Annotated in this window: 43 protein-coding genes; 20 read left to right on the top strand and 23 right to left on the bottom strand. The window is 61.8% G+C overall.

Translation table 11 applies throughout. From position 1 onward, the window contains the following. The first annotated feature begins 382 nt into the window (after positions 1-382). From larB to PLJ71_07495, 4 genes are read left to right on the top strand one after another with little or no spacing between them, the layout of a single operon-like run. Complete coding sequence (larB, locus tag PLJ71_07510) at positions 383-1,141, top strand: nickel pincer cofactor biosynthesis protein LarB (protein HQM48521.1); 759 nt, start codon at positions 383-385, stop codon at positions 1,139-1,141. 44 nt (positions 1,142-1,185) lie between these two features. Beyond that, on the top strand, positions 1,186-2,367 hold the full coding sequence (larC, locus tag PLJ71_07505; GenBank protein HQM48520.1) for a nickel pincer cofactor biosynthesis protein LarC: 1,182 nt from the start codon (positions 1,186-1,188) through the stop codon (positions 2,365-2,367). 4 nt (positions 2,368-2,371) lie between these two features. Further along, positions 2,372-2,863 carry a pantetheine-phosphate adenylyltransferase gene (coaD, locus tag PLJ71_07500; GenBank protein ID HQM48519.1) on the top strand — a complete coding sequence of 164 codons (492 nt, stop codon included), beginning with the start codon at positions 2,372-2,374 and terminating at the stop codon, positions 2,861-2,863. 16 nt (positions 2,864-2,879) lie between these two features. Beyond that, on the top strand, positions 2,880-3,689 hold the full coding sequence (locus PLJ71_07495; GenBank protein HQM48518.1) for an amidohydrolase family protein: 810 nt from the start codon (positions 2,880-2,882) through the stop codon (positions 3,687-3,689). Positions 3,690-3,692: 3 nt separating this feature from the next. Here the strand turns inward: PLJ71_07495 and PLJ71_07490 are convergent, their stop codons facing one another. Both PLJ71_07490 and PLJ71_07485 read right to left on the bottom strand, forming a co-directional pair. Further along, positions 3,693-5,405, bottom strand: coding sequence for a 4Fe-4S binding protein (locus PLJ71_07490; GenBank protein HQM48517.1), 1,713 nt, complete (start codon positions 5,403-5,405; stop codon positions 3,693-3,695). Next, the gene (locus tag PLJ71_07485) at positions 5,402-6,352 is read right to left on the bottom strand and encodes a DUF362 domain-containing protein (GenBank protein HQM48516.1); all 951 of its coding nucleotides are present in this window, start codon (positions 6,350-6,352) and stop codon (positions 5,402-5,404) included. Before PLJ71_07485 ends, PLJ71_07490 begins: the two co-directional genes overlap by 4 nt. A 526-nt stretch (positions 6,353-6,878) precedes the next feature. On the opposite strand from PLJ71_07485, the gene PLJ71_07480 reads away from it, so the two are divergent. From PLJ71_07480 to PLJ71_07465, 4 genes are all read left to right on the top strand, one after another. Then, positions 6,879-8,210: a Gfo/Idh/MocA family oxidoreductase gene (locus PLJ71_07480; GenBank protein ID HQM48515.1), complete on the top strand. Its 1,332-nt coding sequence runs from the start codon at positions 6,879-6,881 to the stop codon at positions 8,208-8,210. Between the two features lie 60 nt (positions 8,211-8,270). Then, positions 8,271-11,480, top strand: a complete 3,210-nt coding sequence (locus PLJ71_07475) for a ThuA domain-containing protein (GenBank protein HQM48514.1) — start codon at positions 8,271-8,273, stop codon at positions 11,478-11,480. 34 nt (positions 11,481-11,514) lie between these two features. Next, positions 11,515-12,501 (top strand): DUF1080 domain-containing protein, encoded by a 987-nt coding sequence (locus tag PLJ71_07470; GenBank protein HQM48513.1) that lies wholly within the window; start codon positions 11,515-11,517, stop codon positions 12,499-12,501. A 166-nt stretch (positions 12,502-12,667) separates the two neighbouring features. Then, positions 12,668-13,378 carry a glycosyltransferase family 2 protein gene (locus tag PLJ71_07465; protein ID HQM48512.1) on the top strand — a complete coding sequence of 237 codons (711 nt, stop codon included), beginning with the start codon at positions 12,668-12,670 and terminating at the stop codon, positions 13,376-13,378. A gap of 476 nt (positions 13,379-13,854) precedes the next feature. On the opposite strand, the gene PLJ71_07460 is transcribed toward PLJ71_07465, so the two are convergent. The 7 genes from PLJ71_07460 to PLJ71_07430 all read right to left on the bottom strand — a co-directional run bounded on the left by PLJ71_07460 (position 13,855) and on the right by PLJ71_07430 (position 20,158). After that, positions 13,855-14,931: a ubiquitin-conjugating enzyme E2 gene (locus PLJ71_07460; GenBank protein HQM48511.1), complete on the bottom strand. Its 1,077-nt coding sequence runs from the start codon at positions 14,929-14,931 to the stop codon at positions 13,855-13,857. A 53-nt stretch (positions 14,932-14,984) separates the two neighbouring features. Continuing rightward, the gene (locus PLJ71_07455; GenBank protein ID HQM48510.1) at positions 14,985-15,299 is read right to left on the bottom strand and encodes a DUF4190 domain-containing protein; all 315 of its coding nucleotides are present in this window, start codon (positions 15,297-15,299) and stop codon (positions 14,985-14,987) included. 320 nt (positions 15,300-15,619) lie between these two features. Next, positions 15,620-16,705: an FHA domain-containing protein gene (locus PLJ71_07450; protein HQM48509.1), complete on the bottom strand. Its 1,086-nt coding sequence runs from the start codon at positions 16,703-16,705 to the stop codon at positions 15,620-15,622. A gap of 128 nt (positions 16,706-16,833) precedes the next feature. Continuing rightward, positions 16,834-17,565 carry a Mov34/MPN/PAD-1 family protein gene (locus tag PLJ71_07445; protein ID HQM48508.1) on the bottom strand — a complete coding sequence of 244 codons (732 nt, stop codon included), beginning with the start codon at positions 17,563-17,565 and terminating at the stop codon, positions 16,834-16,836. Positions 17,566-17,579: 14 nt separating this feature from the next. Continuing rightward, positions 17,580-18,776, bottom strand: a complete 1,197-nt coding sequence (locus tag PLJ71_07440) for a ThiF family adenylyltransferase (protein HQM48507.1) — start codon at positions 18,774-18,776, stop codon at positions 17,580-17,582. Between the two features lie 4 nt (positions 18,777-18,780). Continuing rightward, the gene (locus PLJ71_07435; protein ID HQM48506.1) at positions 18,781-19,050 is read right to left on the bottom strand and encodes an EsaB/YukD family protein; all 270 of its coding nucleotides are present in this window, start codon (positions 19,048-19,050) and stop codon (positions 18,781-18,783) included. Between the two features lie 52 nt (positions 19,051-19,102). Then, on the bottom strand, positions 19,103-20,158 hold the full coding sequence (locus tag PLJ71_07430) for a serine protease (GenBank protein HQM48505.1): 1,056 nt from the start codon (positions 20,156-20,158) through the stop codon (positions 19,103-19,105). 291 nt (positions 20,159-20,449) lie between these two features. Here PLJ71_07430 and PLJ71_07425 point away from each other — a divergent pair, with 291 nt between their 5' ends. Next, positions 20,450-21,619, top strand: coding sequence for a lactonase family protein (locus tag PLJ71_07425; GenBank protein HQM48504.1), 1,170 nt, complete (start codon positions 20,450-20,452; stop codon positions 21,617-21,619). 293 nt (positions 21,620-21,912) lie between these two features. On the opposite strand, the gene PLJ71_07420 is transcribed toward PLJ71_07425, so the two are convergent. The 4 genes from PLJ71_07420 to PLJ71_07405 all read right to left on the bottom strand — a co-directional run bounded on the left by PLJ71_07420 (position 21,913) and on the right by PLJ71_07405 (position 25,637). After that, positions 21,913-22,647, bottom strand: coding sequence for a sugar phosphate isomerase/epimerase family protein (locus tag PLJ71_07420; GenBank protein ID HQM48503.1), 735 nt, complete (start codon positions 22,645-22,647; stop codon positions 21,913-21,915). A 132-nt stretch (positions 22,648-22,779) separates the two neighbouring features. Continuing rightward, positions 22,780-23,742, bottom strand: a complete 963-nt coding sequence (locus PLJ71_07415) for an ROK family protein (protein HQM48502.1) — start codon at positions 23,740-23,742, stop codon at positions 22,780-22,782. A 25-nt stretch (positions 23,743-23,767) separates the two neighbouring features. Further along, positions 23,768-24,358, bottom strand: coding sequence for an SIS domain-containing protein (locus PLJ71_07410; protein ID HQM48501.1), 591 nt, complete (start codon positions 24,356-24,358; stop codon positions 23,768-23,770). A gap of 172 nt (positions 24,359-24,530) precedes the next feature. Beyond that, positions 24,531-25,637, bottom strand: coding sequence for a 1-acyl-sn-glycerol-3-phosphate acyltransferase (locus PLJ71_07405; protein ID HQM48500.1), 1,107 nt, complete (start codon positions 25,635-25,637; stop codon positions 24,531-24,533). Between the two features lie 164 nt (positions 25,638-25,801). Here PLJ71_07405 and PLJ71_07400 point away from each other — a divergent pair, with 164 nt between their 5' ends. The 3 genes from PLJ71_07400 to PLJ71_07390 all read left to right on the top strand — a co-directional run bounded on the left by PLJ71_07400 (position 25,802) and on the right by PLJ71_07390 (position 29,496). Beyond that, positions 25,802-26,599, top strand: a complete 798-nt coding sequence (locus PLJ71_07400) for a sulfite exporter TauE/SafE family protein (protein ID HQM48499.1) — start codon at positions 25,802-25,804, stop codon at positions 26,597-26,599. A gap of 189 nt (positions 26,600-26,788) precedes the next feature. Further along, complete coding sequence (locus PLJ71_07395) at positions 26,789-27,745, top strand: glucosamine-6-phosphate isomerase (protein HQM48498.1); 957 nt, start codon at positions 26,789-26,791, stop codon at positions 27,743-27,745. Between the two features lie 212 nt (positions 27,746-27,957). After that, positions 27,958-29,496: a hypothetical protein gene (locus PLJ71_07390; GenBank protein HQM48497.1), complete on the top strand. Its 1,539-nt coding sequence runs from the start codon at positions 27,958-27,960 to the stop codon at positions 29,494-29,496. A gap of 153 nt (positions 29,497-29,649) precedes the next feature. Here PLJ71_07390 and PLJ71_07385 read toward each other — a convergent pair whose 3' ends face one another. Next, positions 29,650-30,588 carry a hypothetical protein gene (locus PLJ71_07385; protein HQM48496.1) on the bottom strand — a complete coding sequence of 313 codons (939 nt, stop codon included), beginning with the start codon at positions 30,586-30,588 and terminating at the stop codon, positions 29,650-29,652. Between the two features lie 52 nt (positions 30,589-30,640). Beyond that, complete coding sequence (locus PLJ71_07380; GenBank protein ID HQM48495.1) at positions 30,641-32,287, bottom strand: CocE/NonD family hydrolase; 1,647 nt, start codon at positions 32,285-32,287, stop codon at positions 30,641-30,643. 222 nt (positions 32,288-32,509) lie between these two features. Here PLJ71_07380 and PLJ71_07375 point away from each other — a divergent pair, with 222 nt between their 5' ends. Both PLJ71_07375 and PLJ71_07370 read left to right on the top strand, forming a co-directional pair. Next, on the top strand, positions 32,510-33,916 hold the full coding sequence (locus PLJ71_07375) for a Gfo/Idh/MocA family oxidoreductase (GenBank protein ID HQM48494.1): 1,407 nt from the start codon (positions 32,510-32,512) through the stop codon (positions 33,914-33,916). A 187-nt stretch (positions 33,917-34,103) separates the two neighbouring features. After that, positions 34,104-34,733, top strand: a complete 630-nt coding sequence (locus PLJ71_07370) for a uracil-DNA glycosylase family protein (GenBank protein ID HQM48493.1) — start codon at positions 34,104-34,106, stop codon at positions 34,731-34,733. Positions 34,734-34,774: 41 nt separating this feature from the next. On the opposite strand, the gene PLJ71_07365 is transcribed toward PLJ71_07370, so the two are convergent. Further along, on the bottom strand, positions 34,775-35,236 hold the full coding sequence (locus tag PLJ71_07365; GenBank protein HQM48492.1) for an Rrf2 family transcriptional regulator: 462 nt from the start codon (positions 35,234-35,236) through the stop codon (positions 34,775-34,777). A 281-nt stretch (positions 35,237-35,517) separates the two neighbouring features. Further along, complete coding sequence (gene hcp, locus PLJ71_07360; protein HQM48491.1) at positions 35,518-36,819, bottom strand: hydroxylamine reductase; 1,302 nt, start codon at positions 36,817-36,819, stop codon at positions 35,518-35,520. Between the two features lie 257 nt (positions 36,820-37,076). On the opposite strand from hcp, the gene PLJ71_07355 reads away from it, so the two are divergent. The 3 genes from PLJ71_07355 (at position 37,077) to PLJ71_07345 (ending at position 41,789) form a co-directional block, all read left to right on the top strand. After that, on the top strand, positions 37,077-38,381 hold the full coding sequence (locus PLJ71_07355) for a family 1 glycosylhydrolase (protein HQM48490.1): 1,305 nt from the start codon (positions 37,077-37,079) through the stop codon (positions 38,379-38,381). Then, a complete protein-coding gene (murQ, locus tag PLJ71_07350; GenBank protein HQM48489.1) occupies positions 38,378-40,216 on the top strand; it encodes an N-acetylmuramic acid 6-phosphate etherase in 1,839 nt (612 codons plus the stop codon). Before PLJ71_07355 ends, murQ begins: the two co-directional genes overlap by 4 nt. Positions 40,217-40,628: 412 nt before the next feature. Beyond that, complete coding sequence (locus tag PLJ71_07345; protein ID HQM48488.1) at positions 40,629-41,789, top strand: anhydro-N-acetylmuramic acid kinase; 1,161 nt, start codon at positions 40,629-40,631, stop codon at positions 41,787-41,789. Between the two features lie 31 nt (positions 41,790-41,820). Here PLJ71_07345 and PLJ71_07340 read toward each other — a convergent pair whose 3' ends face one another. Beyond that, positions 41,821-44,538: a DUF4091 domain-containing protein gene (locus tag PLJ71_07340; protein ID HQM48487.1), complete on the bottom strand. Its 2,718-nt coding sequence runs from the start codon at positions 44,536-44,538 to the stop codon at positions 41,821-41,823. A 187-nt stretch (positions 44,539-44,725) separates the two neighbouring features. Here PLJ71_07340 and PLJ71_07335 point away from each other — a divergent pair, with 187 nt between their 5' ends. After that, positions 44,726-46,045 carry a mechanosensitive ion channel family protein gene (locus tag PLJ71_07335; GenBank protein HQM48486.1) on the top strand — a complete coding sequence of 440 codons (1,320 nt, stop codon included), beginning with the start codon at positions 44,726-44,728 and terminating at the stop codon, positions 46,043-46,045. Between the two features lie 165 nt (positions 46,046-46,210). On the opposite strand, the gene PLJ71_07330 is transcribed toward PLJ71_07335, so the two are convergent. From PLJ71_07330 to ruvA, 4 genes are all read right to left on the bottom strand, one after another. Then, positions 46,211-47,581, bottom strand: a complete 1,371-nt coding sequence (locus PLJ71_07330; GenBank protein ID HQM48485.1) for a sigma-54 dependent transcriptional regulator — start codon at positions 47,579-47,581, stop codon at positions 46,211-46,213. Positions 47,582-47,748: 167 nt separating this feature from the next. Then, positions 47,749-48,096 carry a PilZ domain-containing protein gene (locus PLJ71_07325; GenBank protein HQM48484.1) on the bottom strand — a complete coding sequence of 116 codons (348 nt, stop codon included), beginning with the start codon at positions 48,094-48,096 and terminating at the stop codon, positions 47,749-47,751. Positions 48,097-48,492: 396 nt separating this feature from the next. Then, positions 48,493-49,515, bottom strand: coding sequence for a Holliday junction branch migration DNA helicase RuvB (ruvB, locus tag PLJ71_07320; protein HQM48483.1), 1,023 nt, complete (start codon positions 49,513-49,515; stop codon positions 48,493-48,495). Between the two features lie 61 nt (positions 49,516-49,576). After that, positions 49,577-50,284, bottom strand: a complete 708-nt coding sequence (gene ruvA, locus PLJ71_07315) for a Holliday junction branch migration protein RuvA (GenBank protein ID HQM48482.1) — start codon at positions 50,282-50,284, stop codon at positions 49,577-49,579. A 139-nt stretch (positions 50,285-50,423) separates the two neighbouring features. Here ruvA and PLJ71_07310 point away from each other — a divergent pair, with 139 nt between their 5' ends. Both PLJ71_07310 and PLJ71_07305 read left to right on the top strand, forming a co-directional pair. Then, the gene (locus tag PLJ71_07310; GenBank protein HQM48481.1) at positions 50,424-51,908 is read left to right on the top strand and encodes a hypothetical protein; all 1,485 of its coding nucleotides are present in this window, start codon (positions 50,424-50,426) and stop codon (positions 51,906-51,908) included. 244 nt (positions 51,909-52,152) lie between these two features. Continuing rightward, positions 52,153-53,727 carry a hypothetical protein gene (locus tag PLJ71_07305; protein ID HQM48480.1) on the top strand — a complete coding sequence of 525 codons (1,575 nt, stop codon included), beginning with the start codon at positions 52,153-52,155 and terminating at the stop codon, positions 53,725-53,727. Positions 53,728-53,766: 39 nt separating this feature from the next. On the opposite strand, the gene PLJ71_07300 is transcribed toward PLJ71_07305, so the two are convergent. Then, positions 53,767-54,405, bottom strand: coding sequence for a PEP-CTERM sorting domain-containing protein (locus PLJ71_07300; protein ID HQM48479.1), 639 nt, complete (start codon positions 54,403-54,405; stop codon positions 53,767-53,769). Between the last annotated feature and the right edge of the window lie 405 nt (positions 54,406-54,810).

Below are 54,810 nucleotides of genomic sequence, written 5' to 3'. Positions count from 1 at the left end.
GCGCGTACCATACCAGCCTGGCCTGAAGGGCCAGGGGATGGGATTCAAAACAGGCAAGAGGGCTGAAGGCCCGACACATCGCTATCCCGCGCTCGCTCCGCCTTGTCGCTGTCCGCCGCGTCTTCACGACCAAAGACCGCCGGGGAATGCCAAACCGCGAATTCCGTTTGCGGAAACACGAATATCTCGCATCCCTCTCCCGGAACCTGAAACGCAAATGGTCTCAAATCCGTTTCAACGATACGCCGGGCCTATGACTTGGCTGGTATGTTCCCGCTCTTTCGTCGCTGGTTTTTATTTTGCCCGTCAATTTACGTACTATACGTGTCTTGCGGGAAATGATGGCCGTGTCGGGGAACACGAGAATCGAAGAGCGTTTCTGATGGACCAAAAGAGGCTGAAAGAGTTGCTGGAGGCCGTGGCGCGCGGTTCGCTCGCGCCCGATGACGCTGTGGAACGCTTGCGGAACCTTCCTTTCGAGGATCTTGGTTTTGCGAAGGTCGATCATCACCGGCACCTGCGGAAGGGGTATCCCGAGACGGTTTTTGCGCAGGGAAAGACCCCCGAACAGGTGGTGGCGATCGTGACGCGTATGCGCGAGCATGGCAGCAACGTGCTCGCGACCCGGTGTGGCCGAGAGGTGGTCGAAGCGGTGGTTGCGGCGCATCCGGATGCGGTTCATCACGAGGTAGCCCGCGCCATTACAATCACCGTCGAGCCTCCCGAAACGCGCGAAGGCTTCGCCGCCGTGGTCTGCGCCGGCACGTCGGACATGCCGATCGCCGAAGAAGCGGCCGTCACGTGCGAGGCCATGGGCACCTCCGTGAACCGTGTCTACGATGTAGGCGTAGCGGGACTCCACCGTCTGTTGGAACAGCGCGCCGTTCTGGATAGCGCCGACGTGCTGGTGGTATGCGCCGGCATGGAAGGCGCGTTGCCCAGCGTGGTGGCGGGGCTGGTTGAACAGCCGGTCATCGCCGTCCCTACGAGCGTGGGGTACGGGGCAAGTTTTGGCGGTATCGCGGCCCTGTTGGGCATGCTGAATTCGTGCGCGACAGGCATCTCGGTCGTAAACATCGACAACGGGTTCGGCGCTGGCGTGCTGGCCGCGATGATCAACCGCATCGCCCATGACAAATAGGAGGCGCGGGACTGTGCCCGCCCGGCCCATCGCGAGGAACAGGCATGAAAATCCTCTATTTCGACTGCGTGTGTGGCGCAGCGGGCGACATGATCGCCGGCGCGCTGATCGATGCCGGTGCGGACTTCGCTGCTGTGCGCGCCGCCCTCGGCTCGCTCCCGATTGGGGGCTTCACGGCCCGGCTCGAGCGCGTCAAGAAGAAGGGGATTGAGGCTGCGCAGTTCAAGGTCGAAGTGGATCCCGCCGCAGCACAGCCCCACCGGCACCTGAGGCATGTGCTCGAGATCATCGAGAGCGCCGGCCTGCCCCAGTCCGTCAAGGATGCAAGCGCGGAGACGTTCCAACGCATCGCCGGATGCGAGGCCGAAGTTCACGGCACAACTATCGAAAAGGTGCATTTTCACGAGGTGGGGGCTATTGATTCCATCGTCGACGTGATTGTGGCCCACCTGGGACTCCATTTGCTGGGCATCGAGCGCGTCGAATCGTCGCCTTTGCCCGTGGGTTTCGGAACCGTCAAGGCGGCCCACGGCGTGATGCCCGTTCCCGCGCCAGCGACGGCGAAACTGCTGCAGGGCGTGCCAATCTTCGGCGGCGAGCTTGAGGGCGAATGGGTGACGCCGACCGGGGCCGCGCTGATTGCGCAACTGGCCCAGGCGTTTGGCCCCATCCCCGCGATGCGGCTCGAGCGCATCGGGTACGGCAGCGGCATGCGCGACGCCCCCGACCGCGCCAACGTGTTGCGGGCCCTCGTCGGCAGGAGCGAGCAGGCGCATCCGGGCACCGAGACCATCCTGGTTCTCGAAACAAATATCGACGACATGAACCCCGAGCTGCTGCCTGTCCTCATCCAGGAAACGCTCCAAGCCGGCGCACACGATGCTTTCCTGACGCCCATCGTGGGCAAGAAGGGGCGGGCGGCACACAAATTGACCGTCTTGTCGCCCGAAAACCGTGCCGAGGCCCTCATGCGGACCATCCTGCGGAACTCCACGACGCTGGGCGTGCGGATGCGGCGCGAATCGCGGATATGCCTGCCCCGCGACTGGAAGACCGTGTCCACGCCGTGGGGGCAGGTCCGCGTGAAGTATGGGCTGCTTGACGGAGAACCTTCGGCCCCGGCGCCGGAGTTTGAAGATTGCCGCGCCCTGGCCGAAAAAGCGGGCGTAACCGTGTTGGACGTGTACCAGGCGGCAGTGGCCGCGGCGATTCACGAAAAGGAGTAAACCGATGCGCGAACGCGTCGCCGTCTATCCCGGAAGTTTCGATCCCCCCACAAACGGCCATTTGGACCTCATCCAGCGGGCCTCTGCGCTGTTTGACCGCCTTATCGTGGCTGTCGCAACCAATACGGACAAACAAGGCCTGTTCCCGGTTGATGAACGGCTCGAAATGCTCACAGCGATCACGCGGGACATTCCGAACGTCCAGGTAGCCTCCTTCGTCGGGTTGACGGCTGAGTTCGCGCGCGAATGCAACGCCGTAGCGGTGGTCCGCGGTCTGCGTGTGATGTCGGACTTCGAATTCGAGTTGACCATGGCCATTACGAACCAGAAACTGAACCCGAGCCTCGAGACCGTGTGCCTGATGCCCAGCGAACCTCATTTGTTCCTGAGTTCGCGCATCGTGCGCGAGATCGCCCGGTTCAACGGTGACCTGAGCGAACTGGTACCGCCCCAGATCGAGCCCGCCATTCGGAAAAGATGCCGGAACGGCGTCTAGGAGAACAACGTGAGCTATGAATAGCAGAGCACAACGCGTCATAGACATCCACACCCATGCGTTTCCGGATGCGGTGGCTGAGAAGGCCATGCCCAAGCTCGAGGCCGAGGCGGATTTGAAGGCGGCGCTGGACGGCAAGGTCGCGTCGTTGCTGGCCTCGATGGACCGGGCAGGCATCGAGCTCTCGGTGGTGGCATCGATTGCCACGAAACCCGGCCAGTTTGACGCGATCCTCGCATGGTCAAAAAGCATCGCATCGGACCGGCTGCTTCCGTTTCCGTCGGTACATCCCGAGGACAACGATGTGGCGGGGCGGGTGCGTGCGATCGCGGATGCGGGTTTCCGGGGCATCAAAATGCACCCCTATTACCAGGACTTCAAGCTGGACGAGGAGCGTCTCTGGCCGTTCTACCGGGCGGTCAGCGATGAAGGGCTGGTCCTGCTCATGCACACGGGTTTCGATATCGCCTATCCTTACATACGGATTGCGGACCCGGTCCGCACCGTGCGGGTGCTCGATGCGTTTCCTGAATTGAAGCTGGTGACCTCCCATTTGGCCGCGTGGATGGATTGGGACGAAGCCGAGAAGCATCTGTGGGGCAAGCCCGTCTACATGGACTTTTCCTACAGCCTGCACATGATCGATAAGGCCCGGGCGCGCGAGGCGCTGCTGGCCCATCCGCCGGAGTACGTTCTGTTTGGGACCGATTCCCCGTGGGAGGACCAGGCGCATGCGGTTGAAACCGCCCGGTCGCTCGGTCTAGGACCCGAGCGCGAAGAACTCGTCTTCTACGAGAACGCCGCCCGGCTATTGGGGCTGAACTGACGCCTATTGCTGGCCGTAGGGGTCCGAGTACCCCGGCGCGTCGCTTTGCCCGGCGGCCGGGTCGCCGTAGCCTTGTTGAATGGCGCCGTCGAGGTCGCCGATGCCCACAAGAATGGGCTGGTTGCCCAGGTGGCGGGATTCGTTGGCGCTCGTGATGCGGATAGCTGCCCTGTCGGCGAAGGGGCATTTGGTTTCGCAGATGCCGCAGCCGGTGCATTTGTTGGGGTCAACGTGGGGCTGTTTGACGACGAGCTTGCCGCCGCTGCGGGTGGTGATTTCGGTTTCGACGGTATAAATGGCCTTTCCGGGCGCGGGACAATGCTCTTCGCAGACGATGCAGTTGCGCTCGTACGCGTAGGGGATGCAGCGCGTGGTGTCGATGGTGGCCAAGCCGATGCGCACCTTCTTCTTCTCGTCAAGCGCGAGCGGTTTAATGGCCTCGGTTGGGCAGGTCAGGCCGCAGAGATTGCATTCGTACTGGCAGTAGCCGATTTTCGGCACGAGCATGGGCGTCCATACCCCTTCGAGCCCGGCTTCGAACGTGGCGGGTTGGAGCCCGTTGGTCGGGCACACTTTCATGCACAAACCGCAATGGACGCACCGTTGCAGGAATTCGTGCTCCTCCCGCGCGCCGGGGGGCCGGATCAATGCTGGATTATAAGCCTTGGCCTGAGCCTGGGGCGTTAGCCGGAACAGGAACAGGCCCGCCAAACCTCCCGCGGCCGCGCCGAGGGTAGCGCGGCGGCCGAGGTCGGGTCCCGCGATGGGCCGTTTACGGAACGGCGGCTCGATTTTGAATTTCAGCGCCCGGAAGTTGCACGTGCTCACGCAATTCCAGCACGCGAAACATTCGGCCGCCATCCATTGGTTGCCGTACCCGGGGGCAGCAAGCCCTTGGCACCCGATGGTGCAGCGGCCGCACTCGTTGCAGTCTTCGTTGCGGCGCACAAGGCGGAGCAGCAGCGGGCGGCGGGCGAAAATGCCCAGCAACGCGCCGGCCGGACAGAGATAGCGGCACCAGAACCGCGGCCGGACCAGGTTCAGCAGCACGATTCCAGCGAAAAGGGCCAGGATCAGGCCGCCTCCAAGAAAAGCCTGGCGCGGAGCAAGAAAAATGTGTTTGCGGAAGAACTTGTAGACCGGTTCCGTGGCGCTTGTGGCGTGGAGCGGTCCGATGTGGGGGTCCGCCTGGTAGACAGCGGTCGAACCGTCTTCGACGGCGTACTGGAGGGCAGGCCACACGGCAGCGGTCATGCTGCGGTACAGGAGCGCTATGGGATCGAACACGCCAATCCAATCTACGCCGAAGGCGGCCATCACCAGCAGAATGACTAACAGGTAGTATTTGGCGCGTTGCCACGGAGACCATCGTGCCGGAGCCTCGGATATGCCGCGCACCCAGTTGCGCAGCCAGCCCGCGAAATGATTGATGGTGCCGAGGGGACAAACCCATCCGCAGAAGACGCGGCCAAAAAGCACCGTCGCCACGAGGGTCGCAAGGGCCAACAACGCCGCGGCCGGCACCGCGTACGTGGCAAGATACGTGCCCGCCAGGATCAACGGGTCGAGGTGAAAGAACACCTGGGTGAATGCGTCCGGCTCGGCATGTTCGCGAAACCGCGTGTTCACAAACAAGAATACGAACAGCGCCAGGCACGCCAACTGAACGCAACGGCGAATCCAGGGCCCCCACGCTCTGGGACGCCTCAGATTCACGATACAGCAATCTCTTTCGGGTTCAGCGCCTTGTAGTCAGGGTTTCCGAGTCCCGCCGCGCCGGCCTTGGCGGCGATCTGCTGGGCTTCTGGCCGGTTGCCGAGCAGTTCGACGCCGAAGGCCTCGAGTGCGACAATGTCGGTGCTGACGGCAATGGTGTCCTTGCGCGCAACGTCGGCGATTTGCGAACTCTGGGGGCCGTTCGCCGTGAGAATGCGTACGGCGTCAAGCAGGCAGAGCTGGGGTTTCATGAAACGGGTGATATCGGTGAGACATGCGGGTAACGCCTGGTGCCAGGCGTTGCGGCGCCCGCCGACAACCCCCATGTAGTTCTTCATGCAGAGCGTGGCCTGGGTGAGGCCGTGATGCTTGGCTATCGGGCAGTTGATGACGAGATCGGTTTCAACGATCTCGGGATACACCTCCCACTCGGTGAGGTATTCTCCCTGGAGGGCCATTTTCCGGACACGGTTCTCGTCGAGGTATATGACCTCGGCGCCGGCGCTTTTCGCCGCGGCTTCGATCCCGCTGCTGGCATAAGCCTTCTCCGCGGGGACGCAGGGATTGTCGCCGACCTTCACGGTCTTGGCCCCGGCATTCAGACAAAGCTTCACCAAGGTGGCCACCACGTCGGGATTCGTGTTGGCGGCCATCTCGGGCGACCGGTCCCACGCCATATTGGGTTTGATCCATACCACGTCGTCCTTCTTAACGAACCGGCCCATGCCGCCCACGCCGTTGATCGCCTGTTCCGTGAGCTTGACGGCCATGGCGGCGAATGCGGCGGTGTCCGCGTCAGCGACGGGGTCTCCAGCCCATTTCGCGATGGACATATTCGGGGGGGCGTCCTGCGCGAAAGCGGGAAGCCCGCCCATCTGAGCGAGCGCCAAAGCGCCGCCGGCTTTTGCGCTGTTTCCAAGAAATGCTCTACGCGTCTGGTGAACCATGTTGGTGCCTCCGAAATGTACTACGCTTTCACCCACTATTGCGCCTTCTGTACGGGGAGCCGGTGCGTGCACCAAAAGAGGGCGAATGCCCTCTCTTGCTTGCCGAAAACGGAGTATAGCATAAAGGAAATTGGAACAAAACGCGCTCTGCGCACCGTATTCGGCGGACAAGAATGGGCGCACACGGAGACTCGGAGAACACAACGGCGCGCCACAAGCAGGTGTTGAGCTATCCGCGCCTGACGGGGACAAGACTCGGTTGCCTGCTCAATTCCGTTGAGGTCTTGATGAAGAACGGCGTTCCCCGCATCATGAATGGGGACGTTGAGTAGATTCCGCTTTGGCCCAGGCTTTACTTCCACCGTATCTCTGTGTCTCCGTGTGAGTTGCCCTGACCGCCGGGTTGTCCGGCGACTGGTGTTCTACGGGCCAAGTTGACTCAGTGGTCCCGCAAGATCAAAAATGCTGCCGTTTTCTCACTCCCAGTCCACTCCAAGCAGGTGCAGGAGGAATCTTTGCGATGCCTATGAAGACGTCTGTCTGGACAGAACGGTCCCCAGGCTCGACGCGCAGGCAGTTCTTGCGGCGTACGGCGGCATTCGCGGCGGCGGCCGCGTTCCCCCGTGTCGTTCCCGCACGCGCGCTCGGCGCCGGCGGAGCGGTTGCGCCGAGCGAGCGGCTGACCCTCGGCATTATTGGATTGGGCAAACTGGGCCGCGAATCCCACTTGAGCTCGTACCTCGGCAAGTCCCAGGTGCAAGTCGTGGCGCTCAATGACGTGGAAACCGGCCGCCTCGAACAAAGCAAGCGCCACGCCGACGAGGTCTACGCCAAGGCATACGGAGAAGGAAAATATGAATCCGCGGCGAGGTACACCGATTTCCGCGAATTGCTCGCGCGGAACGACATCGACGCGGTCGTGATCGCTACCCCCGACCATTGGCACGCCATCCCGTCCATCGAAGCCGCCAAAGCCGGCAAGCACGTTTACTGCGAAAAACCCATGACCCGCACCATCGCCGAGGGCCGCGCCGTCGTCAACGCCGCCCGCCGCTACAACATCGTGTTCCAGACTGGCAGCCAGCAGCGCTCCGATTTTGCCGGACGCTTCCGCAAAGCCGTCGAGCTGGTGCGCAACGGCGCGATCGGCGGTCTGCAATCCATCGACATCGGCGTGGGAGGCCCTCCCGGCGACGCGTATGACCTCAAACCCGAGCCGGTCCCCCCGACACTGGATTGGGATTTCTGGCAGGGCCCGGCGCCATGGCGCGAGTACAACTCCGAACTTTGCCCGCTGAACTACCCAGGCTTTCCCAATTGGCGGAATTACCGCGATTACGCCGGCGGCTCGTTGAGCGATTTCGGCGCCCACCATTTCGATATTGCCCAGTGGGCCCTCGATATGGACCACAGCGGCCCGGTCGAGGTCCTCTATCCGAACGGCAAAGACGTCGCGTTGATGACGTTTGTCTACGCCAACGGCGTCGTGATGTATCACAAGCCCGGCGCCGAGGCCAATTGCGTGTTCCGGGGCGCCAAAGGCACGGTGTGGGTGAGCCGGTCGTTCCTCCGTACCGATCCCGAGAATCTCGCCGATATCAAGTGGGGCCCAAACGAGCTGCAACTCGACCGCGGCCGGGACCATCGCGAGGACTGGCTCGAGTGCATCAGGACCCGCCAGAAGCCCATCGCCGACGTCGAGATCGGGCATCGCACCAATTCCGTGTGCCAACTGGCCAACATCGGCTATGTCGTCAAACGCGACCTCAAATGGGACCCTGTCCAAGAACAGTTCATTGGCGACGCGGAAGCCAACGCCCTGTTGTCCCGGGCAAACCGGAGCCCGTGGCATCTGTAGCCGCGCGAACGGCGGATTCCGGCAGACCCTCGCGGGTTGGCCGGTGAAGGGAGATAGCTCATGAGACGGTGGAGCACAACGCTAGTCGCGGCTGCTGCTGTTGTCAGCCTGCTCCTCGGCGGCGCGTTCGGCGCTTTTGCGCAAACCGACGACGAGATCGCCAGGATGCGGGCCGCGATGCCCGCCAAACCCCGCGTCGCCCCCGCAAAACCGCGCACGCTGCTTGTCTTCAGCCTGTGCCGAGGTTTTGTACACAGTGCGGTGCCGTACGGCGCCAAGGCGTTCGAGATTCTCGGGGAAACCACCGGCGCGTACACCGTTGTGCAAAGCAGCGACATCGCCGTCTTCGAGCCCGACGCCCTCAGCCAGTTCGACGCCGTCGTGTTCAACAACACCACGGGCGAGCTGTTCCTCCCGCCGGACCTCGCGAACCTGTCGCAGGAAGAACAGCTTCAGGCTCGCGAGCGTGACGCCCGGCTCAAGGCCGGCCTGCTCGAGTTCATCCGGAGCGGCAAGGGCGTCATCGGCGTGCACGCGGCCACCGATACCTTTTACAACTGGCCCGATTACGGCGAGTTCATGGGCGGCTATTTCAATGGACACCCTTGGAACGAAGATGTAGCGGTCAAGATCGACGACCCCGCCCATCCCGTCAACCGGGCGTTTGCGGGCCAGGGCTTCACCATCGCCGACGAGATATACCAGTTCAAAGAGCCCTATTCGCGCGAGAAATTGAGGGTCCTGCTCAGCCTCGATACCAGCAAGACCGACATGACCAAGGGGGGCATCAATCGCGATGATGGCGACTTCGCCGTGTCCTGGGTGCGGGGGTACGGCCAGGGACGCGTGTTCTACTGCTCGCTCGGACACCGCCACGAGATCTTCTGGACCCCGGCAATTCTGCAGCACTATCTCGACGGCATTCAGTTCGCCTTGGGCGACCTGGCGGCCGACGTAACACCGAGCGCCCAGCTCCCCGCCGATTACGCCGGGAAGGCAATGATCGCCCTCGAGACGACTCTGGTGGATGAGGCGGCCCACGCTCTCGCAACGTACAACCTGGGCGGCGCTCCCACGAACCTGCGATTTCTCGAGACTGTCGTGAACGATACCTATGCGCGGTCCGAGAGCCGCCGTGCGGTGGCCGAGAGGCTGGCCGCCATTCTGAGCGATCCCGCCGCGACGCTCGATGCGAAACGGTCTGTATGCTCCCAACTGTACCATCTGGGTGTGCCTGAAGTGACGCCCCTGGTCGCGCCGCTTCTGAGCGACCCGAATCTGTCTGACGCGGCCCGTTACGCACTTGAGCGCATCGAAACGCCGGAGGTCGACCAGGCCTACCTCGAGGCCCTGCCGAAGGCCTCGGGCAACGCCAAGCTCGGACTCATCAACGGCCTCGGCGAACGCAGAAGCCAGGCCGCTGTCGACGCGCTCGCCGCGCTCGCCGCCGATCCCGATGCCGGGGTCGCGGGCGCGGCTATCATCGCCTTGGGAAAGATCGGCGGCGCCCGCGCCGCCGAAACGCTGGCTGGCCGCAAACAAGGCCTCCCGGCTGGTCTCATTCCCGTGCTGCTCGATGCCCGCCTGCTATGTGCCGACGGTCTGCTGGTTGAGGGTCAGACCGCTCAGGCCCAGGCAATTTACGATGCCGTCTACCGTTCGGAATGTCCCGACCGGTTTCGCGTGGCCGCTCTGCGCGGCATGGTGCAGGCTCAAGGCGATAACGCCGCGGCGGTCGTTGTCGATGCCCTGCGCCAGGGCAGCCCCGCGCTCCGGGAAGCCGCCGCAGCCGCGGTGCGCAGCGTTCCCGGCGGTGAAGCGGCTACCCGCGCGTTCGTAGCCGAGCTGCCTGGCCTTCCCGCTGAGACCCAGGCGCTCCTGCTCATCGCTTTGGCGGATCGCGCCGGCCCGGCCGCCCTGGACGCTGTCATGCAAGCAGCAACAAGCGGGGACGAACGGGTGCGCAACGCGGCCCTCGAGACCTTGGCGGTCCTTGGCGACGAGGGCTCGGTAACGCTCTTGACGAAGCTCGCAGCGGCGAATGAGGGCCGCACGCAGGAATTGGCGCGCCGGGCTCTGAACCGGCTGCGCGGTCCGAATATCAACGCCGCACTCGCAGACCGCATGCAGAACGCCCCCGCCCCGCCCGAACGCGTCGAGGCCGCACGGGCACTGGGCGAACGGTTCGCATCCGACACAACCCCGGCGCTTCTTGCAGCCGCTGCTGACAGGGCCCCGGAGGTGCGCGTCGCCGCGCTCGACGCCCTCGCAACCGTGGCGCCCCAGGACGCCCTGCCCCAGCTCGTCGCGGGCATTGTCGCGGCACAAGACAACGCGACCCGCAATGCTGCCGAGAATGCGGCCATGGTCGTTGGCCTGCGCGCCGAGGAGAATGGCGGCCGAGCCAAGCCCCTGTTGGCCGCCTTCGCCAGCGCGGATACCGGTGCCGAGGCAAAAGCCGCCCTCTTGCGCGTCTTGGGTCAGATAGGCGACGAAGCGGCGATGCCGGCCGTGCTCAATGCGGCCGGTTCCGGAGACGGCGGGGAAGTCCGAGCCACCGCTCTCCGCGTGTTGAGCGACTGGCCCGGCGCCGCGCCCATGGACACCCTGCTGGGTTTCGCCAGGAACGCTTCGAACGAGACGGACCGCATCATCGCCTTACGCGGCTATGTGCGCATGGTGGCAATGCCCAGCGACCGCGATGCCCAGCAGACACTCGCGCTCTACCGCGAAGTCTGCGCGCTCGCCAAGACCGCTGAAGAGAAGAAACTGGTGCTTTCCGGATTGGCGAAGATGGGTCATCCTGACGCCCTCGAGGTGATTCGCCCGTATCTTGAGGACAACGAAGTAAAGGAGGAAGCAAAACTGGCCGCCGAGGCCATACAGGGCGCCACATACCAAACCAGCGCATCGGTAGCCTCGGACGCGTCCGCCAACGCTATTGACAACGATATCGAAACCCGCTGGGATACCGGCGTCCAACAACAGCCCGGCCAATGGTTCATGCTGGACCTTGGATGGACCGGCAACGTAGCGCGAATTATCCTCGACGCCTCGAAATCTCCCCAGGATTACCCGCGCGGCTACGAGGTATACATCTCGAGCAATACGGAGAATTGGGGAGAGCCCGTGGCGAAAGGCGAGGGAAAGGAACCCATAACCATTATCGACTGTAAAAACACAAAAGGCCGGTACATTCGTATTGTGCAGACCGGTTCCGCCGACGGCTGGTTCTGGTCCATTCACGAACTGAAGGTAGAGGCCAGGTAGCGGGCGCAGCCCGAAACAGGAAGGAATGAGATCCATGCGAGTGACTCCACTGTGTATCATCGCCGTAACCATGACTGCGGCATTCCAGGCGCTGGCGGCCGACAATCCGATGCAGGGCAACTGGAAGGGGCGTTTTGATGGCGGCGGCTGGGAGAACCGGACCCTCTCCGCCCAGGTCATCGCCAGGAGCGACCTCAAATATCGCGTCAACCTGTTCATAGCCGAAGACACCAAAGTAGTCATCACGGGCGAACGGGCCAACGACAAGGCCACCACCGCGGAATACAGCGGCGAAGTCCGTGTCGACAACGTTGTCTACAACGTTACGGCAAAATCCGAAAACGACGCTATGACCGGCCAGTTCTCAAGCAAAGGCAAGACCATCACGTTTCAGATGAACAAGATCTTCATTAAGCCCCCCACGCTGGGCGCCACGGCGCCGGAAGGCGCGATTGTCGTCTTCGATGGAACAAATGCCGAGGCCAACTGGGAGCGTAGCCCGCTTGTATGGTGCCTCACCGGCGAAGGGGCCATGGAAGTCTGCAACAGCAACCTCGTTACAAAGCAGACGTTCGGTTCCGGCCAGCTGCATATCGAGTTCCAGTGCCCCCTCATGGCCGGCGCGACAGGCCAGGGCCGCGGAAACAGCGGAGTCTATGTCCAGGGCCGTTACGAGGTCCAGGTGCTGGACAGTTTTGGCGATGACCCGGCCGACAACCTGTGCGGCGGCATCTACAAGATCGCCACGCCTCTTGTGTGCGCGTCGCTCCCGCCGGAAGAGTGGCAAACCTACGACATCACGTTTACCGCTCCCACGTTCGATGAGGCCGGCAAGAAGCTCCAGAACGCGCGGATTACCGTCGTCCACAACGGGATCGTCATTCACAACGACGTCGAACTGCCCACGTGCACGGCCGGCGGCGTCAGCGACCAGGAAGTGCCCGAGGGCGTGCTTATGCTGCAGGACCACGGCAATCAGGTTCGCTATCGCAATATCTGGTTTCAGCCCGCTCAGGGTTGATAGAACACGCTCCCGTGCGGTGGATGCCGCCCCGGCGCGGCGCGTATCCACCGCCTTTTTCGTGGAATTCACCTCCCGCGGCCCGATCATGGTATGCTCATACAAGACATCGGCATTGTGCAGGAGCGGATGAAGCGCCCGGGAGCTCGTCCAACGGACAGCAGTCGTGCACCTTTCATTTGTCATACCCGCCTATAACGAAAGCCGGCGAATCGGCGACACCATCGTGAAGGCCCAGGAATACTTGCAGCGGCAGGACTACGAGTCCGAGATCATCGTCGTCGACGACGGGAGTTCCGACGGCACGGCGGGGTTTGTGCGCAGAGCCTTCCCCGGCGTGCAGGTCATCGAGTACAAACCCAACCAGGGCAAAGGCCATGCGGTGCGGACCGGCATGCTCGCGGCCCAGGGCGATTATCGGGTCTTTTCCGACGCGGATGGCTCAACACCTGTCCACGACCTCGAGAAGCTGTGGGAGCGATTCGAAGATGGGGCCGACGTCGTGATCGGATCACGCACTGCGCCGGACGCCGACGTGCGGGTGCGCCAGGCGTTGTATCGCCAAACCATGGGGCGCATCTTCAATGTATTCGTTCAGCTCCTCGCGATAAAAGGGTTTCCCGACACCCAGTGCGGGTTCAAAGGCTTCACCCGGGCGGCCGCCGCTGACATCTTTCCGCGCATGACCATCCCGGGCTTCGGGTTTGACGCTGAGGTCCTGTTCATCGCCCGGAAACACGGGTTCCGCATCGATCAGGTGGGCGTAACGTGGGTGAACTCGCCCACATCACGCGTCAACGCCGTGAGCGATTCAGCCCGCATGCTGCGCGACCTCCTCCGCATCCGTCTGCGCGACATGCGGCATCAATACGACTGAGACGAAACCCGCTTCCGGCGCAAACCCAGGGTGGCCCGAATCAGACCGAGCGCCGGGCGGACGGAGCGGCCCCCACCTGGCGTCCGCCACCGCCAACTTCTGGATGCCCGACCTGTCGCGGAAAGACAGCCCGGAAACCTCCCACTGGACCGAGCGTCCGCCCTGCCCGGGCCTATGCCCGCAAACCATGTCCCGACAGTGCCCGTGCGCTGGACCGTCAGCGGCAAGGACAGCGTAATTACTCCCAGCGGCGAAATACGCCCGCGCATGCGCTCGCCCAAGGTCCGGGCCGTCCGCCCTGTTGCTCCGGCGTTCCCAGCCGCGAATGGATTGGCGTTCGTGCTCGGCAATCCTAGGTACCCCATCTTCCCGCGGCGCTCGGAATTCTTGGCCGCACTCTGTTTCATTCGGAGATATCGGGCTTATGTGAACGGCAGCACGGGATGGACCCCCTCACGGAACTTTGATAAGCAGTATCAACTGCTCTTCAGCTGCTCGAGGAGAGACGCCGCCTTTTGGTATCCATGGTCGCGAACCAAGGAATCTGCGATAGCAATTGCTTCGCCTGTGCGGCCCATGGCAGCAAGGTTCAGCGCGGCCGCGTACATGGCTTGAGTATTGCCTGGAAAAGCTTCGAGTAGTTCATCAAGGATGGGCTGCGCCACGTCATAGCGTCTTTCGGCGTGAAGCGCGGAGGCCCGTCTATACGCATCTTTTGCTGTTTGTCGCTGCAACTGCCTGTCCGCTATCTTGGCGATCGGAGTGTGTCGCCGCGGGCTCTGCGGTTTGTCTGGTTGCGCTTTTCTGCCGGGCTTGAGCGGCTTTCTGCAACGGGGGCACATGGCAGGAGCATTGCCGGACTGCGAAGGCATACCGGCCAGGCCCGATGGGCTAACAGGGCCGCCATTCTCGCGTGTAAACCATGCGCCACACCGAGAACAACGAAGTTTCGGGGGCTCCACATGAGAACCTCGCCCAAGCGTTGACACGTCGCCTTCTGTAATCACAACAGGATACGCTGAATGCTCTTCCGAAACAGGTTTGGGGCGCTCAACCGGGGCTTTTCGCTGGACAGCGTCAGCTCCGACAGCAGGGGGAGCAATCTCTCGGCGGTCTACCGGCAGCCTGCCGCTGTTCTCTGAAGCCCATCTGGCCGCGATCCCGTTGAGGGGACTCTTCGTGTTGTATTCTTGATACGCTATCATTCGCCCTATCCGGATGATCAGGTCGTCAAGGCCTTCCGATGCCGCGTAAATATCCTGCGCACAGACTTCCGTCTCATTGAAATTCGGGTGAAAAAGTGGCGTCAGCAAACGCAGCTGCGGCGCGCGCCTCGGGTACTCCAGACCAAGCCTGATTTCCAAGACATGTTCATCGCGCTCCAAGACACGCCCATCGGGGGTAGTGTAAAGGCCTCTTATCTGGTACCAGATCCGGTATAAGTCCGGCGGGACTCCCTGGGCCAGCTCGACCCGTACCAAAGGCCACCCGGCAAACCGTGTGGCTATCCGGTCGTAGTCACTCTGCAGACGTCGCACCCGCGGAGAACTCATTTTCACACCTTCGTATCAATCAACTGCCAACCAGTCAGACCAAGAACCTATGCCTACAACGAAGAGGCGAAAACCATGAACACAAGCAATCCCCCTAACACGAGTTCAATGATTCCAAGAACGAGTCCGGCGGTTGCCAGTCCTTCCCCGTTATATACGTCGGGCTGCATCTGAATCATGCGCTTTGCCCTGTTGGCCTCGCTGATTGCCAAGAGACCGAAAATGGGCCCGCAGATGAAGAAGCCCACGAGGGCCAACACCAATGACGACGTGGCCCCGGGCGCCGTAACCCTCGGCCGGTAGGGAGGAAGATATCCAGGCGAAGTTGGCGCTTGCGGCGGAATCGGCGCCCCTCGGTCTCCACCCACGATGATTCTTTCCTCATCGGGCGGCGCCATCGTGCACCCAAACACGGTGCAACCCCTATTTTCATTCCAGCAATCCGCGTGATGCGGGGTATGACAAACCGGGCACACGCAGGTGCTTTCCGCGGCGCCGATCTTGGTCTTGCAATACGGGCAAACGTTCTCGGCCGCCAAAACAGGCGGGGCAACCCGCAACACGGGCGGAGCAGGCTTCGCAACCACGAAGGGTATCGAACAACTGGGACAGCGCACTTCCCTTCCAACCCAAACAGAATCCGCCGTAAGCGGCCGGCGGCAATGAGGGCAGCTAAAAGTGAATTGGCTCATGGTCTTGCAGCTCTCTCTCTCTCGGCATAGGTAAACACATACCGGCCAATTTGAAGCACATCTCCGTTCCTGAGCATATGCTGCATTCCCGGATGCAACAATTGACCCGAGACCACGAGTTGACCGTATGCAGTCAACAACGACCTCCCCGCGCGGTGCTCTATGACAGCGTGCTGCTCAAGGATTGTATCGTCCTTGAAGAGGTAGATCGTATTGGACTGACTTCTCCCCAGGGTTACATGATCCTGGTACAGCACAAACTGTTTGCCGGCCAGCGGCCCGCCGGACACGTACAACCACCGATCCTTGAGAGCGCTCTCAACAAGCCCAATGGCAACGCCTGTGCCTGCGCCCAGAATAGCCATCCCTATTGCACGGCTGGCTTCGGCCCCTCCCGTAAGCAGCGCAATGGGATCGAACAGCAGGCCTCCGGCGGCGGCCCCGATAACCCCTCCCAGCATCCCGTACAGCGTTTTTTTCCCCGACACGCTTACTATGCCGAAAATGAGCCCCCCTGCAATTCCGAAAACAGCCCAGGCCACCGACCGGGAGACCCAGAACAGCGGACTTGTTTCTGACTCAACGCCCATTTCCAAAACGATGGCAATAAGAATGTTGAACACAATGTTGGCAATGACAAACATCACCGAACCCAACAGAAGCCCCAAACCCGTTGATGCCAGACCTCGGAGAAGAGCCCTTGTCCACGTGCGCTCCACAACGCTTTCCGCCGTCCCAAAGCCGATGGACATCAGAATCACCATCAAAGGGAAAATGAGGACATTGCCCCATCCCCACCCATTCACGTTGTCTCCAAACGACGGCTCGCAGATCAACCAAGCCAGGAAGGCGCCCATCAAGCCTGCCGCGCCCAGATAGAACCACCCCTTGAGAAGAACGTTGCCGCCTGACGCCGCAAATGCTCCAGTGGGGTGCCCGGTCTGTGAGATGTTGCCCCATGACCGTTCTTCCCCTGTCTGGGAAGTCCCCGGAATCGGCAGCGGGAGCGGAGCCGGCTCCGAGATTCTCGCATTCTTGACATCGTCCCAGGTGATTCGGATCTTTTGTGGGTCTTTCTTCATGGCCTTCTCCGCTGCGTTCCGGTTCTTTCCATTCGCCCGGTGCGGGGCGCCCGAACAACCGCCTCAGGACCGCCGCCCGCCCAAACAACTTTCCGCTCAAACACTACTCCCCACCTCACAGCCGGGCTTCAATGTATTTTCGATTTCAGCCACGCTAACAATCTACCCAGCGTACTCAGAGCCTCGTTCAATTTTTCATGAATGGAAGTGCGAGTAAGAACGAACCACCCAGCCGCTATCGCCAACACGAGAACCACGGCAATGAATATCCGCCGGAATCTGCGCACCGGTACGGCTTCCTGCCGGGGCTCGTCTCGCACGACAACGGAGTACGGCGAATCGGCCTCAGGTTCTTTCAATACGCCCGCAGAGTCGTCAGCGTCCGAAACGACGGAGAAATGCGTGAGGCGCCGAATCTGCCCCCTGCTCCACCCGAAACAACCTTCTTCTTCAGAAAGCGGATCGTAGACCCAAGCCAGATTCCCGGGACCTGTGAAGAAATTCTTGTGAATGAACGTGTCGTGCTCCGAAAGGAATACGCCGAATCCCGGATGCGAATGATACCAGCCTACAATCCTCTGGCCCGGGAACCGGTCAGCTCTTTCTTCATGAATTCTGACCCAGGCCTCCTGCGTGAAGGTTACGTGTGCGCCTCCGTGAGACGCGCCCTCTCCTGGAACCGCCCCAACAACCTCTACGCGGGCGTCGGTCAGTTGGCCGATCAGCGCCCCGCAGATTTCCACCTGAGGCGTTCTGTGTGCATGCTGACGAATCGTCTGGAGAACGGACGCGTGAATAGTGACCGCCTTGTCTTTGCTCTCGGGAGATTTGCGCTTATGCTTTTTGTTTCGCGAAGACATGTCCAAACCTTCCCCTATCGAGAGAATCCGCCAAGCACCTCCGCGTAGTCTCCTTGGACAAGAATCTGGATCTCCCGCTCCCGCGAACGGGCCGCAAAAACATCGTACGGCGGGAGCCCGAGCGAACGGATTGTCCTGTTACCATAGGGCTCCGTGCCACCATACCCGTGTATCGTCGTGACCTCGCGCATTTCACCATCCGAGGGACACAGTCCCTCGTGCGAGGAGAGCGCCCCCACGCACCGGAAGGCTTCGGTGACGGTATTACAGCGTGGACAGCGGAGCGTGTGAATAATGTCCCTGCTGAAATCCAGAACAACCTCTCGAGAACCCAATTCCTCCTCAGCGTAGGCATAGACCTCTGCCAGTGTCGTCTCGTCGCAGGATTTCGGCCAAGAGCGAAAATCTCGATATACCTCATGGCTGAAACAATCGTCATTTGACGTGTACTCGACGACATACGAGGTATGGTTCATGCCCTCGAATACATATCCCTTCCCCGAAAGCACGGGAAGGCCATGAAGATACTTCAGGGCCTCTTGCACTTGTATCCCGGCAATTACCGAGGAGGTTGTGGGCGTCGTGGGCGTCTTGCCCATTTCCATATCTCGACGCGTGAGCAGGTTGCACGACATCCGCCTTTCCAATATCTTCCAGTCGACCTCCCCGAGCGTGCATTCATAACAGGGGGGCTCGCCCGGGAGAAACGCGCGAACAACGCCGTTCATGCCTTCGATTGCCGCGTCAATCCAGGGGCGGTTCATCTTCCAGGAAGCGCGATTGAGCCATAGGCGCGCCTCGCGATTGTCCAAGGCGCCAAGAATCACATCAGCCCATCCAAACACGCCGAGGCCCACGTCATGCATGACATTGCCGGAAATGCTGGACGTCTGACAATCGCAATAGATGTCCCGCGTGCGTTCGGCGGCCACATGCGCCTTCCGCCGGCCCACATCGCCGGGCCGAAAAAGCACGCTCCTGGACAGGTTGGAGGATTCAATCAAGTCGAGATCAATCACAAGAACTTGCCCCACTCCAAGCAGCGCCAGATTCTTAAGCACCTCATTCCCGATCGCGCCGGCTCCAACAACAAGAATCTTCGCGTCGCGTAGCTTTTGTTGGTCCCACCATTCAATCAGGCCAAAACGGCTGAACCGGTCCTCCGCCAAATTGGCATCTGTGATGGCAACGGCATGTGCGTCTGTTTGCATGAAACTAGCCCGCTGTTATTTCAGGCTGCAACCGGAGAATGTCGCCATCCTGGACCCCGGCCTCGGCAAGAGTCTGTTGTTCCTGCAATTGACGGCCCGAATTCTTGTGGTGAAACTTATAGCTCAGGGGCGCCCCGTCGGGTCCGTTTTGAGGGAGACTCAGCCTCTGGACGAGAATGCTAACCAGCTTGATCACGGGCGCATCATCGGGTAGTTCCACGGGAATTCTCTTGTTCTCAGTCGAATCAAATACCGTCACATTGATCATTGCCATAACCGAATGACCTCCTTTGAAAAACCGGCAAATCTCTTCCCGCGTGATTACACTAAGGAGAGACCTCGCTCTCTTCCGCTCTCTTCGACGCTAATATGCCAATCGCGTCTCGGCCTTCGTCCGCCACCGTCCAGGCACTGACATCTTGAATGTCGTCAACCCGAACTCCGAAACCTAGATTCTCGGCATTTGGATTTTTCGTCTTATCTACAATGCCTTGAACTATCGCCATCAGCCGTCCATAGCTATCGAATATAGGGCCACCGCTGTTGCCTGGACTGACCGGAGCAGACAATTGAATCACATCTTTACCGCGAACCTGTGCGACCAAGCCGCTGGAGATCGAGAAGTCAAGTCCCTCTGGATGGCCGATAACAAATACCTCTTCGCCGATCGCGACGGACTCGAAGCTTCGAAAGGGCTGCACATATTCCGAGTGCGCACCCTCGCGCTTCACCCACATCAGAGCCAGATCGAGGGTATCGTGAAGACCAACAACAGCGGCACGCGTCTCTCGTGCATCCCGAAGCGTAATCCCCGCATACTCTCCAAGTTTGGCCTTTCCCCGAATCGCATCAATCACATGCCGGCTCGTAAGAACCAGGAGCCCTTCCCCATGTGCAAGCACCACAACTCCGGCGCCGCTGGCCTGTCCGGTTATGCGGAACGGTTTTGAGCTATCGGGGTGAACTACAACAACAAGCGCGGAAAGCTGCTCGGCGATTTCACGCCCGGTAAGGGGCCTCCCCGATGGCAATGACGGAAACTGGTCAAAAGATATGGCAGACCGCTCGGCGGCGGGACCCCTGACCTGACGAACGGGATGTAGTGCAAGAACAAGAGCACTTATCATCAGGAGGATACAACTGGCCAACAACAGACAGAGGTAGTGAAACGCGTGAGCATAACGTCTGGAAAGATCACTGCGGCGCACGGCAACCATTCCCAATACGACCACAAGAAAAAGGACCGGAGGACACAGGACCAGTACTGCGGAGAAAAGTCGCCAACGCAATGGAATGGTCGGGTCGTGCGTTGCACGGGGCGCCTCCGGAACCTTTGGACCAGCAACATCGGCAGAAGTGATGACGATCTTGTCCGAATTCATACTGTGTGCTCTTTCGGTTCTTGCCCCATAGCCTAATACTCCGGCGTGGGTCAGGGATCTGCGCATCCCCCCTTGTTGATAGATTAACATGAGCGTAGCGAAGAATCCATTTCTACCCCCGTGGTTCTGTGATTCGTGCCGTGCACTCCTCCTCTCCTCATGTCGGCCTTGCTTCGCTGCGGCACTACGCCGCTGCGCCCCCCTTACGTCGTGGCAGCGCATCATGCTATATTCAATTCTCGCACGTTAGCCCAAACCGGATGCGCCTGGCGGAGTCAGGGAGATTGGATTATGACCAGGAATTGCGGAATCCTCACGGCGGTAATGGCCTTCAGCATGGCGCCGCTGGCCCCCGCTGCGGATGCGGCGGCTGCCCCCGCGGCCCCGCGCGACTGGCGGGTCTACATTGGCACCTACACCGACGGGGCGAGCGAAGGCATCTATCTCCTGCGGTTTGACGCGCAAACCGGCCGGCTCACCAGCCCCGAACTGGCCGCGAAGATCGAAAACCCGTCGTTTCTGGCACTTCACCCCACAAAACCGTTGCTTTACGCTGTCGGGGTCACCACCCGCGAGAACGGCGAAAAATGGGATTCGGTTACGGCCTTCGTGATAGACCCTTCGAGCGGAATCCTCACGCAACTCAACCGCGAATCATCCATGGGAGGCGGGCCCTGTCATGTCGCGGTGGCGCGTACGGGACGGCACGTGGCCGTGGCGAACTACGGCGGCGGCAACATCGCGGTGCTGCCCATTCGCGAAGACGGGCCTCTGGGCGCGGCGAGCGCATTCGTCCAGCACACGGGCTCGAGTGTGAATCCGCAGCGCCAGCAAGAGCCCCATGCCCACTCCGTGAACTTTGACCCCGCGGGCCGGTTCGTATTCGCCGCCGACCTCGGCATCGACAGGATCATGATCTACCGCTTCGACGAGATACACGGCACACTCGAACCCAACGACCCGCCTTACGCCCAACTGGCGCCCGGGGCCGGACCCCGCCACTTCGCGTTCCATCCGTCGGGCAAATACGCCTATTCGATCAATGAACTCGACAGCACCATCACGACGTTCGCGTACGATGCAGCGAGCGGCAGGCTCGACACCGTCCAGAGCGTCGGCACGCTCCCCGAAGATTTCACCGGCGAAAGCACTACCGCCGAAGTCAGAGTGCACCCCTCGGGACGCTTCGTCTACGGCTCCAACCGCGGGCATGACAGCATCGCCGTGTTTGCCGTCGATCCCGCATCCGGCGCGCTCACTTCCGCAGGATGGGCCCCAACCCAGGGAAAGACGCCCCGCAACTTCAACATCGACCCCGCCGGGAGATTCCTGATTGCCGCAAACCAGGACTCGGATACCCTGGTGGTGTTCCGGATCGAGCGGGAAAGCGGCGCGCTCGTACCCACGGGCCAGACCGTCAACGTCCCCGCGCCCGTCTGCGTCGTGTTCAAGAAGCCTTAGCGCGACCCGTTGACGACATCCCAACAGACGGCCCTTGCCCGCCCCGTGGCGCGGACCGTCCTCCCGATGGCTAAAGGAGCTGCTTCCGTAATCCCGGGGCATCAGAGCGCTGCCCGGACATGACGGCCCCCAAGTCTCCCGTTCCAGAGATCGCGGGCGAGACGCCTGCGCTGCATCGACCGGAGAGGTTGTGTCCGGAGCCCGGGAGGAGCGGTAGAGGCTGCGCTACAAGGTCCCGGCATTCTGCGTTGTCCGTGTGAGGAACAATCCGCGGGCAAGGCAGGCCGCCGTCTTCACGCTCCCGCGGCTTTCACTGCCGCCCGCCAGTTTGCCAGGCCTTTCTTCATGTCCGGCACGGGATTCTCCGGGCTCTCTTCGTACTCCATCACGATGGGGCCGGTGAAGTTGATCTTCAGTAACGCCTTCGCCACGGCGACGAGGTCCATGTCGCCCTCGCCCAGGAGCTGTTCTTCGCCGCCGATGGCCCAGTCTTTCAAATGCAGCGAAATCACCCGGTCGCCGAGCTGTTCGAGCACCTCGTGGGGTTGCTCGTTCGACCGCAGGTGATGCCCGGTGTCCACGCAGGCGCCGATGTACGGATGGCGGCCCCGCACCGCCTTGAGCGTATCGGCAACCTTGTCGTACCGTGCCCCGGGACCGTGGTTATGAATCGCAATCTTGATCTGGAACTCTTCAACCAGTTCCTCGAGATTGTCGAATGCTTCCGGCGTGGGATCGGCCGTCAGCACCTGAACGCCCAGCGCCTTTGCGAACTCGAACTTCTTGCGGTTCGCGGCGGCATTGTCACTAAAACCCTCGACGCCAAAACAGGGAACCAGCATCTTCCGCGCCGCCAGCATCTCTTTTACGCCCGCAAACCCCGCGTCGCCGGCATCCGGTGGAAAATGGACCGCGCAGAACTCCATCGTATCGGCGCCGAGCTTCTTCAGGCACTCGATTGCGCCACTCGTATCGAATTTTCGGAAACTGTAACTCTGTGCTCCCGCCGGAAACCGTTCGGCTGTCATGATCGTTCGCCTCCTTCTCGTGAAACCTTATGAAAGGGCCGCATACGGCCGTTGCGCGACAACACCTGCTGAAATCATGGCCCACCATCCAGGGGAAATCAAGCGCTCGCGCGAACAAGCACAGCGGCGCTCCTAATCCGCCGGCCGCGGGGCAAGCAACAACGCCCCCACGGCCACAACGGACTCGCCCAAAGCGCACGGGACGATCTCGTAACGTCCGCGAAATTGCTCGAACACCTTCTCGTCCACGTACCGGCGCAACGGGTCGAACAACACGTCGCCCATCAGGGCGACCCCGCCGCCGATAGCCACGCGCTCGGGGTGCACGAGGGCAATCACGTTCGCCAAGGCCAAGCCCGCCGTCTGCGCAACCCGATCAATCGTCTCCAGGCACTCGGCGTCGCCTTGCCGGGCGGCTTCGGCCACCATGGCACAGGTGAGCCGTTCCCTGTCGCCTTCGCACAGCCCGTGCAACACCGAACCCGGCTCGAGAACAGCTCCAGCCCGAAACCGTCGTTCGATGGACCAGCCGGAACACAGATCCTCGAGCTCGCTTGCCGCGCCAGGTGACGGAACGGTCCAGTCCGGCACGTACGTGTGGCCGATTTCGGCCGCGCCGAACCCCTGGCCGTCATGAAGTTTTCCATCGAGCACAAGCGCGCCGCCGATGCCGCTGCCAATGTTCATGTAGCAGAAATGCCGCGTTCCGCGGCCGGCCCCCAGACAATATTCAGCCCACCCGGCCGCGTTGCTGTCATTGGCCACGACAGCGGGCAGCCCGAACCGCTCCTCGAACCACGCTTTGAGAGCCATGTTCTCCCAGCCGCCCACCTGATGCGAAACCAACACCTTGCCGGTCGCCGTCTCGACCGGGCCGCCAAACCCCACGCCCATGCCGGCCACCGGCTGGCCTCGAGTCGCCGCGTCGTCAAGCAGCCGGGGGACGGCCGCGTCGAACCACCCCAGGATGCCCTGCGCTCCTTGGCCCGCAGGCGCTTTCCCCCGTTCACGCGTGAGGATTTCACCTTGCGTCGTGCCCAGAACGGCTTGTAGTTTCGTGCCGCCGATTTCGATGCCGAGCGCCAGGCGTGTCATGTTCAAACCTCGCAATCCAATGCCATCAGTCTTTGCCGGTCCTCACGCTGGACTTCCCGCCGAACGATTCCTTCAGAACCTCGACCAGCGCGTGTTCCATGATGAGATGGGCGTCCTCGATCTGAGCCATGGAGTCGCAAGGGACGTTGACGTGGATGTCGCAGAGGGGTCCAAGCTTTCCCCCCTGGAACCCGGTGAATCCCACCACGGAAAGGCCCTTTGCCTTGGCTGCCTTCGCCGCTTCGATCACGTTGGCGGAGTTGCCGCTGCCCGAGAAGGCAACAAGCAAATCGCCTTTCCGGCCATACGCATCGAGCTGCCGGGCGAAGGCCTGTGCATATTCGACATCGTTTGCGAAGGCCGTCATGAGCGGCACGCAGTCTGAGAGCGCAAAGGCGCGAAGCGGCCGGCATCCCGACGCGTCCGCCGGGGCCTTGACCAGGTCGTTGACCATATGGGAGGCAGTCGCGGCGCTGCCGCCGTTGCCGCATACATAGACCACGTTATCCGCTGCCTGGACCCGTCTGACAGCCTCGACGGCCGCATCAAACGCGGCGCCGTCGATCAGGTCCAATACGCGGGTGAGTTCTTGGCAGTATTTCGAGAACGTGAGCATTCGATTCCTTTCCTACGCAACCGGGGGACCGGTATGCATCCGATTTTGCCGCGGAAACCTGCACGCGGCTGAGAGCGCGATTTTGCCTATCCTAAGATCAGAAACCGAATGTTTCAAGGCCGCTCCCGCGATTCTGGAGTGCCGAGGCGGCGGGCATCGCCCAGCCCCGCTCTTACGGCGCCAACACGATCTCCTCGAGCGCCTGTGTTACATCCGCGAAGTGAAGAATCTGGTTCAAGCTGTACTTCACCGGGTTCAGCTTGCGGAACGTGCGGTCCAGCGGCGGGGTCGCGAGGACCTTTGACCGATCCAGCCGGATCACAGCCCTCGACAGATGCACCAGACCCGCCTTTCCGAAATGCCGCAGCGCCGCCGAGACCTCACCCGCCAAGTCGGAATGCGCTTGCGGGTCCACATAATGGTCCGTGATGCGTTCGACAACCGCCCGCGCCTTCTCATCGAATTCTTTGCGCTGCATTGTCTCGGGCAGACCGTGCAGCGCCCGCAGATACAGAATTCCGGCGGCGATCTGCGTCGCGGTGACGGTCACGTTTTCCGCTATCGCCTCGACCAGCGCGAAATCCAGGGCGCGCTGTTCTTCCCGGCTCGCGCGCGGCGGCAACCGCAACGGATGCCCTAGAACCACCGTGTCTTTCCCGGTGGCGATGTTCCAGGTGCGCGTCAACGGCACGACGGCCACATCGAGCCCCTCCTGGTGTCCGCGTTGCGCCTGCGCCACAAAGAATGAGGCGCTCCCCGGCTCTTGAACCTCGCCCCGGTATTCGAAGACGATTCCGCTGCGGCTGCGCGTCCGTCCGGGATATATAATGAAACTCTCGCCGTTGCGCAACACGTTGATGAACGGCCGCAACTGCCCGACCGAGACGTTCCCGCGCGAGATCTCAAGCGTGCCCAACCGGCACATCAACTCGTCCACATTTACCAGGCGGTACCACCACGTGCCCTTCTTCTCGGCAAAAAAGTCATCGCGCGACATGAATCGCGGCATAATGCCGCAGGATCGAAAAACCGCCCCGAAGCTCACAAACGGGTCGAGGAGCAGCACGTGGTTCTGGGCAAACACGCATGCCGCTTCCCGCGGGCACCGCTCCCCATGAACCACCCGGAGCCGGGTCCGCCATCTGAGAAGGTGCCCGATCACGGTGCAGAAGTCCCCGCGCTTCCGCATCAGGTCCGGAGGCGGCGCCAGATGCAGACGGTGCAGCAGATAGTGCGCCAGCCCGGCGAGCACCTGTATCCACGCGTGTATTGCCTTCATAGGTTCGAGATTCTACCGGGTGCGCATCTATCCAAACAAACGGACCGCTGTATTCGCGCGAAGGAAGCTTGACTCCTTCCCGCCTTTCGCGATGTGGGCATGTCTCACGAATTCTGTTACACTGCCGCGCGGAATGCGCTTCACCGTTTCTCGAAGGAGCATGCATGAATCCCTTGCTTTTCTACCCCGGCATGTTGTTCCTGGGCATTGGCGTGGGGCTTATGAGCGCCGCCCTGGGCCTCGGCGGCGGCATTCTCATGGTCCCCGCATTCCTCGAATTCGTGCCCGGCATGGACCCTCACACCGCCAAGGGAACCAGTCTGGTGGTCATCGTGTTTGTCGCCGCGGTCAACGTATGGCGGCTCAACCAAGGGCATGCCGATTGGCAGTGGCGCCTGGCGATTCAGGTATCCTTCGGCTCGATGGCCGGGGGATATATCGGCGGATGGGTCACGCAGTTCTTCGGGGACCGGGTCGTGATTTGGATTTTCATCGTGCTTCTGGGGTTCGCCGGCATCCGCACATTCTTCATCGAACCGCCAAGAGTCCCGGAAAGCGAGGTCCGTTCACGCAACACGCTCGCGATCCTCATTGGATTCGCCATGGGCATCGCTTCCGGACTCACCGGCATAGGCGGCGGCGCCGTGCTTGTCCCCCTCGCCCTGATCGCGGGCATCACGTCTAACGAGCGGGTCGTGGCTCTGTCCAACATGGTCATGGTGCCCGCATGCCTCGCCGGCGCTCTGGCGCATATGGTTCAGGACCCGAATCTCGAGATCCCGCTTCCCTTCGCCGTAGGGAGAACGAACCTCGCGCTCGTGCCCCTCGTTTTCCTGGGGGCGCAGGCCGGTTCCCCTATCGGCAAATGGATAAACGAACACCTCACGCTCAAAGTCCGCCGCGTCGTCATGGGACTCGTCCTCGTCGTCCTCACGGCCAATCTGCTCAAACGAGTCATCTGAATACTCAGGTCCGGCAGCGCGCCGCAAAGGCGCCAAGACAGGAAAGTGCCGATATGAAAGGGCAGCCGGAAATGCCCGCCAAGTTCCGAACGCCCCCGCGCGCCCGAAGCGCGATTCGAGTACTTGAGCCTGGGTGCTTGGTGAGGTACCATGGTGTTTTGGCGCAACCAGATGGGGAGGATTTTCGCTATGTCCGTCAATCTGCTCAGCACAATCAAGGGTTCTCTGCTCGAGGGGTTCTTTCCCGAAGGATGGGACCTCGAGGCGTGGGATAAGTGCGCCGCCGTCTCGCCGAAGAACTTCGACAAACGCGAGAGATGGTGGAACAAGCAATTCGAGCCCGTGTGTTGCCATTCTCTCGACGATTTCGACACCATGATGGGTCACGAGATCGCCATGGAAATCCGCAACACGCGCGACGCGAAGAAACCGCTCGTTCTGATCCTGCCCGTCGGGCCCATGGGCATGTACAAATGGGCCGTGTACTTCCTGAAGGAGTGGGGCGTCAAATGCGGCCACGTCCACGGCTTCAACATGGACGAATGGAGCGACCCCCACGGCAACACGCTGCCCGCGAAAGACCCCGGCGCGTTCCAGAACGCCATGGAACAAGCATTCTACGGCCCGCTCGGCAGCCTGACGGTTCCACCCATTCAGCGCCATTTCGCCACAAAGAAGGAGTTGCCCCTGTACGGCAGGCAGATCGCCACGTTGCGCAAGCGCGGCGCACGCCTCGTTACCGTATACGGCATCGGACGCGTCTGCCACATCGCCTTCTGGGAACCCCACTTCGCCAAGGAATACTCGTCGCTCGCGAAATGGAAAGCGGACGAATACCGCCTCGCAGCCCGGCTTCACCCGCTCACCATCGAGCAGAACGCCATCACCAGTTTCAAGAGCCGCACCACCCTCGTCCCCGCCACCGCCAACACCATCGGACCCGGCCTCTTCCTGAAGTCCGACCGCTGCATCGGCGGAGCGGATGGCGCCCTCGGGCGCGGCATGATGTGGCAGGGACTTTCCTTGCGCGTCACGCTCCATCACGCCCCGACGCCGTGGATACCCAGCACCTTCATGCCCACGCGGCCCGGACGCCTGTTCTACCTCGAAGAGCTCTCCAAACCCCTCGAAGCCGAGTGCAACTAGGCCCGGCCCTCGACCAGGAACCATCGGGGCGGTCCGGCTCGGGACCGCCCCGAACTTATTGCGCTCAACACCGGCGCCAAGCCAAAGAAAGCGCGCCGCCACCGCCCCAGCCGGCCAAACAGCGCGCCCTTCCATCCGCGGCGGAGGCATTTCAGTACAGAATGAGTTATCATCTCGCCCGAGAGGGAAAACATCGCACGGAGGTTCCACCATTGAGCATCATGCGTCTTGTATCCAGCGTTCTTCTGCTGACGCTTCTCTTCGCCGCCGTTTTGCCCGGTCCGGCATATGCGTTCTTATACCGGGCGCCGGAGGGCTCGCTCAAGGATAACTGCGTCCTGTGGCATGAGGGCGCTTTCTACCTCTTCACCATGTACCGCAAAACCCAGCAGCTCGAGGACAGGATCGACGACTGGCGCTATGTCTGGCTTGCAACGTCGCAGGACGGCGTGCATTGGAAAGATGTCGGCACCGTCATCAAAGACACCCCGTTTCCCATTTGGGCGATGCGCGTCTGGCGCGCCGGCGGCCGCTTCGTCATGAACCATGGGAGTTTCTCCGGCAACCAGCAAGACGTCCTCCGATTCTGGGAATCTCCTGATTTGGTTCAGTGGACTTATCTCGGGCCCGAATACGACGTGCGCCGGCCCGACGGGCAACGGCTCGACCATATGGACGTGATCGCCCAGGAGGAGAACGGCAAGACCGTCTATTACGGCTACGCCGCGGGCGGCCTGCTCCAGTCCGGCGACGGCGTGCGATGGACCTGGGTGAAAGACTTTCCGTTGACCGACGACATGGATGTGCGCGTCGTGATGGAGCCGGGCGGCTGCGAACGTATCGGCGATACCTACTATCTCCTGGTCGGGGGATTCTTCCCGGGAAGTTTCGGCTACGCCGTCGCCACCTATCTCTCCGAAAACCCCATGGGCCCGTTCCGCCCGGATTATCCGGCGTTCCGGCTCAACGGCCACTCGGGCCGCACGACCGTGGCCTTGTGGGCATCGTATTGCCGCTATTACCAGGAACTGCTCCTGACCAACTACATCCATGATCCCGGCGGCACATTCTGGTGGCATGCGCCCCTCAAATCAGCGGTGGTCGACGCCGAAAACCACCTGCGCATGGGATATTGGAAAGGAAACGACGCCCTCAAGGGCGAGGCCATCCCGCTGGATACCAGTCAGGTCACGGCCGTCAACCCGGATGTCCTGTCCGGCTTCGTATGTGAACCGAACCGGGTGGTTATGCGGGCGCAGCCCCGGCCTCATCTCAGATGGCTGACCATGGACAAGCCCAACGTCGCGCTCGCGATGCTCCAAGAAACCTTCGACCTTCAAACGGGGCTGGTGCTCGAAGGCGATATACGCGTAAGCCGCGCCATCGACGCTACCATCTTTCCCGCGGCCGGACTCTATCTCGAAGACGGCGAAAAGAAAGGCGTCGCCATCCTCTTCGAGACATGGAACCAGACCGAGATCGGCGTGCTCGACATGACCGCTGAACCCCGATTCGAAGTGCAGGACCAGACCGGGTTCGGGTGCGCTGCCGTGGCGGGCATTCCCTGCGAAAAGACCGCCCATTTCCGCCTGTTTTTCCGACAGAACATCTTCGAACTGTATCTGGATGACTTGTTAGTGCAAACATTCGTTACACAGCACGCCACCGGACGGATGGGATTCATCGTGCAGGACGGCGAGGTCGCGTTCGAGCAGATTCTTGCCTGGAACATGAACCTCCAGCACAAGTAACCGGGACAAACCCAAACGAGCCGCGCGAACCGCGCAACCAGACCTGTCTGTCCCGAGTGTTCCATGCGACTGCGCTATCGGGGGGCGGTCTTTTCACAAACTCCAAGAGGCCACATTATCCACCGAAACACCCCCGAGAAGAAGCTTTGCCGGTCATGGGGCGGGCTGCGGCGGCACATCGCCTGCAAGCGCTGCGAGAATGGATTCCACGGTGGGCAGGTGTTCGTCCCAGTGGGTGATTTCTTTGCCGTCGCGAACGAGATAGAAGCGCGGAGGCATCAGCTTGATGTACTGCGACCACTGAAGCGCATCCATTTCGATGGCGGGGAATTCGGCCAGACTCCGGAATTCCTCGAGGGTTTCTTCGTTCTTGACAAGCATAAAAGCAATGACGGCCGGCATCTCGGGGATGTAGAGCAGGTCGTTGAGCATCGGTGCTTCGGCGCGGCACTCATCGCAGGTGTCGCTGAGGAAGGCGAGCAGATACTCGCCTGTGGATGTGTCGTACGTTTGCCCTTCGTGTTCGACCTTGAATACGAGCGACGGTCCGTCGGTACCATCTGGGTTGTTAAGGTTCCCGGTTACCTGAGCGAAGGGCTTGTGGAGAAGGCCTGCGATAAGGACCAGAACGCAGGATACCACGACAACGCAGCCTTTCAGCCAGGGATGCTGCCAGAGCGTGCCCTCGATGCGGGCGCGACCGGCTCGAAGGCCAAACCATGCCCAGAAAGTCAGCACGAGGAGCACCGCATTCTTTGCGGCGGTCGCGCCGGGGCCCAGAGGCACCAACGAGCCGAAGCAGCCGCAGTCCTGGAGGTCGTAATAGTACCAGGCGTACAAAACAAGCCCCGTGAAACCCGCCAGCGTGGCGGCGACGGCGGCGAAGGTCCATCCGCGGAGCCGCAACCCGACGATCAGGGCGACGCCCAGCAAGGTCTCCCACGCGACCGAGCCTATCGCGGCGGCAACCAGCGCGGGCGGCGACGTGAGCACGTGGTAGTAGCGGATCTGGAAGGCAAAGGCCTCGAGATCCCAAGCCTTGAGCGCGGCGGCGGCGACAAATACCACGCCGACGACCTTTTCGGCGGTCAAACTCGTCCACCACCTTCTTGTGCGGCTTGCTTCTGTCATGCCAGGAATAGTACTAGGGCGTCAAAGGGAGTATCAATGCGCTGGGTTGGCGCAGACCCGTGTAAATCGTATTGCGCGCGACAGGCATCGCCTCGCCTTCGACGGGGAAGTCCTTACCGTTATTCGGGTTAACCTCGAAACGAGGAAAGTTGCTGCTCGAAACGTGCAGCCCGACCCGGTGGCCCGTATTGAAGATCAGGCTGATGGACCACAAATCGATCGCGATTTCCGCGATCTTTCCCGGCGGGAGGTAGTCGGGACACTCGAAGCCGTTTCGGAATTTCACACGTTGGATGCCATCGAGCATAAGGATCTCCCGGCCGTCGGGGTAGATGTCGAGCAGTTTCGCCGTGAAATCCGTGTCTTTGGCGTCGGTGGACACGTAAAGGCGGACCGTCACGCGGCCGGTAATCTCCAACGGCGTGGCAAGCGGCGGCGTCGCGAATCTCAGAACGTCGGGCCGGTCACTCACCGGGCGCTGGTCGTACACCCCGGGCTTGTGGAGCAGTGTTGCGCCGCCCAGCGACGGGACCGGGTTCGCGGGATCGTAAGCAAACGTGAGACCGCCTGACGTTTGGGAGACCTCGCCAGCGCTCAGGCTGCCGTCGGGACACAGGTAGAACGGGGTTTCCCGCGCCACGAAGGGAGGCCAGTCGTTGGCGGTGCGCCATTCGTTGCCCGGGGCATCCGGATCGGACAGATCGCCCACTGTGTAATACTGCACGGCCGGCTCGTCCATGATGCCGTTTTGTTCGCCCAGGAGCCAGTACCGGAAGAAGCGCTGGATGTATTCGTCGAAATTCACGGCATTGAAATTTTCGGCGAGCGTCACGTCGCCGGGCTCGCGTTTGACACCGTGAAGCCATGGTCCCATGATGAGTTTCTGGTTGCCCCGGGCCGGGGGTGCGCCTTCATGCTGCCGCGACACGAACGCCTCGAGGGTGCCCTGGTTAAAGCAGTCCCACCAGCCGCCAACGTGAACGGCGGGCGCCGTCACCCGGTCCGCCGCGCTTACAGCGTCATACCCGCGCCAGAAACTGTCATACGCGGGATGGGCTTTCCATAACTCAAGTACATGAGGTAGCTTCTGCGCGGCCAGCCACCCCTCCATCATCTCTTTGCGGAAGACGCCGCCCTGGTACGTGATGCGGCCGTAAAGCGAAGCAGGCGCCACGATTATCCCCTGGCACGTTATCCACGGCGTAGACGGGGCCGCGAGAATCTGAACGATGCCGAGCGCGGACGCGCCGAACGTGCCGATCTTGCCGTTGCACCACGGCTGCGCGCGCAGCCAGGCCACCGTATCGTCGCCGTCCTGGGCCTCGCCCCATCCATCGGCGAGAAACCCCATGTCGGCGCCCCCGCTGTCTCCGCGGCCGCGACAGTCCTGGACGGCAAACGCGATGCCCTTCTCAAGCCAGGCGGGGCCCCATTGAGGGCCGAATTTCCGGCCGTAGACGCTCCGGGCGAGTACCACCGGGAAGCGCCCCTCCCCTTGGGGGAGGTAAATCTCCGTGGCAAGTCTGACCCCGTCGCGCATCGGCACCATGACCAAGGTGGACGGGAGTGTTGGAGCTGCCTCCTCGGCGGCCCCAGCCGCAACGCTGGGCCCAACAAGCAGCAGTACGGTCAAAAACCGGAATGTGAGGGGATGTCGCATGTTTCTCATGGGCCTACAGTGTAGCGGGGAAAGAGCAGAGATTCTACTCGGACGCGTCAGACTTGTCTGACCGGTCTGACGGCTCTGAGCCGCCGACGCCCTCCAGCGCGGGCGACTTTGCATTCGGCTTTGTTTGCCCGAGTCTGATATGATGAAAAGTCTGCACCCAGCCGCTTCGGCTGAGGCGGTTCGTTCTTACCATTCGGATTCAGGAGGAGCAACATGAAGTACAACAACATGACGCGGCGAGCCTTCATAGCCACGACCACGCTCGCGGCGTCCCAGACAGCCTGCGCAACCAGCAGGACGCGCATGGCCGCAAATGAGGCGCAGGTCGTTCCTGGAAAGGAATCACCCAACGAGAAGCTCAATGTGGCCGCCATCGGCGCCGGCGGCAAAGGATTTTCGGACATCATGTCGTGCAAGTCCGAAAACATTGTCGCGTTGTGCGACGCGGACTGGGACCGGTGCGCGAATGCGTTCAAGGAACTTCCTGACGCCAAGCGGTACCGGGATTACCGGAACATGCTCGAGGACATGCCCGAGATTGACGCGCTCACCATCTCGACGCCGGACCACATCCATGCGCCGGCCGCCATCATGGCGATGAAAATGGGCAAGCACGTCTACGTGCAGAAGCCGCTCACGCACACCGTTCAGGAAGCGCGGTGGATGACGCTCGTGGCCCGGGAGAACGGCGTGGCGACACAGATGGGCAACCAGGGCCATTCAGGCAATGGCGTGCGCGAATTGTGCGAGATGATCTGGAGCGGCGCCATCGGCCAGGTGCGCGAAGCACACGTGTGGACCCACCGGCCCGTATGGGAAAACCAGGGCCGTCCGGACCCGCTCCCCTCGGAGGTGGCGCCCGAAAACCTCGACTGGGACCGCTGGATCGGGCCCGCCCCGATGCGGCCCTATTCGCCAGGGTATGCGCCTCACGATTGGCGCGCATGGCTCGACTTCGGCGGCGGCTCGCTCGGCGATATGGCCTGCCACATCATGGACCCCGTGTACATGTCCCTGAAGCTCGTCGAAGCGAGCGACTACACGGTCGAGGTCGTGATGCAGCAGGGACGAAACGAGCAGACCTTCCCGCTCACAACGACCATCAAATATTCGTTCCCCGCGCGGGGTGACATGGCCCCGGTGGACGTGTACTGGTACGACGGACACTGGCCGGATCCAAAGACCGGCGAGAAGGTATACAACCGGCCGAAGCGCCCCGAAGGCGTCCCCGAAGCACAGGAACTCGGCGACGAGAACGCGAACGGTTCATATCTCGTTGGCGACAAGGGGTTCATTACGGCGGGCGAATACGGCGGCCGTCCGCGTCTCCTTCCCGATGAAAAGATGCTCGATTACAAGAAACCGGAGCCGTTCCTCGAACGGATCGAGGGAGAGAACCATTACCTGAACTGGCTGCAGGCGTGCAAGGGCGGGAAACCCGCGTGCTCGAACTTCGACTATGCGGGCCCGTTTACGGAAATGGTGCAGTTCGGGAATCTTGTGGTGAAATCGGGCAAGAAGCTGCACTGGGACAACAAGAAGGGCGTCGTGACCAACGTGAAGAACGCCGAAGCGGTGGTCTCGAAAGAGTACCGCAAGGGTTGGGAACTGGCCATCTGAATATATCGCGGAGTTTCACTCGTGTGCGCCGTAGCTGCAGGCTGCGGCGCACATGCGCTTATGTCCGGCGAAGAATCGGCGGATATGATAGTCTCGAGATTGCAGGCTCCGGTAAAGGGCGGTTTTTGTGGGTGAGCGTGAACTGAAACGGCGCATCGCGGCACGGACCGAGTGCGCGGCGACATGCATGGCGTGTCTGCCCGAATGCGGCGTGCATCGCAAGGGGAAGGTCAACGGCGAGACGCTCGAGAAACTGCTCGAGCGGGTGCGCGCGTGCCGCGCATGTGCCGGCGTGCTGCCCCTGGGACCCCGGCCGGTGTTGCGCGCCAAAGCGTCGGCGCGGCTCCTGATCGTAGGCCAGGCTCCGGGCGCCAGGGTGCACGAGACGGGCATTCCGTGGAACGATCCCAGCGGAGACCGCCTGCGTGCGTGGATGAGAGTCGAGCGTGAGACGTTCTACGACGATTCGCGCGTGGCGATTATCCCGGCGGGATTGTGTTATCCCGGCCGGTACGAACGGGGCGGGGATTTGCCGCCGCGAAAAGAGTGCGCGGCACTGTGGCTCGAACCGCTGCTGGCACACCTGCCCAATGTGTCCTTCATCATGTTGTGCGGCCAACACGCGCAGACGCTTCATCTGGGAGACCGGGCCAGGAGCTCCCTTACCGAAACCGTGCGGGCATGGCGCGAGTACTTTCCCGAATACCTGCCGTTGCCGCATCCCTCATTTCGGAATCTGCTTTGGATGAAGAAGAATCCCTGGTTCGAGAAGCAGGTGCTGCCTGCGTTGCGCAGACGTGTCCGCGAGTTGCTCTAAAAGGACAGGCGCACGAAACAGGCGGTCGTCTCTGATTCTGACTAACCCTCGTTGCCGTCGATGGTGAAGTGTATGCGGCACGGGACGCTGTCGCGGATTTCCTCGGCGGGGAGGGGCGCTTTGGCCAGGTCGGCCAGGGTCCAGCGTTTGAGCGTAGCGATGATGGCTTCATGAAGTTCGGCCATGGCGCGATGATAGGCGCACACGAGTTCGAGGCGGTCAAAACCCTGGCAGAAATCGCCCAGTATCTTGCCCTGGCAGGCCTCAACGACATCGAGCAGCGAGACTTGCTCGGGAAGCTGGTTCAGGGTGACGCCGCCCTTCATGCCGCGATGCGCGCGAAGGATGCCCGCCCTGACGAGAGCCGCGGTGACTTTCGCGGTGTAGCTGGGCGACGCGCCGATGTGTTGCGCTATGCGGGCGGGCGGCACCGGCTCTTCGGTCTTGTTGACCATAAGAAACACCAGCGCCCTGAGGGCGGTCTCGGAAGTTTGCGTCAACATAGCGGACTGTCCCTCTCGCACACAGGTAATTACCATAATGAAAAGCCCGCGCATACGGCAAATTGTCCGGCGATTCGGAAAAGCCCCCAGAGGCTTTCGCTGCGTCTATCGTTGGTGCAAGCGTTTTGTCTTCCTGCAGCGCCCGGTCTTGTGCCGGACGTTGCCGGAGCGAAACGTGTTCGGCACTGAGACGCCTGGCCCAGGGCCGGGCATCACATCGAGCTCATTCGGGGACCACCTCACGAAATTGCGAAGTGGTCCCCGCGTAAACGGTTTCTCGGTCACGCGCCGGCCATGGCGGCGTTGACGTCGGCCTCCGCGTCCTTGCCGATGGGCTGCAGGTCGAACTTCTCCTGAAGAAGCGCAAGCACATTGGGCGAGACAAAAGCCGGCAGGGCGGGCCCGAGACGGATTCCTTTGACGCCGAGGTGCAAGAGGGTGAGGAGCACCGCCACGGCCTTCTGCTCGAACCAGGAGATCACGAGCGTCAGCGGCAGGTCGTTTACGCCGCAGTTGAAAGCTTTGGCAAGGGCGAGGGCAACCTGGATTGCGCCGTACGAGTCGTTGCACTGGCCCATATCAAGCAACCGGGGCAGCCCAGCCACCGTGCCGTAGTCATGTTCACGAATGCGGTACTTCCCACAGCCCATGGTGAGGATGATCGAGTTCTCGGGGGCGCTGTAAGCGAAATCGCGGAAATAGTTGCGGCCCGGCTCGGCCCCGTCACACCCGCCGATAACGAAGAAGTGTTTTATGGCGCCCGACTTGACCGCGTCCACCACCTTGTCCGCAATGTCGAGGATAGTGGTGTAATGGAACCCGATGGTCCGAGTGACCAGTTCGGACGGCTTCAATGGGCCGATCTCCTTGGCGCGTTTGATGACCTCGGAGAAATCGTTCGTGGTGAGGCGTTTCGCCCCCGGCACCGCCGTGACGCGCGTGGTATACAAACGGTCAAGGTAGGTGTTGGTCGCGGGGTTGGGAATCAGCACGCAGTTGGTGGTAGCAAGAACAGGGCCGCCGAACGCCTCGAATTCCATCCGCTGTTTCTGCCAGGCCCCGCCGTAGTTGCCGGCAAGATGCGAATACGCGCGCAGCTTGGGATACATGTGCGCGGGAAGCATCTCGCCGTGGGTGTAAACCTTGATTCCGGTGCCCTTGGTCTGTTCCAGCAGATCGATGAGATCCACCATGTCATGGCCCGTGACGAGAATGCCCGGGCCGTCCTGGATGCCCTCCTTGACGTCGACGGGCGAGGGTTTGCCAAATGTCTCCACATGCCCGTCGTTCAGCAACTCCATCGTGCGCAAGTTCATTTCACCGCACTTCAGGACCAGTTCAAGCAGCGTATCCATGTCGAAATTGACGTTGGTAACCGTGGCAAACAGGGCATCTTCGACAAAAGCGTCGATCTCGGGGTCCGTCTTGCCCAGACGGCGCGCATGGTGCTTGTACGCACACATGCCCTTCAAACCGTACAGCAGAATCTTCTGCAACGACTCAACGTCGGCGTTCTTGCCGCACACGCCCACGTCGGTGCAGGCTTTCCCGTTCCGGGTTTGTTCGCATTGATCGCAATACATGAGGCTCATGACGATTTCCTCCTGGTTAGAGGCCAACAGTGGCCGAGGCGCAAAATGTGGATATATTCTATCCTCTTTATCCGGTATTGTCAAGCCGTGCCCAGCCAGCTTCTGTCTAGTATATGGTTTGAGTAACAGGAAACGAAACCGCATACTGGCGCCTTGTGAAGCTGCGGCTGGCCAGCCCGGTCACATCCAGCCGAGTCCCCCTGAAAATGGCGGTTGCCGGGTAGTTGGCGGTTAGAAAGCAGGCGCTTGTGAGACCATTCCCATCCGAGTTTCTTTGGGGCGCGACCCTTTCAGCGCACTCAGTTGAGGGGGGGCATTTTGATAGCGACTGGTGGCGGTGGGAGCAGCGCCCCGGGCGCATTGCGGGTGAATCAACCTCTCAGGCGGGTTCGGACCACTGGAACCGCTTTCGCGAGGACATCGGGTTGGCGCGCCTGTTTGGTTTGAACGCGCTTCTCGTGTCACTGGAGTGGAGCCGCATAGAACCCCGGGAGGGCCATGTGGACGGGTTGTCTCTCGAGCATTACCGGGCCGTTCTCGAAGCGATGTGCGCGGAAGGACTCGAACCCGTCGTGGCCCTCCATGAGGTGACCGTGCCAGCGTGGTTTGCTTTGCGCGGAGGCTGGCTGGCGGCGGAAGCGGCGGAGATCTTCTCTCGGTACGCCGGGGAAGTTGCGGGGGTCCTCGGGGAAGCATGCCGGTATTGGCTCCCTATGCTTACCCCTGTGACGGCTCTCCGCATGGGCTACATGCGGGGACTTTGGCCGCCCGGGGCGCGGAACATGTGGGCCGCCTGGAAATCGCTTCGGCACATGGCGTTGGCCCATGCGGAAACGTTCCGGAGGTTTCGCGAGAAGGTTCCGGATGCGAGAATCGGCCTGAGCGTACATGCTGAAACGTTGCGGCCCTTTGATGTTTCCAGCTCTTGGGATCTCCGGGCGGTCCGGGGGGAGTGTGCGCTCTCGAATACCGTATGGCCCCGCGTGTTGACGTCCGGGCAATGGCCGCGGCCATTCGGGGAGAATCGAGCCCTGGCGGATACGGCGGATTTCATCGGGGTGTCGTACTATGGCGCTCAATACGTCCGGTTTCGCCCGGGGAAGGGGACGTTCGCGGTTCGCGTGAACAACCAGGGTGAACGTGCGGGAGTTTACGACTGCGAACAGGACTCGGACGGATTGGCCGGGGTGTTGCACGATTTGGCCGCGTTCAGGAAACCGCTGATGGTTCTGGGGACCGGGCTCGCCACGGAAGATGACCGCGCGCGCCGGCATTTCCTCTTGAATCACGTCGCAACGGCCCAGCGCGCTCTCGCCAACGGAACCGAGCTGAGAGGGTTCATGTACCGCTCGTTGCTGGACGGGTTCGAGTGGGACCGGGGATACGAAGCGCGTTACGGGCTTGTGCATGTGGGGCGGGCCGCATTGGCGCGGACTCCAAACCCCTCGGCATATCTATACAAAGACATCGCGGTTTCCGGGGGAATCCAGAAGGGGACGCTGGCGCGGTACAGCCCGGATTGGCGGCCGCCCGAAGGACTGGTACTGGCATGAGACACTACTTGGCATTTGACGGAGGTGGAACGGCTACGCGGGCCGGATTGTACGACGAAGAGGGCCATCTGCTTCGAGAAGCCCGGGGAGGGGCCTCCAATCCTGTCGCCTTGGGCGTGAACGCGTGCATATGGGTACTGACGCAGGTGGGAAGAGAGGCGCTGGCTGGTACGGGCCTCGAACCCGAGGCGGTTGGAGTCGCATTGTCGGGCGCCTGGACATCAGGGATGGCATCCTGGCTGGCCAACCGCTTATGTGAACAGTTCAGGGCCGCCCGTGCGGTAGTGTGCGACGACATCCGGCCCGTCCTTTTCGCAAACATAGGCGACTCAGCGGGGGTGCTGGCAATCGCCGGAACCGGGTCAAGCGTGGTGGCGCAAATGCCTGATGGAAGGTCGGATTTCGTCGGGGGCCGGGGCGCGGCATTCGGCGACTGCGGCAGCGCCTATCAAATCGGACAGAGCGCGCTCAAAGCCGCCGGGCACGCATTGGACGGCCTGGGACCCGAGACGGTGTTGGTGGACCTGTTGCCCAAGGCCGCCGGAGTGGAATCGTTTCGCATGCTTGTGCCGTGGGCATGGCATGCGTCGATGCGCGACATCGCCCGGCTGGCGGAAACCGTGGCCACCGCGGCCGGGCGGGACGCGGTGGCCGCCGCCTGCATCGCGGAACAAGCCGGTCTCATGGCAGAGCAGGTTCGCGCGGGGTTCAGGAAACTCGAGTTGCCCGAAGACGCCCCGGTGCTGCTCAACGGCGGATTGTTCGAACACTGCCCGCGCTATGTCGAAGCCTTTCGCCATCGGCTCGAGGCGTTGGGCGTGCGTTCGGCGCCGCGACTGGCCCCCGTGCGCGGCCACCGGGCTGCGCTGGCCCTGGTGCAGGCCCGCCACCTTCCCAAGACCGTGCTGGCCACGGAAGGACGGCGAAAACCTGCCCGGCGGGCGCCGGCCGAGGCCCGCATACAGGACGTGTTCCTGGAGCGCCTGTCTCCGAAAGAGATTGTCATGGCCATGAACCGCCTGGATTCAGAGGTGCCCGCGGCGGTGGCCCGGGTTTCGGACTCTGTAGCGCTGGCGATGGAATGGGCGGCCGCGGCGCTCTCGGGCACGGGCCGCCTTATCTATATCGGAGCAGGCACCAGCGGACGCCTCGGAGTACTGGATGCCTCGGAGTGCCCGCCAACGTTCGGGGTAGACCCGGGCCGCGTCCTCGGCATAATCGCCGGGGGAGACGCGGCATTGCGAACGAGCGCGGAGGGCGCGGAAGACGACACCGGCGCGGCCCTGCGCGACCTCGAGAATGTGCAGCCTCCCATAGGGACATCTGACGTAGTGATAGGCATTGCAGCGTCGGGAACCACGCCCTACACGTTGGCGGCATTGGTCCGGGCCCGCGATGCCGGCGCGAGAACCGTCCTTTTATGTTGCAGCATCTGCGCGGAAAGCCCGGCGGAATTGACCATAGCCATCGACACCGGGCCGGAGATCGTCGCCGGTTCGACGCGGCTGAAAGCAGGCACGGCCATGAAAATGGCGCTCAACACGATCTCGACGGGCGCCATGGCGTTGAGCGGGCGCGTATTCGAGGGAATGATGGTGGGGATGCGGCCCACAAACCAGAAGCTGCGGCGGCGCGCGGTGGCGATACTGCAGGCGCTATTGGGGCTCGAGGCCAGAAGCGCGGCGCGTTTGTTGCATGACGCGGACGACGATATCCGGACCGCGGTCGTGATGTGCCGACTCGGCATGTCCGTCGAGAGAGCCCGGGAACTCCTTGCCGGGGCCTCGGGTAATCTGCGAGCGGTGCTAGAGGCCGCACAAGAGCAAGGGAAGTGAGCCCTTTTCATCTGACAATCCGCCCCGCCAGAACGCCCCCGGCCCGTCTGGAAGGCCGGTTCTCGTGCGGCCAGGCCAGCGATTCCTGGTTCTCCAAGATGTGGGGCCGGCGGCCCCGCCGGTCGTTTCAGTTCGGTCGGGCGCTATTCTCCTTGTGCCTTGGCGCCGTTGCGGTGGGAGACCCCAAAACCCTTCCGCGGGGTCGGTGCTTATGGCACGTCCCGCACGCACACTGCCCTCTCACCGTGCCGACGGCTCCTGCTATGGTCTGACCGGCTGGAAAGTCAGACCCCGGGATACGTTGGAAAAATCCGCAACCGGTTTACATTTTCCAAGAAAATTGGTGTACACTGTTGGAGGAGTGCAATCGTACAGAACGGATAGCAGACCGTCCTTTTAACGGCAGGGTGGTATGGAACTGGGGAGCATTCGAGAAAAGCTGGTACGCTACGCCATCGGACTGACCACCGACAGTGCGTGTCTGGGCGTGGACGCGGCGCTGGTCCGCATCAAGGGGTTCGGACCCGAAATGCTTATCAAGGTTGTGAAGGATAAGCATTTCCGCCATCCCCCGGGACTGCAGAACCGGCTCTTGTCGGCGCGTAAGACGGGGCGAGAACTGTCGGCGTTGAGCTTCGAACTTGGCGCCGAGCTTGCTGAAGTGGCGGCAGGCCTTCAGGAAGTGGCCCGCTCGGAAAACATCGAGGTGGATTTCATCTCGTCGCCAGGGTACACGGCAGCGCATCTGCCGTCCCGAGGCAGTGATACCATCTCGGGCCACCTCTCGATTGGCGAACCCAGCGTCATTGCCGCCCGCACGAACCTGCCGGTCGTATCCGGTTTTGCCAGCTCCGACATGGCCGTTGGCGGGCAGGGAAATGTACTGCATCCGTTCGCGGACTGGGTGCTGTTTCACCGGCCGGACCGCGTCGTTGCGTGCCTGCATCTGGGAGGGTTCGCCAGTGTTACGGTGGTGACGCCGGAAATGAAGGACATGATAGCGTTCGACGTCGGGCCGTGCCTGGTGAGCATTGACAGTTCCGTGCGGCTGCTTACCCACGCTACCCAGACGCGCGACCGGGACGGCGCCATCGCCGGCAAAGGGCTGGTTATCGATGAGTTTCTCGACTATCTGTTGAGCCACGCCTATTTCTCGCGGGTGCCGCCCAAGAGTACCAGCCGCGACGAATTCGGCCCGGAAGAGTACCTTCGTGACGCGTTGAACGGAAGGCGAGACCATTCGCTGGAAGACATGATCGCCACCGTAACCATGGCGGTGGGCTACAGCATCACGCGGTCGTTTACACGGTTCGTATATCCCGGTTACTCGATCTCGCGCCTGATTCTGAGCGGCGAGGGGCTTCGAAACAGAACTCTGATGCGCAACGTGAAAACGGGCATCAAAGACGCAATTGTCCGCAAAACCGACCGCTATGGCATTGCCTTCAACGTTGTGGACCCGCTCAGCGCCTGTATCCTGGCCAACGAAACCATTTTCGGAAACTCCACCAACATTCTGTCAGCAACAGGAGCAAGACGTCCGGCGACGCTCGGAAGCATCACCATGCCCTGACCGGAGACCGGCGCGTACGGCCGTCCTGCTCTCAGCGCGCAAGCGCCTTCTGCATTTCGACGATGGCCCGCGCAATGGCGTCGCGTTTTTGCATCATCACTTCGGGCTCCCGCGTGAACGTAACCAGGTCCGGTACCACCGGGCCGAGATCGGCCGCCGGGCGTACACGGTCCAGCAAGGCTCGATTCCCCGATTTCTCGGCCCGCCGCTGCAGCTCGCGAAATAGGACCAGATAACCGTAGTCTTCTATGCCGTCTCGAATGATCTCCCATCGAATCGAGGGGACGGGGCCGCTGGCCGAGGGGTATACCAGGAAGCCGTCGCCGTTGACCGGGGTGATATCTACGAGGCCTGCCCGGGGATCGCGCCCGGCCGGAAGCGAATTAACGCTCCAATAATGCATGCCCCGGACCCCCAGTGCCCACAATTGCCAAAACAGGGCCCGATGCTCGATGGCCGCATAATCCACGAAGAAGTTGGCGTACGGCCGTGGGGGGCTCTGATCGATGTAGCACCAGACTTCGCCGCCTTTCTGAACGCGCTCGAGGATGATCTTCCCGTTTACGGTATCGAACATTGGAAGATGAACGCACCAAATCTGCGCCGCGTCGGACAGGAAGGGCTGCAGACCGTAGGTCGAAACCATCATGGGAATCTGCGGGGCGGTGTCCAGCCAGACCTGCATGCGTTCGAACAAGCGGGGCCATGCGGGCTCCGGCGGCCCATCGCCGATATGGCAAAAGGCCCTGCCGGACAAGTCATGGCCTTTGACAAATGCGTTGGCCATCTTGAGTTGTTCCGGCGCATCGAGCAGGGACGATGGGACCGCATAGGTAGTGGTTCCACCGTCCTGCAGCACGGGCAGGCGCTTCTCGTACGCCGCCAGGCTGGCCGCATAGTCCGCGCTCTCCGCGGGCAGAGCGCTCAGGTCGCGCAGCGTAACGCCGTGCTCGGCCGCGTCCTGGAGGTATGCCTGTCCCAGTTGGGCGGCGGCGCCGCTGTATCCCATGTGTTTGCACATGGCGAGCGCGCCGTCCAGCCAGAATCCGAAATCGGTCTTCAGCGCGGGGGGCTGGGGCAGTTCGAAATCGTAGACCGTGGCTTCGAGCCAGAACTCGACGGGACCGCCGTTCGAGGACGCCAGTTCGGCCAAGCCGCGGTACATGCCCGGCGGCGTGCCCGGAGGCGCATAGACGGTTATCCACAACGGGCTGCAAACGCCGCCCCGGGCGGTAAACGGCGTGAGCGGCTCAAGCGGATCGGGCCAGCTTCCCGTGGGCCCCTCGAAATGACTCGGCACGGTGACCGGGCAGTAATTGACCCGGTAGGCCCGGATGTTCTCGGCCGAGAGACGGGAATTGGTTTCTCCGTTGAGCAGATCGGGAATCTGGAGGGACACGTCAAGCCAGTCGCCGCCCTCCGGCGGGCGCAGGACAAGCTGGACGGATTCCCGCTCGTTGCGCGCGAGACTGACGCGGACGGCCGGTTCAACCGTGCCCGTGGCAACAGGCTGGTCATCCCGGAAGATCTTGTTCAGCGCGGGTTCCGCCCAGAGCGCGGTCTCGTGCCGGGCGGCCATGGTGCGTTTGAGGGTGCGCGGTTGGCGATCGAGCGCGTGGGGAGCGTTGGTCCAGGCCTCCATGTTCCAGGAGGCGGCCTTGCCGGTGCAGAACTGGGTATCTAAGGCGCCATGAGGCACGTTGAGGTCCTCCCCAAGATTGAAGGATGCGCCGTCTTTCTCGAAAAGGGCGACCAGGTCATAGGGCCCGTCGGCCGGGGCGGTCCAATCGTACGTACACCGAACCACGGTGTCGATATCGAGGTCGAACTGTTTGGGTTCGAGTTTCCAGACGCGGCCGTTTTGCGCAAGGATGGACGTCTTGATCACAAGGGGCGGCAGATCTCGTGTTCCCGCAAGGAGCACGGTCAGACGGCCGGGTTCGTAATCCACCTGGGCCGCCAATTCCGTGGTGGCGAAATCCACGTGAGACAAGCCGCGCACCATGTTCACACGGTATGCGGTTTCCCACGTGGTTTTCGCTTTGAACAGACGCGGCACGTACGCCGCCTGGATCGCGCAATGGTCGCCGTCCAGCTCCGGCTCGATAAGAAACGAATGGAGATGTTCCGCATCGAATACGGCGTAAACGGTCTCGCGCGATTGGGCATCGGTGACGGCAATCCAATTGCGCGACGCCGGGACGAAGCCGCTCATCTTGATGGAACGAACGCCGCCCAGCGTAGGTGCGTCGATGCGGTCCGCTGCGTCCAGCTTTCCCCCGGCTGCAAGCTCGGCCCGCACCCACGGCGCTACCCATTGGTCTTCGGTCCCCGCGTTCTCGACGGTCCAGCGGACGCGAAGGGATGCTTCGTCGGGCATGGGCTCGATGAGGCGCTGGCTCTTGAGACCCGCGATGTTCGGGCCGTCACAATCGTAGGAGTAGCGCAGGACCGGCCGGCCCGACACGCCTTCAAGGACCTCGAAATTGACGTTGAGGCGCCGGTTGGGGATGTAGAAACTGCCCACGCCGAATCCCTCGAGGAGGAGGCCGTCGCCGGACGCCTGGTTATGCGCGCTGCCGCGAAGCCCGAACCACGACACCGTGCCGGGGCCATCGGCGGGCAGCGTGACCTTCAGGTGTGCGGTCTCGATTTCGACGTCTTCGCTCCCGACCGGCGCGGCGGCGACACACGGACTCCACAGGACTGCAACGAACGGAATAAGGGCAGTGTAAAGCGAGAAACGCATCGTATAAGACCTCCTCGGGGGCATGGCTCCGAATACAGAGATTTTACTAAACGGCGCGACCAGAACCAACGCACGCGTCACCAGGCACGGGCCTGTTTTTTGCAACACACACAAGGACTATGGTATCTCCAACTCATGCTCAGGGATTTTATCCATATCGACGGGACGGGAAGGAGATTTTACGGGCATGAGGGTTTCTCGCAGGAGGTTCTTTCTTTTCGCGCTCTTTATCCTCTTCATCATCGCGGTTTCGCCTGCGTTCGCGCCGCCCGCTCTCGCAGCCGAAAACCCGGCGGGGTCGACAGTAACCGAGGGAGAGACCGCTTCAGCGGGCGACGCTGCAGACGCTGAAGCGCAAGAAAAAGACACGGCCCCGCTCGAAGAGATTCAAAAAAAATGGCGCCAGGAACTGCTCGGGTGGCAGCGGTGGGACGTTACCCTCGAGCACCTCGGATATGCGGGAGGCACATTCATCCTCCTTTGGATTGCCGCGCTCGCCGCGCGCAGCATTCTTCGGCGCGTTGTGGCAAGCCGCCGGCTCGAACGGCGCCGCGAGTCCGGCCGTATGATGCAGCGGCTCCTGCTGGTAGTGCTGCGCAAAACCAGGAAGGCGTGCATCTTTGTCGTCATCCTGTTCCTGTCGCTCCAATGGCTCCGCGCAACCAGCACGTTTGTCGGCAAACCGTTCGTGACACTGATCCTGACATTTCAGGCTACGGTATATGCCAGCGACTTCATCCGCCGCTACATCAACAGCGCCCGATTGCGCAGGGGGCGCGAGGATCCCAGCCGGGTATCGTCGTTCGGCATCCTGTCGTTCGCCGCGCAGGTGGCGGTGTGGTCGTTGGCCCTGCTGGTGGCGCTGCAGAATCTGGGTTTTGAAATCACGGCGCTTGTCGCGGGCTTGGGCATCGGCGGCATAGCCATCGCATTTGCGCTTCAGAACATCCTGGGCGACATCTTCTGCTCCGTGGCCATCATCCTGGACAAACCGTTCGCCGTCGGCGATTTCATCATTGTCGGCGAGCAGTCGGGCATGGTCGAGAACATCGGCATAAAGACAACGCGCGTCCGCAGCCTGTGGGGCGAGCAGATCGTCTTTTCGAACGCCGACCTCACCAGCAGCCGCATCCGCAACTACAAACGGATGAAAGAGCGGCGCGTCGTCTTTTCCATCGGTGTGGTGTACCAGACCCCCCTCGAAAAACTGGAACGCATCCCCTGTCTTATCCGTGAAAGCATTCAGGCGAATCCGCGGACTCGGTTCGACCGCGCCCATTTCCAGAAATTCGGCGACTTCGCGCTCGTTTTCGAGGTCGTCTACTACGTGCTGGATAGCGACTACAACGTCTACATGGACATTCACCAGAACATCAATCTGACCATTTTCCGCCGGTTTGAGGAGGAAGGCGTCCAGTTCGCCTACCCTACGCAGGAACTTGTCATCCGCCCAAGCGCCGCTTTCTCGACTCAGTCGCTGCAGGAGGGGCCGAAACCGCACGCATAGGTTCCGGCGGGACGGATCCGGGATGGCGCCGGCCGTCAATCTGGTGTGTCTCGATACGCCGTTACCTCGCGGCCTGCCCTGAGTCTGCTGTGCGGACAGCGTTGGGCTTTTCCTGGTCTTCCAGGCCTTTGCGAACCTTCCGCGTAACCGGGCGAGATGCCGGGTCTAGTCCGCGCGGATGCCGTATTCTTTCATTTTTCGCCAGAGAGTGGAGCGGGAGATGCCGAGTTTATCGGCGGCTTCGGTCTGGTTGCCGGAGAGCTTATCGAGGGCCTGGCGGATGAGCTGCTCTTCCATTTCCTTCAGCGTAGGGATACTCTCGCTCGCGTAGTGGGGCAATGCGAACGGCGCGCTGCCGCCCGCCCGCACCTGCTCGGGCAGATCGCGCGCCCGGATGATATCGCCGTCGGCCATAATAATGGCGTGGGCGATGATGCTCTCGAGTTCGCGGACGTTGCCCGGGTAGCTGTAGTTGCGAAGGTAGGCCTGGGTCTGTTCATCGAAGCCCTGCACGCGTTTGCCGAAGCGCCGGCTCATCTGCGACACGAAATGCCCGACCAGCTGGGGCAATGCATCCATGCGCTCGCGCAGCGGCGGCACGCGCACCTGGATGACGTTCAGCCGGAAGTAGAGGTCTTCACGGAAACGGCGTTCGGCTACGGCTTCCTCAAGGTTCCGGTTGGTGGCGGCCAGCACGCGCACATCAACGTGGGAAGAGGAGGACGCCCCCACGGGGCGGATCTCGCCGTTTTGGAGCACCCGCAGCAGTTTGGCTTGGGTGGCCAGGCTCATCTCCCCCACCTCATCGAGGAAGATGGTACCGCCGTCGGCTTCTTCGAACAGGCCGCGCTTGTTGGAATCGGCCCCAGTGAACGCCCCTTTGAGGTGGCCGAACATCTCGCTCTCGAGCAGCTGCTCGGGAAGGGCAGCGCAGTTGACCGCGATGAACGGCATCTCACGGCGCCGGCTCAAACGGTGGACCGCGTTGGCAATGATCTCCTTGCCGGTCCCGCTCTCCCCGAGGATCAGGACCGTGCTGTCGGTGGGCGCTACCTTCGTGATCACCTCGATGACCCGTTTCATGGCCTTCGAGTCGCCAATGAACTCTTGAAACAGGTCCTGCTCGTAATCCTGTATCGCGGTTTGCGTCTGCAGGTTGCGCCGGGCCTTGTTTACCGCAAGCGCCACATCCGAGGGCGCGGAACTCTTCGGAAGGTAGAAAAACGCGCCCCGGCGAATGCCCGCCAAGGCCTTTTCGAGCTTCGCGATTTCAACAATCAGGATAAGTTGCGTATCGGGCGTCTGACGCCGGATATAGGTCACCAGGTCCAAGTCGCTTTCTTCGTCCAGCTCCATGTCCAGAACGATGGTCCCAAACGTGTTTCGGCCTACGAGCCGCAGGACCCCCCGCGCATCGTGGCACCGCTGGACGTGGTACCCTTCGGTTTCCAGGAAATGGGCCAGCGTACTTGCGTAAGGAGCGTCCCCGCTGGCAAGCAACACCTGCATACCAACGTCTTCGGGGTTGTTTCGCATCGAAACGTCTTGTTTTGTCATGGTCCTGATTGTACCAAAACGAAGCGGACTTGCCAAGTCCCGTCCGAAATGCGACACCCGGTACGGCTTGATTGCCGCCGAGAATGGGGGAAGGCCAGGCCCGCAGGATCGGATCGGGGTTGGCAAGCGTGGTGTCGTACGGGAGGTTACACTGCTGCCAATACGGGCCTGGCCTTGGTGACGTTGAGAAAGTTCTCCAAATGCTCGATTTCGTCTTCAGTCATATCCAGAAAGCGCACACCGAAATAATGCAAGCCATTTCTGAGCGGAACGGACCAGCACACGCGCCCTTTGCACTCGATGGCCGGGCCGGTTTCGCCCAGCTGCAGCCGGATCAAGAGGGGTGTGCCGGGCACATGGGGCCGTAGCCAGGTAAACCGAACCCCCGACAACGATAAATCGGCGGAACGCATATGCGAGGGGCGTTCTTCGTAAGGCTCGTAGAGCCACGCCACTATCTCGATGCCGTGCCGTATGTGCCTTCTGCGTTCCATGAGCTTCCGCGTTCCTTGCTTCAACAAATGCCGTCTCTCTCTTATAGACGCTTTATGCGTCACTTTTGGTGACAAAAAATGGAGACCGCCATACCCTCTCTCTAATACCGCTGTCTGCTCCCGATTATTCAACGGCTGAGCGGCCTCATTGTTCACGGGAAGTGGGATGGTTCTTGCAGGCCCCACTCGATCGCCCGTACATACAGACGAACTCCCCGCCGTATTCATTCAATCTTATTTTACTAGATTGACGGCGAATATGCACATCGTTTCCCTTTCTCATACTAATGAACACTTACGCGGAGATTGATCACCGGGGACTGCAAAATAGTTCCCTGCGGCGGCACACGCGCGGGGAAAGAGGGCTTATGCGGGTCTTTTCTGGATTTATCAGCGCTAGAACAGCGCGCCCTGTGGACTCTCCGGCGGGGTCAGGCCGAAATGTTTGTATGCCCCGGGCATGGCGACGCGGCCCTGGGACGTGCGTTTGATGAAGCCGAGCTGGATCAGGTACGGCTCGTGGACCTCTTCGATGGTCTGGGGTTCCTCTCCGATAGCGACCGCAAGGGAGTTGACGCCCACGGGGCCGCCGCTGAACTTGTCGATGATGGTAGAAATGATGGTTTTGTCCATGTCGTCCAGCCCGAGTTCATCGATCCGGTGCAGGCGCAGGGCGGCATCGGCTATTTCGCGGGTGATGGCCCCATCGGCCTTGACTTCGGCGTATTCGCGCACGCGGCGCAGCAGGCGGTTGGCGATGCGGGCCGTACCGCGCGAGCGGCGCGCGATCTCGTAGGCGCCGCCCTCGTCGATCGGTGTCGCAAGGATGCGCGCCGAGCGTTTGACAATGACCTTCAATTCCTCGGGCGAATAGAAGTCGAAGCGGCACATGTCGCCGAAGCGGGCGCGCAAGGGAGGCGTCAACAGTCCCGCGCGCGTGGTGGCGCCGATAAGGGTGAACGGTTTGAGGCCGATCTTGAGGGACCGCGCGGTGGGCCCTTTGCCCAGCATGATGTCGACTTCAAAATCTTCCATCGCCGAGTACAGGGTTTCTTCCACCGCGTGGTTCAGCCGGTGGATTTCGTCAATGAACAGAATGTCGAATTCTTCGAGACTGGTCAGGATGGCCGAGAGGTCGGCCTGGCGCTCGACGACCGGTCCCGCGGTGGATTTGATATCGACGCCCATCTCGTTCGAAAGGATACGGGCCAGCGTGGTCTTGCCAAGCCCGGGCGGACCGCACATCAGAATGTGGTCGAGCGGCTCGCCACGGGCCTTGACGGCCTCGATCGAGATGCGCAACCGCTCTTTGATCGCCTCCTGGCCGGGAAAATCGTCCAGCCGGTGCGGGCGGATCTGCTCGTCAAGCTCGCGCTCGTCTTCGCGCGGACTCGGGTCCAGGACTTCGTCCTTTTGCATAGCTTCCGTTTACGGTTCGAGTGCCGGGCGTTCCGCGCCGATACGGACCGCCGCGGGCGGCTCACTTCGGTTTCAGTTTGGCCATGGATTGCAGCGCTGCCCGAACCAGTTCCTCAGGGGGCGCATCGGCCCCGAGTTTCATCCGGGCCTGCGCCGCGGCTTTCCGCGCTTCGCCGATGGTGCATCCGAGCGAGGTAAGCGCCTCGATCACGTCGTCTTCCTGGGGGTATGCATCGGTTTCGGTCTCGCCGAGGATCAGACTCAGCTCGGCGTCCTCGCCAAGCTTGGCTTTCATCTCGAGCAGAATGCGCTGCGCGGTCTTCTTGCCCACGCCTGAAACTCTCGTGAAAGCCGCCACGTTGCTGTCGTGAACGGCTTGCCCGAACTGCTGGACGGACATGGCCGACAAAACCCCCAGGGCTACTTTGGGGCCCACCCCGTTAATGCCCAGCAGCATTTCGAAAAGCGCGCGCTCTTCTTCGCGAAGAAACCCAAAGATTTGAAACGTGTCCTCGCGGATGTGGCAATAGGTAAGCAGCGTGGCCTCGGCATTCACCGACAGCCGCCGGTGCACCTCGGCCGGCACCAATACGTCAAACCCCACGCCGCCCACGTCCAGGGCAACGCGGTTGAGCTTCTTCTGTGCAACGACCCCTCTGAGAAAGGCAAACATGCCGCCATGGTAGCCGCGCAGGCTGCCGCGATCAACTTCACTCCGGCGCTGCATCTCGCGGGCCGGGCGAAGGCGGGCCATCAACAATACGCTCATGCCGCACCAGAGAACGCTGGCGGGACGGGCGCGGTACATGACCCTGCGGACAATCTGAATCCGTCGCTTGGATTATGGTTAAATAAGCAAAGACGGGAAATACGAACCTTCACGTGAGTCAGCAATCCAACAGGGGATCATGATGCGTTATGCGTTGAGTCTCGATGACACGCTGCGCGCGGGGCTATGTGCCGCCGCGGTGTTGGCTGCCTGGTGCGGTTGCGCAAGTGTCTCGTATGCGGCGGACCATGCCGGGGCCTCCATAGGCAAAGAAGCGCAACTCTTCGTCGACGATGTCATGCTTGCGCATAAGGACGGCGTCGTACGCAGGAGCAGTGCCTGCCGCAAGCTCGAGCAGCCCGTGTTGACGGCGGACAAGCCGTGGGAACGCACGGACATCGACCGCCGCATCTATGTGTACGGCACGGCACTGCCGCGGGAGGACGGGACCGGCTGCCGGATGTGGTACATGGGGTATCCCAACCTGTTGCTGTATGCCACGTCTGACGACGGCATCCACTGGGAGCGTCCGAACTTGGGACTGGTCGAGTTCGAGGGTTCGAAAGACAACAATCTGCTCGACATCAAGCTGCACAGTCCCAGCATCATCCACGAGGCCGACGCATCGGACCCGAGGCAACGTTACAAGATGCTCGGGTACCAAAAAAGCGGCGGGGATCGGGGTTACTGGGTGGCGCATTCGCCGGATGGGCTGCATTGGGAGTTCTACGACAAGAATCCCGTTCTGCCCGGCGGCGACACGTGCACCCTGGCCTACGATCCGGATACGCGCCAGTACTTCGCATTTCACAAGCTGTCCCACGAGTACCGGGGCGAAACCCGGCGGCTTGTTTATCTGGCAGTGAGCAAAGATATGCAGACATGGACCGAGCCGGAGCTGGTCATGGCGCCCGACGAGGCCGATGACCGGCAGACGCGCGCCGAGGGCGGCCGCTGTTCCCATTTCTACAACATGTCGGCGTTCAGGTACGGCAGCCAGTGGCTCGGCCTCGTCACCCACTTCCGGTACATGGGGCCGCCTTCCGTCAGCGGCCCGGAGCAAAGCGGACAGGACGGCCCGATCGATGTCCAGCTGGTCCACAGCCGCGACGGACGGCACTGGAACCGGTCCGAAGATCGGTCGCCCGTGATCCCCAACGGCCCGTATGATTATGACGCAGGATGCATCCTCGGCGTTGCAAATCAGCCGATTGTGACCGGGGACGAGGTGTGGATGTACTACAGCGCCATCACCACCACACACGGCGGCTATATCCCGAAGAAACAGATCAGCATCGCGCGCGCGGCATGGCGGCTGGACGGCTGGTGCTCGTTGCACGCTGGCGAAGCGGGCGGGGTTATCGAAACCGTCCCGCTGCGTCCCGAAGGCGATAGGCTGACCGTGAACGCCGCGGCGTCGGGCGGCGCCGTGGCTGTGGCTGTGCTGGACGCGTCGGGCAACCCGGTGGCGGGCTATGGCGACCCGGATTGCACGCCTCTGAAGCGCGATGACGTGCGGCAGCCTGTTCGTTGGAAGAATCGCGACGGGCTCCCCCTCGAACGGCCCATACGGCTGCGGTTTCGCTTGCGAAACGCCGACCTCTTCAGCTACCGGATCGAGTAGCGGCGAGCTCAGCGCCGCCCGCCCCCATCAGAAAACCGGCCCTCCGTTTAAGCAAGCCCTCGCAGTCGGGCGTGGCGGGCCCGTCCGCCGGATCCGGCTGACCGGTGTCACGAGTCCAGCCCGTCTGACGTGTCTGATCACCGGCCGGGCGGCTGTGGTTGGGCGCCGGTGGCAATCTTCCGGAGGAGGCGATACACTGTTGCTCAAAGATGCCGGCGCACGAGTGAGAGGGAGCTGAGCCGCCATGAAAACAGGCAAACAGTTGGTGTGGGCCGTGATAGCTATCTTTGCGATAGCCGCGGTTCCGGCGCGGGCACAAGACGCGTTCGAGAAGGCATCGGGGTCGGCGGCTATCGCGGGGCACGCGCTGGACAAAGTGCACCGCTGGCTGCACGAGGTCGCGCTCACGAAGATTGACCCCGAAACCGGTCTCTACAAGGCGGACGGCGCGTGGAACTACCGCGATACGGCGGCGGACTGCTATCCCTTCCTGGCATGGGCGGCGTTTGTCGTGGACAAGGAGGCGCTGAACGGCCCGGTGCGGGGCGTACTCGACCGTGAGCAGGCGCTGTGCAACACATACGGCCGCATCCCGGTCCCGTGGGACTTCGAGAAGGGCGCGCCAGCCACGGACACCGCCTGGGACGAAGTCGTGTTCCAGGCATCGGAATACGTGAAGGACGGCCTCATCGCCGTCGTCGAAGTGACCGGGCCGGACGCGTGGTTCGACCGCATGCGGGCCATCGAGGACGACCTCTGGGCGGCGGCCAAAGTCGAAACACCCTTCGGCAAAATCCCCTCGGACAACATCGAGGTCAACGGCGACCACCTCCAGGCGCTGCCGCGGCTCTATGCAATGACGGGCGACGAGAAGTACCTCGACTGGGGCGACCGGCTCGCTGATTTCTACTTCGCGCAGGAGAATTTCATCCCCACGCGTCTCCGGGACCACGGCTGCGAGATCATCGGCGGGCTGGGCTTGCTTCATGCAGTCGAAACGACGGACAGGCCCGCTAAGGCGGCCGAACAAGCGCCGCGGTTGAAACGGATCTTCGACGAAATCCTCAAACGGGGTTGCAACGAAGACGGCATGATGTACAACGCCATTGACCAGGGCAAAGGACAGCTCAGCGACGGCTGGGGTTACAACTACGTGGGTTACCTCTGCTACGACATGGCCACGGGCACAAACACCTACCGCCCGCGGGTCGAGCGAACGCTTCAGAACACCATGAAACCGCTTTACGAGAACTACGCGTGGGAAGGGGAGTCCATCGACGGGTATGCCGACTCGATCGAGGGCGCGTTGTACCTGCTGAACCGCGTGCCAGTTGCCGAAGGGTTTGCGTGGGTGGACCGCGAAACGAAGAACAACCTGGTTGACCATCCCTCGCGTCTCGAGAACGGCGAGCTTTGGGGCACCATGAAACTGCAGTCCAACGGCGTGCGCACGGTGCTCATCCACTCGCTGATGCACACGCAGGGCGTGATCGCGCGGCCGTGGCAGCAGGGTCTCGAGGCCGGCGCGGCAGCCGCGGGCAAGGGCATCGCTATCGTAGTCCGCGCGAGCGGGGATTACCGCGGCGTGCTCGAGTTCGACGTTTCCCGCCACCGCGTCTACCTGGGTTTCGAGAAAGACTGGCCCCGCATGAACACCATCCCCGAATGGTTCACCGTCGAGCCCGAAGCCCGTTACACGGTCACGATGCCTGGTGACGGCGCCGGGAGGACATACACCGGCCGCCAATTGCATAACGGACTCGAGGTGTCACTGAAAGCCGGCGAAACCCTGCGGATCAGCGTCACCCCCGCGCCGTGAGGGGGCCCGTTGCCATGAAGGCTTGCGGCTATCCGCTGATCACGAATGACGCTGGTCCTTGAAGCGGCGACTCGCTCTCGCGCAAAGACCCGCGAGCCCGGCCCCGAGAAGGACGCAGGTCGACGGCTCCGGGACGACCTGGCAGTCCAAGGTGCCTTCCACATCGACGTACGAATAAGGGTCTCCACCCTCGTTAAATGCATAGAAACCTATATCCGATACGTCAAAGGCCAGGCCCAGTTCGGGGAAGGTGACCGCACCCGTGCACAGAGAGGCCGAGCCAGACGCTTCCGCATACCACATAAACCCGTATTCTTGCCAGACTTCAATATCCCACGATATTATCCCGGTTTCTATTTCCCTTGTTGTTATTGTTGGCGCTTCTAGGTCCAGCAAATCCAAGAACACAGAATAAGGCGTACTAGCCGTGTAATAAGCCGGCCCCGTGTAGTCACCACCTTCTGCAAGCTCATTCATGTATCCCAAAAAGTCGGGAAGGCCAACGTCGGCGTACAAGAACAGATTCTCTGCCAATCCGGGCGCACTTAAATCCAAGGAATATCCGGGCATGTACATCCCGCTGGAGCCGCTGAAGGGAAACATATCCGCCCCGGCCGGCCCTGACGCGGACAGTAACAGGCACGCGCACAACGCGAAGCAATTCAGGCGTGAAAGCATTGCAGTTTGTCCCCCTTGTTTACAGGTTCACAGGACTATACCACCTGTCGGCGGAGCAAGGATCGTGCCCCATGTGATTATCTAAATGCGACAAGGGTTTAGGTATGCATGGACGAGGAATTCTGGGCTTGGGCGCGCAGGAACGCGACAAGAGTTTATCAGCTATGACAATGTTTTGATCTATGTTGCCCGTCTGTGTTTCGGAAAGTTCAATAACTCCGCAGTGCATCCGCGTAAGTCAGCGAAAACCCGCCCTTTGTTGCGATAAGCAAGGTCGAACACTTCGGAGGAATGCGGGGGATTGACAGACAGATAGGAGTGGGAAGCGGCGGCTATTTTCCTCAAGCCCCGGCGCTCAATTCTCTTTGGTGTCTGGCGGGACCGATGTGAGCGGAACGCCGATGA

The sequence above is a fragment of the Candidatus Hydrogenedentota bacterium genome, from assembly GCA_035416745.1.
Lineage (GTDB): Bacteria > Hydrogenedentota > Hydrogenedentia > Hydrogenedentales > SLHB01 > UBA2224.
This window is presented reverse-complemented; position numbering and strand designations above follow the sequence as displayed.

Excerpts from the sequence above, each read along its gene's own strand:
- hcp (HQM48491.1), bottom strand. The coding sequence starts at position 36,819 with ATGTATTGCGATCAATGCGAACAAACCCGGAACGGGAAAGCCTGCACC.
- murQ (HQM48489.1), top strand. The coding sequence starts at position 38,378 with ATGAGACACTACTTGGCATTTGACGGAGGTGGAACGGCTACGCGGGCC.
- PLJ71_07475 (HQM48514.1), top strand. The coding sequence starts at position 8,271 with ATGAGACGGTGGAGCACAACGCTAGTCGCGGCTGCTGCTGTTGTCAGC.
- PLJ71_07445 (HQM48508.1), bottom strand. The coding sequence starts at position 17,565 with ATGTCTTCGCGAAACAAAAAGCATAAGCGCAAATCTCCCGAGAGCAAA.
- PLJ71_07450 (HQM48509.1), bottom strand. The coding sequence starts at position 16,705 with ATGAAGAAAGACCCACAAAAGATCCGAATCACCTGGGACGATGTCAAG.
- PLJ71_07380 (HQM48495.1), bottom strand. The coding sequence starts at position 32,287 with ATGCGACATCCCCTCACATTCCGGTTTTTGACCGTACTGCTGCTTGTT.
- PLJ71_07335 (HQM48486.1), top strand. The coding sequence starts at position 44,726 with ATGAGGGTTTCTCGCAGGAGGTTCTTTCTTTTCGCGCTCTTTATCCTC.
- PLJ71_07430 (HQM48505.1), bottom strand. The coding sequence starts at position 20,158 with ATGAATTCGGACAAGATCGTCATCACTTCTGCCGATGTTGCTGGTCCA.
- PLJ71_07470 (HQM48513.1), top strand. The coding sequence starts at position 11,515 with ATGCGAGTGACTCCACTGTGTATCATCGCCGTAACCATGACTGCGGCA.
- ruvB (HQM48483.1), bottom strand. The coding sequence starts at position 49,515 with ATGCAAAAGGACGAAGTCCTGGACCCGAGTCCGCGCGAAGACGAGCGC.
- PLJ71_07375 (HQM48494.1), top strand. The coding sequence starts at position 32,510 with ATGAAGTACAACAACATGACGCGGCGAGCCTTCATAGCCACGACCACG.
- PLJ71_07405 (HQM48500.1), bottom strand. The coding sequence starts at position 25,637 with ATGAAGGCAATACACGCGTGGATACAGGTGCTCGCCGGGCTGGCGCAC.
- PLJ71_07440 (HQM48507.1), bottom strand. The coding sequence starts at position 18,776 with ATGCAAACAGACGCACATGCCGTTGCCATCACAGATGCCAATTTGGCG.
- PLJ71_07495 (HQM48518.1), top strand. The coding sequence starts at position 2,880 with ATGAATAGCAGAGCACAACGCGTCATAGACATCCACACCCATGCGTTT.
- ruvA (HQM48482.1), bottom strand. The coding sequence starts at position 50,284 with ATGAGCGTATTGTTGATGGCCCGCCTTCGCCCGGCCCGCGAGATGCAG.
- coaD (HQM48519.1), top strand. The coding sequence starts at position 2,372 with ATGCGCGAACGCGTCGCCGTCTATCCCGGAAGTTTCGATCCCCCCACA.
- PLJ71_07425 (HQM48504.1), top strand. The coding sequence starts at position 20,450 with ATGACCAGGAATTGCGGAATCCTCACGGCGGTAATGGCCTTCAGCATG.
- PLJ71_07365 (HQM48492.1), bottom strand. The coding sequence starts at position 35,236 with ATGTTGACGCAAACTTCCGAGACCGCCCTCAGGGCGCTGGTGTTTCTT.
- PLJ71_07400 (HQM48499.1), top strand. The coding sequence starts at position 25,802 with ATGAATCCCTTGCTTTTCTACCCCGGCATGTTGTTCCTGGGCATTGGC.
- PLJ71_07480 (HQM48515.1), top strand. The coding sequence starts at position 6,879 with ATGAAGACGTCTGTCTGGACAGAACGGTCCCCAGGCTCGACGCGCAGG.
- PLJ71_07460 (HQM48511.1), bottom strand. The coding sequence starts at position 14,931 with ATGAGTTCTCCGCGGGTGCGACGTCTGCAGAGTGACTACGACCGGATA.
- PLJ71_07395 (HQM48498.1), top strand. The coding sequence starts at position 26,789 with ATGTCCGTCAATCTGCTCAGCACAATCAAGGGTTCTCTGCTCGAGGGG.
- PLJ71_07340 (HQM48487.1), bottom strand. The coding sequence starts at position 44,538 with ATGCGTTTCTCGCTTTACACTGCCCTTATTCCGTTCGTTGCAGTCCTG.
- PLJ71_07305 (HQM48480.1), top strand. The coding sequence starts at position 52,153 with ATGAAAACAGGCAAACAGTTGGTGTGGGCCGTGATAGCTATCTTTGCG.
- PLJ71_07370 (HQM48493.1), top strand. The coding sequence starts at position 34,104 with ATGGCGTGTCTGCCCGAATGCGGCGTGCATCGCAAGGGGAAGGTCAAC.
- larB (HQM48521.1), top strand. The coding sequence starts at position 383 with ATGGACCAAAAGAGGCTGAAAGAGTTGCTGGAGGCCGTGGCGCGCGGT.
- PLJ71_07330 (HQM48485.1), bottom strand. The coding sequence starts at position 47,581 with ATGCGAAACAACCCCGAAGACGTTGGTATGCAGGTGTTGCTTGCCAGC.
- PLJ71_07325 (HQM48484.1), bottom strand. The coding sequence starts at position 48,096 with ATGGAACGCAGAAGGCACATACGGCACGGCATCGAGATAGTGGCGTGG.
- PLJ71_07300 (HQM48479.1), bottom strand. The coding sequence starts at position 54,405 with ATGCTTTCACGCCTGAATTGCTTCGCGTTGTGCGCGTGCCTGTTACTG.
- PLJ71_07485 (HQM48516.1), bottom strand. The coding sequence starts at position 6,352 with ATGGTTCACCAGACGCGTAGAGCATTTCTTGGAAACAGCGCAAAAGCC.
- PLJ71_07415 (HQM48502.1), bottom strand. The coding sequence starts at position 23,742 with ATGACACGCCTGGCGCTCGGCATCGAAATCGGCGGCACGAAACTACAA.
- larC (HQM48520.1), top strand. The coding sequence starts at position 1,186 with ATGAAAATCCTCTATTTCGACTGCGTGTGTGGCGCAGCGGGCGACATG.
- PLJ71_07345 (HQM48488.1), top strand. The coding sequence starts at position 40,629 with ATGGAACTGGGGAGCATTCGAGAAAAGCTGGTACGCTACGCCATCGGA.
- PLJ71_07435 (HQM48506.1), bottom strand. The coding sequence starts at position 19,050 with ATGGCAATGATCAATGTGACGGTATTTGATTCGACTGAGAACAAGAGA.
- PLJ71_07310 (HQM48481.1), top strand. The coding sequence starts at position 50,424 with ATGATGCGTTATGCGTTGAGTCTCGATGACACGCTGCGCGCGGGGCTA.
- PLJ71_07420 (HQM48503.1), bottom strand. The coding sequence starts at position 22,647 with ATGACAGCCGAACGGTTTCCGGCGGGAGCACAGAGTTACAGTTTCCGA.
- PLJ71_07410 (HQM48501.1), bottom strand. The coding sequence starts at position 24,358 with ATGCTCACGTTCTCGAAATACTGCCAAGAACTCACCCGCGTATTGGAC.